Origin of the sequence: uncultured Roseovarius sp. (assembly GCF_947259555.1) — a bacterium.
GTDB lineage: Bacteria > Pseudomonadota > Alphaproteobacteria > Rhodobacterales > Rhodobacteraceae > Roseovarius.
In genome coordinates this window covers 1-57,671 of record NZ_CAMYMD010000026.1, presented here as the reverse complement: position 1 = coordinate 57,671, position 57,671 = coordinate 1, and the positions used below count along the sequence as shown (strand labels likewise).

Here is a 57,671-nt window from a genome sequence, read left to right as displayed (position 1 = left end):
TGGGCGCAGGGGGTGCAGCAGGCGACCTATATATGCGCGGTGATCCTCGGCACCTATCTGGTGTTCGCGGGGCAATTCACAGTGGGTTCGATCATTGCCGTTGGCATTTTGACGAGCCGGACCCTAGCGCCCCTGACGCAACTCTCCGGCACGCTGGCCCGCTGGGGCAATGTCAAATCGGCACTGGCCGGGCTGGACGCGATTGCTCTTGCGGATCAGGACGAGGCCGAGGGCCGCAGCTACCTGAGGCGCGCCAAGCTGACCGGCGCCTACGAGCTGCGCGAAGTGCAATTTGCCTATGACGACACGGCGGCCCCGGTGCTGGATATTTCCGGGCTCGCCATACAACCCGGTCAGGTCGTAGCGGTGTTGGGCACAAACGGGTCAGGCAAATCGACCTTTCTCAAGCTGTTGTCCGGGCTTTATGCCCCAAGCCGGGGGCGGGTGATGCTGGATGGCACTGACATGGGCCAGATCGCACCGCGCGATTTGCGGCGGATGATTGGCTATCTGGGGCAGGATGTGCGGCTTTTCACCGGCAGCCTTCGTGAGAACCTGAATCTCACATTGCTGGAGCGTGACGACGAGCGGTTGATGCAGGCGCTAGATTTTGCCGGGCTTGGGCCGTTTGTGCGTGGCCACCCGAAGGGCCTTGATCTGGAAATCCTCGACGGTGGGCAGGGCCTCAGTCAAGGGCAACGGCAAAGCATTGGCTGGGCTAGGCTGTGGTTGCAGGACCCCAGCATATGCCTGCTGGACGAGCCGACCGCGGCCCTTGACCAGACGCTGGAGCGCACGTTGGTCAGCCGGCTGGAAACCTGGCTAAAGGGGCGTACTGCGGTGATTGCAACCCACCGCATGCCGATCTTGAGCCTGACCAGTCGCACGCTGATTCTACAAGCTGGACGCATGGCGGTGGACGGGCCGCGCGATCAGGTGCTCGCACATCTGGCGCAGGCGCCGGGCAGCGGATCAGGAGGGGCATGAGATGAGCAATGCCTCCCCGCGCGGCACGGCAACACTATTGGCGGAGCTGAATGGGCGGCTCAGGGGGCCAAGCCTCACGGTGTGGCTGTGTGCTGCCGCTGTCTGGGTGTTCGTGGTTTGGGCGTCCCTCGCGTGGATCGACGAGATCGTGCGCGCGCCCGGAGAGTTTATCTCCACATCGCGTCCGCAGATCATCCAGAACCTCGAAGGCGGAATCCTCGCCGAGTTATCGGTGCAGGAGGCCGATGTCGTGGCGCAAGGGGATGTTCTGGCGCGGTTGCACGCCACGCGCTTCGAGTCCGAAGTGGCTGATTTGCAGGATCAGATTGCCGGGCTCGAAGTGCGGCAGTTGCGGCTGGAGGCCGAGTTGGCCGGTCAGTATGATTTCAATGTGCCTGACACGCTGGCCATGCGCGCCGGAGAGATGGTGAGCTCCGAGCGTGCATTGCTCAAGGCGCGGCAAGAAGATTATGTCAAGCGCAGCGAAGGAGCCAAACGTGTACTCGAGCAATCGGCCGAGGAAAAACGTCTGCTCGAAAGTCTGCTGGAAAAGAAGATCGTTGCACTGATCGAGGTCACGCGCGCGCGGAAGGCGCATGCCGACGCCGAGAAACGTTATGACGAGATCGTCACCCAAGCCGAGTTGGAGCGCGCCGAGGGCTATTCGGAAACTCTCAAGGAGTTGGCGACCCTCAGGCAGAATCTGAAGGCCAGTCAGGATCAGCTGAACCGTACAGTGCTGCGCAGCCCGTTGCGGGGCGTGGTCAACAATCTGAGCGTCACGACAATTGGCGGTGTGGTGCGGCCCGGTGAAGAGATCCTCGAGATCATTCCATTGGATGAGGAGATGTTTGTCGAGGCCCGTGTCGAGCCGCGCAACATTGCCAATATCCGACGTGGGCAGGAGGCCACGATCAAACTGACCGCGTATGATTACACCATTTACGGGACATTGAAGGGCCGGGTCGACTTCATTTCCGCCGACACGTTCAAGGATGAGCGCGCCCGCGAGGCGGATGGCGACCCGCATTACAAGGTGAGCCTCCGGGTCGATATGGCGGCACTTACCCCGCGGCAGTCCGGCATCGAGATCCGGCCCGGCATGCAGGCGGATGTGGAGCTGCACACCGGGGAAAAAACCGTCCTGCAATACCTCCTGAAGCCGCTTTACAAGAGCCAGCAGGCCCTGCGGGAGCCGTGATTGACGGGACCTTCAGACCGACAGGCCCTTCAGACCGACAGGCCCAGGCGATGTTCACGGCGGATGACCAGAACGATCATGGCGATCGCGGCGAGGGCCGTCGTCAGCATGATCCACAACAGGGCAAACGCGCCGCTGCCCGGTGTGAGCAACAGACCCGCAAGCGCCGATAGCCCGGCGCCGAGGCCGATCATCAGCGCCCCTGACAGGCCACTGGCCGTGCCCGCCAGATCCGGCCGGATGGAGAGGGCGCCGGCCGTTGCGTTCGGGATTACCATCCCGTTGCCCAGCCCCATGAAGGTCATCAGCCCGAAGAAGGTGACGGGCGTACCAAGGCCAAGGTAGAACAGTGCGAGGTTGAGCGCGATGCCGCCAGCATTGAACAGAGTGCCCCAAAGCACCATCCGGTTCACGCCGAGCCGTGTCGAGTAGCGGCCGGAGGCAAAATTGCCGAGGAAATAGCCTATTGCGGGTGCGCCGAACAGGATGCCGAGGGTCGATGGCGGCAGGCCGAAGACCTGATCGCCTACAAATGGCGCGCCGCCGAGATAGGCGAAGAACGCGCCCGAACTGAGCCCCGCCGACAACGCATAGCCCCAAAACCGGCGCGATGTCAGGAGAGCCGGGTAATCGCGGAATTGTTGCGCGAGTGTGCGTCCGGTGAGCGGCGCGGTTTCGCCCAGATCACGGAGGCAGACCACGAAGAGCGCAGCCCCCAACACGAAGAGCGCCCAGAAATTCGCCTGCCATCCAAAGAGTTCGTCGAGGACTCCGCCAAAGGCCGGGCCGATCATCGGCACCACCGCCATGCCCATCGTCACATAGCCGATCATCGAGGCGGCACGGTCCTCGGGGACCATGTCACGCACGATTGCCCGGCTGAGCACCATGGCCACCACAACGCTGGCCTGAACCATGCGAAAAGTCAGGAAAACGGTAATGTTAGGCGCAAAGATACAGCCAAGAGTGGCGATGAGGAACAGACCGATTCCCCAAAGAATCACCGGACGCCGACCCCAGCGGTCCGAGATCGGCCCCATCAGGAGCTGCAACCCGGCATTCACCCCGAGGTAGAGCGCGACCGAGAGCTGGATAAGCCGGTATTCAGTGTTGAAATACGCCGTCATACCCGGCAGGCTGGGTAAAAAGATGTTCATCGCGAGCGCCGACAATCCCGCAAGCAGGATCAGCGTGGAAATATGCGGTGGTGTGGAGCGGTCCAGATAACGGACATGTTGTTCGGGGCTCATTGGACATGGCTAGGACTGGCATGCGAAGAAGTCCATGCCGGGGGCTGGATAATTAGCAATTTTACACATTTGCGGAATGGACTTTGCGATCATTTGCAAATTTGCCCGATTTTGCTTTGTCACGCAGTGTCGTACCCTTATGCTGCGCGCAACAGAATAGGGGAGCGCCATGAAAGACATCCTTCAGGTATTGGAAGCCCGCCGCGCCGACGCGCGTATGGGGGGAGGCGAGCGCCGGATCGAGGCGCAGCACGCCAAGGGCAAACTCACCGCGCGTGAGCGGATCGAGTTGTTGCTGGACGAGGCCAGCTTTGAAGAGTTCGACATGTTCAAGGCGCATCGCTGCACCGATTTCGGTATGGAGGACAACCGCCCCTATGGTGATGGGGTCGTAACGGGATGGGGCACCATCAACGGTCGTCAGGTCTATGTCTTCAGTCAGGATTTCACCGTCCTCGGCGGGTCAGTCAGCGCTACTCATGCACAGAAAATTTGCAAGATCATGGATATGGCCGTGCAAAACGGAGCGCCGGTCATCGGTCTCAACGATTCTGGGGGCGCGCGCATTCAGGAGGGTGTCGACAGTCTTGCCGGCTATGGCGAGGTGTTTCAGCGCAATATTGAGGCGAGCGGGGTGATTCCGCAGATCAGCGTCATCATGGGCCCCTGCGCGGGCGGCGCGGTCTACAGCCCTGCAATGACCGACTTCATCTTCATGGTGCGCGACAGTTCGTATATGTTCGTGACTGGCCCCGACGTGGTCAAGACCGTGACAAATGAAGTGGTGACAGCCGAGGAACTTGGGGGCGCCAGCACCCATACCCGCAAATCCAGCGTTGCCGATGGTGCTTTCGAAAACGATGTCGAGGCGCTTGCGGAGGTGCGGCGGCTGGTCGATTTCCTGCCGCTCAACAATCGCGAGAGGCCACCCGTGCGTCCCTTTTTCGATGAGCCGGGCCGGATGGAGGAGAGCCTCGATACAATTATTCCCGACAATGCGAATGCCCCATATGACATGAAGGAGTTGATCCAGAAGGTCGGCGATGAGGGGGATTTCTACGAAATACAGGCGGAATTCGCCAAGAACATAATCACCGGGTTCATTCGCCTCGAAGGGCGGACGGTGGGTGTTGTGGCCAATCAGCCGATGGTGCTGGCGGGCTGCCTCGACATCGACAGCTCGCGCAAGGCGGCACGGTTCGTGCGGTTCTGCGATGCGTTCGAGATCCCGATCCTGACCTTCGTCGACGTACCCGGCTTTTTGCCTGGAACAGGGCAGGAATACGGTGGCGTGATCAAGCACGGGGCCAAGCTGCTCTTTGCCTATGGCGAGGCGACAGTGCCGAAAGTGACTGTCATTACCCGCAAAGCGTACGGTGGTGCCTATGACGTCATGTCTTCCAAGCATCTGCGCGGTGACTTCAATTATGCGTGGCCCACCGCCGAGATCGCGGTGATGGGGGCCAAGGGCGCGACCGAGATCATCTATCGCTCGGATCTGGGCGATGCGGAAAAGATAGCAGGCCATACCCGAAACTACGAAGACCGATTCGCCAATCCGTTCGTTGCCGCCGAGCGCGGTTTCATCGACGAGGTGATTCAGCCGCGCAGTACGCGCATGCGCGTCAGCCGGGCGTTTGCCAGCTTGCGCAACAAGAAGCTTACCAAACCGTGGAAGAAGCACGACAACATTCCACTGTGATTTGGAGGGGGCAGGGAAGAGTGCCCATGCTCTCTGGTCGGGCGCGGAATTGAAATCTGGAAAGGGGTAGCATGGGCCGGGACCGCTGGCATGTGATCGAAGAGGAGAGCGGCGTGCTGATGGTGGCGCGGCGTCTGCCTGTGCGGTTCGATCTGGCCGTCGCAACGGTTCTGCCGGGGGCGACCAGTCGACGACGATTGGCACGGCTCGTACGTCAGGATTTGTGGCGCGCGTTGCAGCGGCTACGAGGATTTGCGCCAGCGGTGCGGATCGAGTCGGCGGGCGCGGCGTTGCGTGTAACGGCGGGCGGTCAGGTCGATGGCGCGTTGCCACGCGCCATGATCGAACGGCGAATCGCTGCGCTTTTGGAGGATCCGGAAAAGCGCGCCCGATGGATGCGGAGCGCGCGATGAAACGGGCAGGGCAGGCTGTGGCATTTGTCGCTGGGCTGAGCCTTGCCCAAGGGGCGGCAGCGCAGGAGGAGGCGCTGCCGCTACCCTCGGGGCTAGAGGCGCGGGTTCAGGAGGTTTTGACCGACCGTCCGGGGGGCGGGTTGACCTACCGGTTCCGTTTTGTCGCCGAAGGGTTTGAGGCGCCGGGCAACGATTCGGTCAGTCTTGAAAGAATGCAGGCAGATCTTCTTTGGCTGTGTGAGAGCTATGCCCTGCCACGTATCGCAAATATCGGCCCACAACCCGGGAGAGTTGTTATTTCCCTTTCGGACCGACCATCGGAATTCGGGGTTTTCAATCCCGAGGTCCTACAGGTTTTCGAGTCCTACAGCCCCGAGGGCGACACCTGCATCTGGGAGATGTTCTGATGCGAACACAATATTTTGCGCGATCAAGGGGGAGGTGTTGGATGATTGAGGCTTTGGGGACACATCCAAGGGTGTTCAGTTATCTCGGATGTTCAAATCCGGAAATTTCGGATAATCTACCTTGGGGTTGCACCCAAGCGACCTTTACCTCGCCACACGGGCGAGCAAAGTCATGTCGTCTTTGCGCGCCTTTTCATGAAGATACGAGAGACAGGAGTAATACATGTCGAACAGCATCAAGAGCGTTCTGGCCATTGGCCTCGTGGCCTTTGTCGCGGCCTGCGCGCAGCCGGCTGAAGAAGAGTTTGTCGTCGTCGAGCCCGAGCCGATCACGACCGAGCCCGTCAGCACCGGCAAATACAAGTAAGCCCATCGGGCAAGGCGCGGGGCGGGCTAGTTGGCCCGTCCCGTTCCCATCTACCGCGCGCCGCCCTTTTGATCCGGAGGGCGTCCAATGCTGAAGCATCGCGGATTTCCCGGGCGTTTGCCCGGCACGGATTACCAATTCACCATCCGCCGCGCCAATCCAAAAGGTGCCACGCCGCTTACGGTACGCGAGAGGTTTCGTGATCGCAGGCCAGCCGACCGGCGCGCAGACACCGGGTTTGTCCGGGCGATATGGGAATGTTTCGGGGATCAGCCCTTCGAGCGCGGCAATCTGGATGCGGGCCGCCTGAGTTGGCTCTTTGGTCGAGAAATAAAGCCCGCAGAAGAGCCGTTCGACCCGGAAAGCTATGACGCGCTTTTGGTTCTCGATGTCGAGACGGCGCGCATGACGTTTCCCGATGCCTTCGATGGGGCGCCGGAATGACACGTGCTATGGTCGGCGTGAAATCGCCTATAGGTTGTGATACCGGGCGGAGGTCTGCCGATGCGCAGCGCAACCGCACCGCACGCTTGGCGCGCGGCCAATTCGCGTGCATCTTGGATCCGGTGGCAGATGGCCTTTCCCCAGAGGTCGAGATTTTGCGTCCTTTCTGCCACTCTTACCCTCGCGGGCGGCGCTGTGCCAATGGGCACGCTCCGCCCGCCTTTTCCAATACATTCCTGCACGGTTGCGCGCCGCACATCTCTGCGCTGCGCGGCACATGTGCAGATGCGTTCAATAATGAGAATGGGACCGCAACCGCCATGCGCGCGGTCACGAATTGCCAGAAGGGACTGACAGCATGTTCAAAAAAATTCTGATCGCCAATCGGGGAGAGATCGCCTGCCGCGTCATAAAAACTGCGCGCAAGATGGGGATTGCCACTGTGGCGATCTATTCGGATGCCGACCGCCATGCGCTGCATGTGCGGATGGCGGACGAGGCCGTACATATTGGCCCGGCCCCCGCCTCCGAGAGCTATATCGTCATCGACAAGGTGATGGAGGCGATCCGTCAGACCGGGGCCGAGGCAGTGCATCCGGGCTATGGCTTCCTGTCCGAGAACCCTAAATTCGCCAAGGCGCTTGAGGCCGAGGGCGTGGCCTTCGTCGGCCCGCCGGTGCGCGCGATCGAGGCGATGGGGGACAAGATTACCAGCAAGAAGATCGCGCAGGAGGCCAATGTCAGCACCGTTCCGGGCTATATGGGCCTGATCGAGGATGCCGACGAGGCGGTGAAGATCTCGAACGAGATCGGCTATCCGGTGATGATCAAGGCCAGCGCCGGCGGCGGCGGCAAGGGCATGCGCATCGCCTGGAGTGACGAGGAGGCGCGCGAGGGCTTTCAAAGTTCCAAGAACGAGGCGGCGAGCAGTTTTGGCGATGATCGTATCTTCATCGAGAAATTCGTCACGCAGCCCCGTCACATCGAGATTCAGGTGCTATGCGATACCCATGGCAACGGGGTGTATCTCAATGAGCGTGAATGCAGCATTCAGCGCCGCAATCAGAAGGTCGTGGAAGAGGCCCCGAGCCCGTTTCTCGACGAGGAGACCCGCCGCGCCATGGGCGAGCAGTCGCTCGCACTCGCCCATGCCGTCGGCTATGCCAGTGCGGGCACGGTGGAATTCATCGTCGATGGCGACCGCAATTTCTATTTCCTCGAGATGAACACCCGCTTGCAGGTCGAGCATCCGGTGACGGAACTGATCACCGGCGTCGATCTGGTCGAGCATATGATCCGCGTGGCCTACGGTGAAAAGCTGGCGCTCACTCAGGAGGATGTGAAGATCAACGGTTGGGCGATCGAGAACCGGCTCTATGCCGAGGATCCCTACCGCGGATTCCTGCCCTCGATCGGCCGTCTGACACGCTATCGTCCGCCCGAGGAACTCGATATCGAGGGGGCCGTGGTGCGAAATGACACCGGCGTCTTCGAGGGCGGCGAGATCAGCATGTATTACGACCCGATGATCGCCAAGCTTTGCACCTGGGGGCAGAGCCGGGCGGAGGCCATCGAGGGCATGCGCGTGGCGCTCGACAGTTTTGAAGTGGAAGGGATCGGCCATAACCTTCCTTTCCTGAGCGCTGTGATGGATCATCCCCGCTTTGTCAGTGGGGAAATAACGACGGCGTTCATCGCGGAAGAGTATCCCGAGGGCTTCGAGGGGGTGACACTTCCTCATACAGCCCTGCGCGCGATTGCCGCGAGCACGGCGGCGATGCACCGGGTGGCTGAAATCAGGCGCACCCGGGTTTCTGGACGGATGGACAATCACGAGCGGCACGTGGGCGAGGATTGGGTCGTCACGCTTCAGGGCGAGAGCTTTGACCTTACGATTGCCGCTGACCGGACTGGTGCTAGCGTGCGCTTCAAGGACGGCGAAACGCTGCGTGTCGCAAGCGACTGGACGCCCGGCGATGCGCTCGCGCGCCTCGATGTGGATGGAACGCCACTGGTGCTCAAGGTCGGCAAGATCAGCGGCGGGTTTCATATCCGCACGCGGGGGGCAGACCTCAAGGTGCATGTGCGCACCCCGCGCCAGGCGGAATTGGCGGCGTTAATGCCCGAGAAACTTGCCGCTGATACATCCAAGATGCTGCTCTGTCCGATGCCCGGGCTGATCGTCAAGGTCAACGTCGCCGAAGGCGACGAGGTGCAGGAGGGTCAGGCGCTCTGCACGGTGGAGGCGATGAAGATGGAAAACATCCTGCGCGCGGAGCGCAAGGGCGTGGTGTCGAAGGTCAATGCCGGGCCGGGCGACAGCCTGGCGGTGGATGACGTGATCATGGAGTTCGAGTGAGGGGATGATACCCGACTATCAATCCTTGATGAAGCCGGTGCTTGAACTAGCCGCGTCCGGTGAGGTTAAGATCTCGGAGGCTGTGACGCGGCTGGAGCATATGTTCCGGCTGAGTGAGGAGGAACAGTCGGAACTGTTGCCGAGCGGCAAACAAACGCGTTTCGCGAACCGGGTGCATTGGGCGCGCAGCTACCTCAAGCAGGCGGGCCTTTTGCGCAATACTAGGCGTGGGCATTTCGAGATTACTGACGAAGGGCGGTGCGTTCTGGCCGACAATCCCGAGAGGATCGACGCGAAGTATCTCGAACGCTACGACGCATTTCTCGAATTCAAATCGAGATCGAATACGTTGGAGGAGGATCTGGGCGAGCAACCTTCGCCCGACACCACAACACCTGATGAAACGATGCGGGCGGCGTATGAGCAGATCAGCAATGCCTTGGCCGCTGATCTGCTGGGGCGTCTGAGAGAGAGTGAACCGGCATTCTTCGAAAGCATGATCGTGGAGTTGCTGCTGAAGATGGGCTATGGCTACGGGTCGGCGGCGGGCAGTGTACTTGGCCGCTCCGGCGACGATGGCGTTGATGGGGTGATCAATCTTGATCCTCTCGGCGTGGATCAGGTTTATGTGCAGGCCAAACGGTATCAGGCGACGAGCCCGATCGGATCGGGGGCGATCCGCGACTTCTATGGTGCGCTTGGTCTCAAGGATGTCACGAAGGGAATTTTCGTGACCACGTCGTCTTTTACCCCCAATGCCCGCGCGACGGCGGAGAAACTGGGCGCACGTCTGATGCTGGCCGATGGGCCGCAACTGGCGCGGCTCATGGTGGCGCATGAGGTGGGGTGCCGGGTGACCGAAGTGTTCAAGGTCGCCGTGGTCGAGGAGAGCTATTTCGAATGACCTGCTGTCTGCGCCATAACCCCATGCCGCTCGCCTATCTGGCGGCGTTCGTCCTCGTGGCGGGCTGTCAGCGCGAGGAGGCGGCGGCGCAGCGGGTGTGGCTGAGGCAGTGGTTTTCGCTCGGCGAGACGCGGGCCTTTGAAGCCCGGCGGGGCTGTGCCGTGGGGCTTTACGATCTCGTTACGGGCCAAGTGAAATCGGCGCTTGCCGTGGCCGACAGCGTGCCTGGGATGCATCGCGAGATTGCGCGTCGGGGCGCGGCAGCGCTCGACATGCCGGGGCAGGGGGCCGATATGGCGATGGTCGCCATGGCCAATCACCACCGCCCCACCGGCATGGCGATGCGGCGCGCGGGGCTGGAGGCGCGCGCCTGCATGACCGAGGTGACAGAGAGCGCGTTTCGCCATGCGCTCGACGAGACCGGGACAGTTCTGGCCTGGGACGAGACGCGCGGCGCGCTGATCCTGATGGCGCGGACGGCGGGATATCTCGTGGTCGTTCAGGGAGAAGCGCGATGACGCGGCGCGATCAACTGTCGCCGGCCGAGCCTTCGCGCAACTCGCGTTGCCTGGCGGGCAGCTTGTCGATGGAGCGCATAATCTCGCGCACATGCCACGGTGCGGGCTTGCGCAGGAAAATCGACCCGTCCTTGGCAATTCCCACAAGCCCGAAGCCGCGTGGGCGTAGTTTGCGCCGGATGTCGGTCTGGGCGGCTGGATCGGTGTCGGTGATGACGATCACGTCAAGCACCTCGAGCGCCGAAAGCCGACCCTCGATATACTCCATCTGTTCGATGAAGCGCGGGTCGTTGGGCGTATCGGCGAACACGACAAGTGGGCGTTTTATCCACTTCAATTCGTTCAAATTGATCTCATCGGCACCGAAGATCATACCATCGACCTCCACGCCATCCTCGGACTGGGCAAGGGCGGCGGTCGCGATAAAGACTGCGAAAACAAGCGTCAAGATGGGTTTCATGGGCTCTCCTGCTGCGCAAGATATAGGCCCTGCGCGCGCGATTGCGAAGGGTGAATGCGCGCCATGCGCAAAAATTGCCGGATTAATCCCATGCTCAGAATTCGGCGCTAGTCTAGTGGCTTGGATCATGCGCCACGATGGGCGTATGGCATTTCGGCAAAGGACGAGCCCGGCCATGGAGATCATCCTGCATCTTGGGGCGCACAGAACGGCGACAACCAGCTTTCAACATTACATGCGCGCCAATGCGACCAAGCTGGCAACACCTGGAGGCATGGGGTTTTGGGGCCCGGACATCACGCGTGACGGCATTCTGACCGGTGTCATTCCCGTGCCTGGAGGCGAGAGCGCCATGCGCCAGATGGATCGCGCACGGGGGCGCATCGCGCTGCGTTTGGCGCAGGCGCGCAAGGTGGGGCTGCACCGTATCCTTGTGAGCGACGAAAACATGATCGGCGCCGCTCGGCGCAACTTGCGGCAGGGCCAGCTCTATGACGCGGCGGGCGAGCGGATGGCGCGGTTCGCCCACGCATTCGACGGGCGGATCAGCCGTGCTGTGCTCTCGATCCGGGGACAGGATGCGTGGTGGTCCTCGGCGCTGGCCTACGGCGTGGCCCGCGGGCATCGACTGCCGAAACCGGACGATCTCGACCGGCTGGTCACCGTCAACCGTCACTGGCGCGAGGTGATCCGCGACATCGCCTGCGCGCTGCCGGGTGTCGATCTGGTGGTGTTGCCGCATGAGATACATGGCTCGCGCCCCGAAGAGCGGTTGCGCCACATGACTGGACTAGACGAAACCCCGCGCCGTGCTGCCCGCGTCTGGCTGAACCACGCGCCCGACCTTGCCGCACTGCGCCGGGCGGTGGCGGCGCGCGGTGGCGATGCGGGCCTTCTGCCCGAGGGCGAGGGGCGCTGGCAGCCCTTTGACGCCTACCAGAAACAGGCCCTGCAAGAGGCCTATGCAGACGATCTCTTCTGGCTGACGGCCGGGGCGGATGGTCTGGCCCGACTGATAGAGGAAACCGGACCGAACGAGGCGGGGACACACCCGCCCGACGGCCACACGACAAGAGGACAAGACAATGGCATCGAAGAAAGACGATTGGCGTAGAATCGCCGAGGGCGAGCTGCGCGGGCGGCCGCTCGACGATCTGACATGGAAGACGCTCGAAGGCATCGAGGTCGAGCCGCTCTATACCCATGAGGACGTGGCCGATCTGCCGCACCTGGGCGGCATTCCCGGCGAGGCACCGTTCACCCGTGGCGTCAAGGCCACGATGTATGCCGGGCGGCCCTGGACGATCCGGCAATATGCCGGTTTCTCGACGGCCGAGGAATCGAACGCCTTTTACCGTCGCAATCTTGCCGCCGGGCAGCAGGGTGTCTCGGTCGCCTTCGACCTTGCCACCCATCGCGGCTATGACAGCGACCATCCGCGCGTCGAGGGCGATGTGGGCAAGGCCGGTGTGGCGATTGACTCCGTCGAGGACATGAAGATCCTCTTTGACGGCATCCCGCTCGACAAGGTCAGCGTCAGCATGACGATGAACGGCGCGGTCATCCCGGTTCTGGCCAGCTTCATCGTCGCGGGTGAGGAGCAGGGACACGACAGGGCGGCGCTGTCGGGCACCATTCAGAATGACATTCTGAAGGAATTCATGGTGCGCAACACCTACATCTATCCGCCTGCGCCGTCGATGCGCATCGTCTCGGATATCATCGGGTATACCGCCGAACACATGCCGCGCTTCAACTCGATCTCGATTTCCGGCTACCACATGCAGGAGGCGGGCGCGAACCTGGTGCAGGAGCTGGCCTATACGCTGGCCGATGGCCGCGAATACGTGAAGGCGGCGATCGAGGCGGGGATGGACGTGGACAGCTTCGCGCCGCGCTTGTCGTTCTTTTTCGCCATCGGCATGAATTTCTTCATGGAGGCCGCCAAGCTGCGCGCCGCGCGCCTGCTCTGGCACCGGATCATGACCGAATTCGGGGCCTCATCCGAGAAATCCAAGATGCTGCGCACCCATTGCCAGACCAGCGGCGTGAGTTTGCAGGAGCAGGACCCCTATAACAATGTGGTGCGCACCGCCTATGAGGCGATGAGCGCGGTTCTGGGCGGCACGCAGTCGCTCCATACCAATGCGCTTGACGAAGCGATTGCCCTGCCCACCGATTTCAGCGCCCGGATCGCGCGGAATACCCAGTTGATATTGCAGGAAGAAACCGGCGTAACCAATGTCGTAGATCCATTGGCGGGCTCTTACTATGTCGAGAAACTGACCCACGATCTGGCGGAAAAGGCCTGGGAGTTGATCGAGGAGGTCGAGGGGATGGGCGGTATGACCCGTGCCGTCGAGAGCGGTATGCCCAAGCTGCGCATTGAGGAGACAGCGGCGACCCGGCAGGCGATGATCGACCGGGGCGACGAGGTGATCGTCGGGGTCAACAAGTATCGCAAGGACAAGGAAGACCCGATCGACATTCTCGATGTCGACAACGTCAAGGTGCGCGACGGCCAGATCAAGGCGCTGGAGCGCATCCGCGCGACCCGCGATCAGGCGGCCTGCGACGCGGCACTGGATGAATTGACCCGTCGCGCCAGCGCGGGCGGCAACCTGTTGGACGCGGCGGTCGAGGCCGCGCGCGCGCGCGCCACTGTGGGGGAAATCAGCATGGCACTGGAAAAGGAATTCGGACGGCACCGCGCCGAGGTCAAGACGCTGGCCGGCGTCTATGGCGCGGCCTATGAGGGCGACGAGGGCTTTGCCGCGATTCAGAAATCGGTCGAGGCGTTCGCCGAGGACGAGGGGCGGCGACCGCGCATGCTGGTTGTGAAGATGGGGCAGGACGGGCATGACCGCGGCGCCAAGGTGATCGCGACGGCCTTCGCCGATATCGGGTTCGACGTAGATGTTGGCCCGCTCTTCCAGACCCCGGACGAGGCTGCGCAGGACGCCATCGACAATGACGTGCATGTGGTGGGTATCAGCTCTCAGGCAGCGGGGCACAAGACGCTGGCACCGCGCCTGATCAAGGCGCTGGAGGCACGCGAGGCGGGTGATATCCTGGTGATTTGCGGCGGTGTCATTCCGCAGCAGGATTACGAGTTCCTGAAAAAGGCAGGGGTCAAGGCGATCTTCGGTCCCGGCACCAACATCCCCGAGGCGGCGCAGGATATACTGCGGCTTATTCGCGAGGCCCGGCAGTAAAGCCCATCGCGGGCTGATCGGCAGGTTCAAGCGTGGCTACGTGGATCAAACTTGCATGGCCTTGCGCCCATCGGCCTTATAATTGGTCGTTGGGCGTTTTGGCCTGGGCAATAGCCTTGCCAGCTGCCCATCCCGAGGACCACGCCCATTGGAAATTGTAACCGCCGAGCCAGCCGGTGACATCGACGGCCTCGCCGATCACGTAGAGCCCTCTGATGTTTTGAGACTGCATGGTCTTTGAGGACAAGCCGCCGGTGTCTATGCCGCCAAGTGTCACCTCGGCCGTGCGGTATCCCTCTGTGCCGGTTGGTTTCAGTTGCCAATTGCGCAGAGCGCCGGTGATTTCTGTCAGTGCCGTGTCGGATTGGTCGCCGAGGTTGCCGTTGATTGCGAGCGCCGGAGCGAGATGGGCCACCAGACGCGCGGGTAAGTGATGACCAAGTTCGGTCGTGAAATTGCGCCGCCCCGCAGTCTGGCGTTGCCTGCGAAGGCGCTCCAAGAGCGCGCCGCTGGGGTCCAGGTCCAGCGTTATTGCTTGTCCCTCGCGCCAAAACGACGAGATTTGAAGGATTGCGGGTCCGGACAGACCGCGATGGGTGAAGAGTGCGGACTCGTCGAAGCCCACACCGCCGCAGCTTGCGCGGACGCGCAATGCCGTTCCGGACAGGGCGGCGAAAGGCTTGTCTGAAAAGGTCAGCGGCACGAGGGCGGGCCGTGTGTCGGTGATCTGGTGCCCAAATCGCGCGGCAATGTCGTAGGCGAGGCCGCTGGCCCCCATCTTGGGGATTGATTTGCCCCCGGTGGCAAGCACGAGATTACGGGCCGTGACCGTGATACGCGCGCCTTCCCGTTCGAGCGTGGCGTGAAAGTCGCGGCCATCATGGGACAGGTCGACCAGGCGTGTTGACAGCCAGAGCTCTGCTCCTGCATTGCGCAGTTCCCCTACCAACATGCTCACGATTTGCGTGGCTTTGTCATCGCAAAAGAGTTGCCCAAGGGTCTTTTCATGCCAGTTGATGCCGTGGCGTGTAACAAGGTCGAGGAAATCCCATTGCGTAAACCGCGACAGCGCCGATTTGCAGAAATGGGGATTATGCGACAAAAAATTGTCTGCACCCGTGCCCAGATTGGTAAAGTTACAGCGCCCTCCGCCTGAAATGCGGATCTTCTCACCGGGAGACTTGGCGTGATCTATCACGAGTGTGCCGGGTCCGGCATGGGCCGCACACATCATACCGGCGGCCCCGGCACCGAGAACAAGCGTTGAGCAGGCGTGGTGCATGATCCGCCCTGTGACGCGAAATGCTGCTGATTGGCAAGGGGATAGTTCTGGCCATAGTGGGAAAATAAAGCTAATATGCATGTCAGACCCCGAAAAGGGGCGCAGAATGCAGAGGCGGCAGGCATATGACAGAGATGGTCTATGGGGCAATGCCCCTGCGGGACGGCGAGCCCGTGCTTCCCAAATGGTGGCGTACGATCGACAAATGGTCGCTTAGCTGCGTGCTGATCCTTTTTGGTATCGGAATTCTCCTGGGCCTTGCCGCGTCTCCGCCGCTTGCCGAAAAGAACGGTCTGCCCGCGTTTCACTACGTGCAGAGGCAGGCGGTGTTTGGTGGGCTTGCGCTGGCAGTCATGTTGCTTGTTTCCATGATGCGGCCCGAATTGGTGAGGCGCTTGGCCGTGCTTGGCTTTTTGCTAGCGTTCGCGGCCCTGATGGCTTTGCCTTTCCTTGGTACGGATTTTGGCAAAGGTGCCGTGCGATGGTACAGTCTGGGCTTTGCGAGCGTCCAACCTTCGGAGTTTCTAAAACCGGTCTTTATGGTCGTGGCGGCGTGGATGATGGCTGCCAGCCAGCAGGTCAACGGGCCGCCGGGCCTCGGGCTTTCATTCTTGCTGACGACGATCATACTCGGATTTCTGGCGATGCAGCCGGATTTTGGTCAGGCCGCCTTGGTGTTGTTTGGCTGGGGTGTTATGTATTTCGTGGCTGGTGCGCCGATCATGCTTCTGGCGGCGATGGCCGGGGGCGTTGTTTTGGTCGGCTCGTTTGCCTATTCAAACTCCGAACATTTTGCGCGCCGGATCGATGGCTTTCTCAGTCCGGATGTGGACCCCACAACGCAACTTGGCTTTGCCACCAACGCAATCCGCGAGGGCGGATTTTTTGGCGTCGGTGTGGGTGAGGGGCAGGTGAAATGGAGCCTGCCCGACGCTCATACCGACTTTATCATTGCCGTCGCTGCGGAGGAATACGGGCTGGTGCTGGTGCTGTGTATCATCGCGCTTTACTCTGGCGTTGTGGTCCGCTCTTTCCTGCGCCTGATGCGCGAACGTGATCCATTCATCCGCTTGGCGGGCACCGGGCTGATTGCAATGTTCGGCGCGCAGGCCATGATTAACATGGGCGTTGCCGTCCGCCTTTTGCCAGCCAAGGGCATGACGCTCCCATTCGTGAGCTATGGCGGCTCGTCCGTGGTGGCGGGGGGCATCGCGCTTGGCATGCTGCTGGCCTTTACCCGGACGCGGCCGCAGGGGCAGATCGGCGATCTGCTGCGCGGGCGCCGATAAGCGCGAGAGGCAGCCATGAGCGAGAACCAACCCCTTCTGATCATCGCGGCGGGCGGCACGGGCGGGCACATGTTCCCGGCGCAGGCGCTGGCCGAGGTGATGCTGCGCCGCGGTTGGCGGGTACGGCTGAGCACGGATGCGCGCGGCGCGCGATACGTGGGCGGCTTTCCCCATTCCGTCGAGATCGAGCAGGTCGCAAGCGCGACCTTCGCGCGCGGCGGTCTCGTGAACAAGATACTCGCCCCTTTACACATTGCGGGGGGTGTTTTGGGCGCGACGCTGAGAATGATGCGCGACAAACCCGATGCCGTCGTGGGCTTTGGCGGCTATCCGACCATTCCGGCGCTGGCGGCGGCCTTCCTCCTGCGCCGCCCGCGCATGGTGCATGAGCAAAACGGTGTTCTTGGCCGGGTGAACCGGATTTTTTCCAAACGTGTGGACGTCGTCGCCTGTGGCACATGGCCGACCGAACTGCCAGCCGGAGTTGAAGGGGTGCCGGTCGGAAATCCGGTACGCGCCGCCGTGCTTGAGCGCGCGGGAGCACCGTATATTCCGCCCGGTGACTATCCCATGTCAGTGCTTGTGATCGGTGGTAGTCAGGGTGCGCGCGTGCTTAGCGATGTCGTTCCACCCGCGATGGCGTCCCTTCCCGAAGCGGTCTTGCGCAATATCCGGGTGAGCCATCAGGCCCGTGAAGAGGACATGGACCGGGTTGCCAAATTATATGCCAATGCCGGGATCGACGCCGATGTGCAGCCGTTCTTTCGCGACGTGCCTGCCCGCATGTCCGAGGCGCAGCTGGTGATCAGCCGGGCGGGAGCGTCGAGCATTGCCGATATTTCGGTTATCGGCCGACCCGCGATCCTGATCCCTTATGCCGCCGCCGCAGCCGACCACCAGAGCGCCAATTCGCGCGGACTGGTCGAGGCGGGGGGCGCGATCCGCATCCCAGAGAGCCGCCTTGATCCGGATGCTTTGGGCGCGCAGGTCGTATCGGTGCTCGGAGATGCACAGGGTGCAAGTCTGATGGCGCGAGCGGCGCTATCGCAGGGCATGCCGGATGCGCCTCAAAGATTGGCCGACATGGTCGAGAAATTGGCAAGTAAAGGGCAAGACAGATGAACGCAGCCACCAAGCTTCCGACCGATGTTGGGCCGATTCATTTCGTGGGGATTGGGGGCATCGGCATGTCGGGCATCGCTGAGGTACTGCTCAATCACGGCTACGAGGTACAGGGAAGCGACCTGAAATCAACGCCGATCACCGAGCGTCTGGCGGGCATGGGAGCGAAGGTTTTCATCGGGCAACGCCCCGACAATCTCGACGGGGCCGAGGTTGTGGTGATCTCGTCTGCCATCAAGCCGGGCAATGCCGAGCTTGACGAGGCGCGCCGTCAGGGCATGCCGGTGGTGCGCCGTGCCGAGATGTTGGCCGAACTCATGCGTCTAAAATCCAACATCGCGGTGGCGGGCACCCACGGCAAAACCACAACGACGACGCTTGTGGCGGAACTCTTGGTTAAGGGCGGTATTGACCCCACAGTGATCAACGGCGGCATCATCCACGCCTATGGATCGAACGCGCGGATGGGGCAGGGCGAATGGATGGTGGTCGAGGCCGATGAGAGCGACGGCACCTTCAATCGCCTGCCCGCCACCATCGCTATCGTCACCAATATCGACCCCGAGCATATGGAGCATTGGGGCGATTTCGACCGCTTGCGGCAGGGGTTTCACGATTTCGTAAGCAATATCCCGTTTTATGGCCTTGCGGTGTGCTGCACCGATCACCCCGAGGTGCAGGCGCTGGTCGGCCGGATTAGTGACCGGCGGGTGGTGACTTACGGCTTCAACGCGCAGGCCGATGTGCGCGCGGTGAACCTGCGCTATGAGCAGGGGATCGCGCATTTCGACGTGGCGCTTCAGGCCGAAGGGCGGATGATCGACGGCTGTAGTTTGCCGATGCCGGGCGATCACAATGTCTCGAACGCGCTGAGCGCGGTCGCGGTGGCGCGCCATCTGGGCATGAAATGCGATGAGATCCGCGCCGCCCTGGCTAGCTTCGGCGGCGTCAACCGTCGTTTTACCCGCGTGGGCGAGGTGGATGGTGTGACCGTGATCGACGATTACGGTCACCATCCCGTCGAGATCGCCGCCGTGCTGCGCGCGGCCCGGCAGGCGACCGAGGGTAAGGTGATCGCGGTGCACCAGCCGCATCGCTACTCGCGCCTGTCCTCGCTGTTCGAGGATTTCTGCGGCTGTTTCAATGAGGCCGACGTGGTGGGTATCGCCGAGGTCTATGCGGCGGGCGAAGACCCGATTCCCGGTGCCTCGCGCGACGACCTTGTGGCGGGTCTCATTCGGCACGGGCATCGGCACGCGGTGGCGCTGGGCAGCGAGGACGATCTGGAACGGCTGGTCCGTGAGACGGCGCAGCCCGGCGACATGGTCGTGTGTCTTGGCGCAGGCACAATCAGCGCATGGGCCAACGCCCTGCCCGGACGCTTGCGGGGATAGCGCGCATGGCAGAAACCCTCAAACGCCGGATCGGTCTGGGCCTCCTGACCGCCTATGGCGTGGGGGTCATGGTGGGCGCCGGGATCTACGTCCTGGTCGGCGCGGTGGTGGCCGAAGCGGGTATCTGGGCCCCTCTCGTCTTCATAATGGCCGGCGTGATCGCGGCCCCCACGGCGCTCAGCTATGCGGAGTTTTCGACACGTTTGCCCGAGGCGGCGGGCGAGGCGATCTTCGTCGCCAAGGGGCTCAACCTGCCCTGGCTCGGCACGGCTGTCGGTCTGGCCATCGTGGCCGCGGGGGCGATCTCGGCGGCGGCGGTGCTGCGCGGCGGGGTGGGCTATCTTGGGGCTGTGACGGGGCTGCCATTCACCCCGTCTGTGGTCGTCCTAGGGCTCCTGCTCATGGCGGTGGCGATTGCGGGCGTGCTCGAAAGCCTTGCGCTTGCGGCACTTTTCACGGTGGTCGAGGTGGCAGGGCTGGCGATGGTGGTCTTTGCAGGCTTCACCGCCGTGCCCGCCCCCGACTGGCAGGCGGGGGGCGATCTGGTCTGGTCGGGCGTGATGGCGGGCGCGGTGCTGGCCTTTTTCGCCTTCATCGGGTTCGAGGATATCGTCAACATGGCCGAGGAGGTGCGCGAGCCCGAACGCATCCTGCCGCGGGCGATCCTGTGGTCACTGGTGATCACCAGCGCGCTCTATGCGCTGGTCAGTATCGCGGCGGTACGCGCGGTGCCGCTCGCCACGCTCGAGGGCAGTGAACAGCCGCTGGCGCTTGTATGGCAGGCGGGGCGCGGCGGCAGTGCTGCGTTTCTCTCGCTCATCGCGGTGGCGGCGGCGCTCAATGGCGTTCTCGCGCAGATGGTCATGGCGAGCCGTGTGCTCTTTGGTCTCGGGCGGCGCAGCGCGGCTTTGGCCGGGTTTCACCATGCCCATCCCCGCTTTGGCACGCCGTTGCGCGCCACGCTCCTGATCGGCGTAGCGGTGATCGCGGGGGCATTGCTCTTGCCGGTGGCTGATCTGGCAGGGCTCACTTCGGCATTGCTTCTTGGCGTCTTTGTTCTGGTTAACGCCGCGCTCATCGCAATGAAGCGTGCGGTGCCCGAAGCCGCGTTCCGGGTGCCCATGGCCGTTCCGGTCTTTGGTCTTGTGGCGGCGTTGACGGCGTTGATCATCAGTTTTTGGGGAGGGGCGGGATGACGTTATCCTTGGTTCTTGCATGCCTTTGGGCGTTGGTGGCGAACATTCTCGCGATGCTCCCAAGCCGTGACAACTATTGGCGGCGGGCGTATGTGTTAATTGCCGTCGGCGTGCCGATCCTGGGTTATGTCACGTGGGAAAACGGCCCGTGGATCGGGCTTTTTGTGCTGGCTGCGGGCATGAGTGTCCTGCGCTGGCCCGTGGTTTATCTTGGCAGGTGGCTGCGGGGACGTTTGCAATAGCCCGAAACGGACCCGATGCGACGGACTGTCTGGACAAGACGGGCCTTTGAGGCAATGCTGCATCATGGTTTATGTGCTGCCTCTTTTGTGCTTTGTGATCCCGTTGATACTGGGCGTTCTGGCCGTGCGGCACGGATATGGCTGGACTGTTCCGACACTGGCAGGGTTGGCCGCGCTTGTGATTGTCTGGGCGATCTGGCGCGGTCAGCAAGAGCAGGGATGGGACGGTATCGGCTATGCGATCGTGGCGTTTTTCATGGCCGCACCGGTCATGTTCGGTATTTTGGCCGGTGGCATTATCGGCTGGTTGCAACGGCGCAGGCGCGCGCGGCGATGACCTTGGGCTTGCACTGGCCGCACGCAGTCAGTAGCAGGCCTGGATGACACATATGCCAGACACGAAAGGGGCATTGACCCCCCAGAGGCCGCTCAGCGATTTGACGTGGTTGCGGGTGGGCGGGCCGGCCGAGTGGTTCTTTCAGCCTGCCGATATTGAAGACCTCTCCGGATTTCTCGCGCGTCTTGACGCGCAGGTCCCGGTTTTTCCGATGGGGGTGGGTAGCAACCTCATCGTGCGCGACGGCGGCTTGCGCGCTGTGGTGATCCGGTTGGGTCGCGGCTTTAACGGTATCCGCGTAGAGGGCAATCGTGTCATTGCCGGTGCGGCCGCACTCGATGCGCATGTCGCGCGCCGTGCCGCGAGTGCGGGTGTGGACCTCACATTCCTGCGCACCATACCCGGCAGCATCGGTGGCGCGGTTCGGATGAATGCGGGGTGTTATGGGTCTTATCTGGCCGACCACCTGATCGAGGCGCGCGCCGTGACGCGGGGCGGTGACGTGGTGAGCCTCACACCTAATGATCTGAACTTCGCCTATCGCCATAGTGATCTGCCCGATGGCTGGGTGATTGTCGAGGCGGTACTTGAAGGGAGCACGGGTGATCCGGATGCCCTGAGCGCGAAGATGGAGGAGCAACTGGCCAAACGCGATGCCACCCAACCCACCAAGGAGCGTAGCGCCGGTAGCACATTTCGCAATCCCGCCGGGTTCAGCAGCACGGGGCGTGCCGATGACGTGCATGATCTGAAGGCGTGGAAGGTGATCGACGAGGCGGGCTTGCGCGGTGCCCGGCGCGGCGGGGCGCAGATGAGCGAGAAGCATCCCAATTTCCTGATCAATACCGGTGGGGCCTCTGCCGCCGATCTTGAGGGTCTCGGTGAAGATGTTCGAAAAAAGGTTTTTCAAATCCGAGGAATAGAGTTACAGTGGGAAATCATGAGGGTCGGAGAACCGGCCCCGGGCGAAGGCCCACAGGCAGACTGACAGAAATATAATATCAAAGGGCTGGCAAACCGGCCCGGAACATTGAGGCACATGGTGGTTGGTTCGAGCAGAACAACCCCGAAAGTGGCGGTGATAATGGGTGGCCCTTCGGCGGAGCGCGAGGTGTCGCTGTCGTCAGGGCGTGAATGCGCCGCCGCGTTGCGGGAAGCTGGGTATGACGTGGTCGAGGTCGACGCCGCGCCAGACCTGTGTTCGCGTTTGCAGAAAATTCAGCCAGATGTGGTATTCAACGCCCTGCATGGTCGCTGGGGCGAGGATGGGTGCGTTCAGGGTCTGTTGGAGTGGTTGGGATTGCCCTACACCCATTCGGGCGTTCTCGCCTCTGCTTTGACCATGGACAAAGAGCGCACAAAGGCGGTGTATCGTGCCGCTGGGCTGCCTGTCGTCGAAAGCATCCTGGCGTCACGTGACGATGTGAGCTCACGTCACGTGATGGCCCCGCCTTATGTCGTCAAGCCTTACAACGAGGGCTCTTCGGTCGGCGTATACCTCGTCGAGGCCGGGGCCAACAGCCCACCGGCCCTGTCTGAGAGTATGCCGGACACGGTGATGGTCGAGGCCTTCGCGCCGGGCCGTGAGTTGACCACTACGGTTGTGGGCGACCGTGCGCTGACGGTTACCGACATCCTTACAGAAGGCTGGTATGACTACGATGCCAAGTACACGCCCGGCGGCTCGCGCCATGTCGTGCCCGCAGATGTGCCCCAAGAGATATTCGATGCCTGCATGGATTTTGCGTTGTGCGCGCATCGGATCTTGGGGTGTCGTGGTGTCAGCCGCACGGACTTTCGCTGGGACGAGGCGCAGGGATTGGCCGGGCTGATCCTGCTCGAAACGAATACTCAGCCGGGCATGACACCGACCTCTCTTGTGCCCGAGCAGGCGCAGGCGATGGGCACATCCTTTGCCGAACTGTGCCGCTGGATGGTGGAGGACGCCTCATGCAACCGGTGATCCCGCGCGCCGATCCGGCCCCGTCGCGGCTCTCTTATCGTCTGCAGCGCCTGATGCTGACGCCGCTCTATCGTCGTCTCATCCGGATTGGACTGCCAGTGCTGGCGGTCTCTGGCCTCGTTGCGGGGTACCTCGCGGAGGAGGATCGGCGTCTGGCATTGGTCGATCAGGTGACAGAGGTGCGCCGGCAAATCGAAACGCGCCCGGAATTCATGGTCAACCTGCTCTCGGTCGAGGGCGCGAGCACCAGCGTACAGGCCGATATCCGCGAGATTTTCCCGTATGACCTGCCTGCCAGTTCATTCGATCTGGAACTGGACGATATCCGCGTGATGATCGAGGAACTGCCTGCCGTGGCCGGGGCTGCGGTGCGCATCCGGCAGGGTGGGGTGCTGGTGGCCGAGATCACCGAGCGGGTGCCGGTCGCGCTGTGGCGGACGCGGGACGCGATCAACGTGATCGACATCGAGGGCGAGGTGATCGGTGTTGTCGCGTCGCGTAACGAACGTGCTGATTTGCCGGTGCTCACGGGGGACGGTGCCGCTGGCGATGTGGCGCAGGCACTCGATATTCTTCGGGCCGCGGCGCCGCTCGAAATGGATATGCGCGGTCTGGTGCGGATGGGCGAACGGCGTTGGGATCTGGTTCTGGCCGATGGAAAGCGCATCCTTCTGCCCGAAACCGGACCGGTGCGCGCGCTGGAGCGCGTGATGGTCTTGCACGGTGCGCAGGACATGCTCGATCGGGATCTGGCAGCCGTCGACATGCGGATCGCGGCGCGCCCGACAATACGGCTCAACGATCATGCGATGGCGGAATGGTGGCGGATAACAAACATGACTTTGGGGACGGACTGAAACGATGATCGAACTCTATGAATCCCAAAGGGCGATGCGCAACATGCGCAAGGCGGCAATGCAGCGGGGCGTGGTCGCGGTGCTGGATGTGGGCACCTCCAAGATCGCCTGTCTGGTTTTGCGCTTTGACGGTACCGAGCGGCTACACGAGGCCGATGGTATTGGACGTATGGCGGGCCAGTCCGGGTATCGAGTGATCGGCGCGGCGACGACCCGTTCGCGCGGGGTCCGCCATGGCGAGATCGAGGCAATGGCCGAGACCGAGCGTGCGATCCGCACCGCCGTGCAGGCCGCGCAGAAGATGGCCAATATTCGCGTCGATCATGTCATCGCCTGCTTCTCTGGTGCCGCCCCCCGCAGCTATGGCCTTGCCGGGCAGGTCGAGTTGGAAGGGCACACCGTGAGCGAGCAGGACATCAGCAGGGTGTTGAGCGCCTGTGATGTGCCCGATTTCGGCGAGGGCCGCGAGGTGCTGCACGCGCAGCCCGTGAATTTTGCGCTGGATCACCGCAGTGGCCTGATCGACCCGCGCGGGCAGATGGGGCAGGCGTTGTCCACGGACATGCATATGCTGACCGTTGACGCCACCGCCATCCAGAACCTCGCGCATTGCGTCAAACGCTGCGATCTGGAATTGGCCGGGGTTGCCAGCTCTGCCTATGTGGGCGGGATTGCCGCGCTTGTCGAGGACGAACAGGAACTGGGCGCCGCCTGCATAGATCTGGGTGGCGGCACGTCGGGCGTGTCGATCTTTATCAAGAAGCACATGATCTATGCCGACAGCGTGCGCATGGGAGGCGACCATGTGACGAATGATATTTCGATGGGTCTTCAGGTGCCACAGGCCACGGCTGAGCGGATCAAGACCTTTTACGGCGGGGTTGTCGCCACCGGCATGGACGACCGGGAGATGATCGAGATCGGCGGCGATACCGGCGATTACGAACATGATCGGCGACAGGTCAGCCGGGCCGAACTCATTGGGATCATGCGCCCCCGGGTCGAGGAAATCCTGGAAGAGGTGCGCGCGCGGCTTGATGCGGCAGGCTTTGATCATTTGCCGAGCCAGCAAATCGTACTCACAGGCGGTGGCAGTCAGATCCCGGGTCTCGATGGACTGGCGAGCAAAATTCTGGGTCAGCAGGTCCGGCTGGGGCGCCCCTTGCGCGTACATGGGCTGCCTCAGGCAGCAACCGGCGCGGGCTTTGCCAGTGCCGTGGGCATGTGCCTGTTCGCGGCCAACCCGCAGGACGAATGGTGGGATTTCGAAATCCCGGTCGATCGCTACCCGGCGCGATCGCTGAAGCGCGCGATGAAATGGTTCAGGGACAACTGGTAACCGCTAGATATGGCGATATCGGCGAAATCCCGCGAAAAGGACGGAAAAACTGGCCATATTTAGTATGAAAACAGTGTTTTTTAGGTGACGATTGGGGCAACCATCGGTAAGAATGGTCCCAATCAGGCGGAAAACGGCCCGCGAATGTGGGCACAACGACAGGCGGACAAATCGATGACACTCAATCTCACTATGCCCGGACATGACGAGCTAAAGCCCAGGATCACCGTTTTCGGTGTCGGCGGGGCTGGCGGCAACGCGGTGAACAACATGATCGAGAAACAACTCGATGGTGTGGACTTCGTGGTGGCCAACACGGATGCGCAGGCGCTGAGCCAGTCGAACGCGGAAAGTCGCGTGCAACTGGGTGTGAAAGTGACCGAAGGACTGGGCGCGGGCGCCCGCGCCACGGTGGGTGCCGCCGCAGCCGAAGAGAGCATCGAGCAGATTGTTGATCATCTGGCCGGCGCCCATATGTGCTTTATCACTGCTGGCATGGGCGGCGGGACGGGCACTGGCGCCGCGCCGATCATCGCGCAGGCCGCGCGGGAACTGGGCGTGCTTACGGTCGGTGTCGTGACCAAACCCTTCCAGTTCGAAGGCGGCAAGCGGATGCGTCAGGCCGAGGATGGTGTAGAGGCCCTGCAGAAGATGGTCGATACTCTGATCATCATTCCCAACCAGAACCTGTTCCGTCTGGCCAACGAAAAGACGACCTTCACCGAGGCGTTCAGCATGGCCGATGACGTGCTCTATCAAGGCGTCAAGGGTGTGACCGATCTGATGGTGCGCCCCGGCCTCATCAATCTGGACTTTGCTGACGTGCGCGCGGTGATGGACGAGATGGGCAAGGCGATGATGGGCACCGGCGAGGATAGCGGTGAAGATCGCGCCATCCAGGCTGCCGAAAAAGCGATAGCGAACCCGCTTCTGGACGAGATCAGCCTGCGCGGTGCCAAGGGTGTGCTCATCAACATCACCGGCGGGCACGACCTGACGCTGTTCGAGTTGGACGAGGCCGCCAACCGCATCCGCGAGGAAGTGGACCCCGACGCCAACATCATCGTTGGCTCGACCCTCGATCCGTCGATGGAAGGTGCGATGCGGGTGAGCGTGGTGGCCACTGGCATCGACGCGACTGATGTCGCTGCCGATATGCCCGTTCCGCGCCGGTCGCTCGCGCAGCCTCTCAAGCAGTCCACGTCAGTGGAAGAGCAGGCACCGGTGCCCGAAGTCGAGCACGCCGAACCCGCTCAGGTGGCGGCAAGCGCGGCAGACTCCGAGCCTTCGCTCTTTGGTTCCATGGACGCACAGCGTGCTGCGGCAGAGGATCAGATGGAAGATATCTTCGAGGAGGAGGGCGCCGCAGACGACATGCCGCCACCGGCCTATCAGCCTCGCGTTGAGGAGTTTGCGCCTACATCCTATGCCGAGGACGAGGAAGAACTCGATGCTTTCGTCGCACCTCGCGCACCGGCGCCGGGAACACCATCTCCCGAGGCGATGCAGCGATTGCAGACCGCAGTGGATCGCGCGCCCAAACAGCCGCAGCAGCGACGCCCCGAGCCCGAGGCGCGCCCCGCGGCTGCCGCACATGAGCAAGGTAGTGCTGACGAACGGCCGCGTTTCGGCATAAATTCGCTGATCAACCGCATGACCGGGCATGGCGCCGCCGAAGCCGAGCGCGCGCAGCCCGCTCGCCCGGCGCGGCAACAGCCGACAATGCAGGCGGCGCAGCCGCAGCAAGCCCCGTCGCGGGCGCAAGATGAGGATGAGCAAATCGAAATCCCAGCATTTTTGCGCCGTCAGGCAAACTGATACCATTCCGCAAATGATCTGAGAAAGCCGCCCGGTCGGGCGGCTTTTTCTTTTGAAAATCATGAGTTTCCGATTGCGTGTTGGGTTTGGCAAGAACCCGCCAAACGGCAGGCGCGACATGTTTCAGTCGGTTGCAAAGATTGAGTTGAGCAATGATCTTGTTGTTCCTAGACCTTTGGCAACGAAAAAAAATCGCATATCCTAAAAGATGATAAACAGTCTTGATGATGTGTAGATGAATGCCACAGGCGGCAGGAGCACCCTATTGCAACGCACGATCACGTACCCCATCGTTTTTCACGGAGTCGGCCTGCACTCGGGGCAACCCGCCTCTCTGATCCTGCGTTCGGCAGAGGCTGGCACGGGGATCGTTTTTCGTCGTGTCGATCTCGATGGCTGTGATATCGTTTTACCTGCTCGGTGGGACATGGTCGAACAGTCACCGCTCTGCACCCGTCTGGTCAATGCCGCAGGCGTCTCGATCACGACGATCGAGCATGTGATGGCGGCGCTGTCGGGCTGCGGTGTTCATAACGCTATTGTCGATGTAGACGGCCCGGAAGTGCCGATCCTGGATGGAAGCGCGGGCCCCTTTGTCCGGGCTATTCTGGAAAGGGGCATGCGTTTGCAGGGCGGCCCGCTGCGCGCATTGCGGGTATTGCGGCCTGTGGAGGTGCGAAAAGGGCAGGCATGGGCGCGGTTGAGCCCGGACGATGCGCTGCGCATTCGCTTCGATATCGAATTCGAGGATGCGGCAATCGGAATGCAGAGCAAAACCCTGAACATGTCCAACGGGAGTTTCGTGCGCGAGCTGGCGAACTGCAGAACGTTTTGCCGCAAGGTGGATGTGGAGCAAATGCATGCCGATGGGCTGGCGCTTGGCGGCACGCTGGAGAATGCGGTCGTTGTTGACGGTGACAAGGTACTCAGCCCCTGTGGACTGCGCTATGCCGACGAGGCGGTGCGCCACAAGATGCTCGACGCGCTTGGCGATCTGGCTCTGGCTGGGGCACCGATTCTGGGGCAGTATCATGGGTTTCGTGCGGGCCACGCCCTCACCAACGATCTTTTGCGCGCGTTTTTCAGCGATCCGGAGAACTATGACGTGATCCGCTGCGATCCTGCGACCGTCGCGCGTCTTCCCGGCGTTGGTGCGCATTGGGACGAAATTCCCGAGGTTGCCTGAATTCCGCATACGGAAATGTGCCAAAGGCGTTTTGCACCAGAAATTAATATGCTAGGACCGTGGCGATGCTGGGGCTTCGCCCTGCGTTTTCGTAACTGAGAGTGAGATCGCGCATGAAAATCGGCACGTCCCGGGGCAGGCTGTTTGGTGCATTGGCATTGACCGTCGTCATTGCAGGCTGTGGCGACAAGGAGAGCGTCGAGCGCGGCACGGTCAACTACGAGAATTACACCGCACAACAGATTTTCGAGCGCGCCGAGTATGATCTGGCGCAACGCAATCCCGACCTCGCTGCAACGAGCTTTGCCGAGGTGGAGCGGCTTTATCCCTACTCAGATCTGGCCAAACGCGCGGTCATCATGCAGGCCTTTGCCCATCATCAGGACAAGGATTACGAGCAGAGCCGCGCGGCGGCGCAGCGATTCATCGATTTCTACCCAACCGATGAGGACGCGGCCTATGCGCAGTATCTGCTGGCGCTGAGTTATTATGACCAGATCGACGAGGTCGGGCGCGATCAGGGCCTTACGTTCCAAGCCTTGCAGGCGCTGCGCGAGGTGATAGAGCGCTATCCTGACAGCGAATACGTCAGCGCCGCGATCCTGAAGTTCGACCTGGCGTTCGACCATCTTGCCTCCAAGGAAATGGAGATCGGGCGCTATTACCTCAAGCGCGACAATTTCGCGGCCGCGGCCAATCGCTTCCGTGTCGTGGTGGAGGATTTCCAGACCACGACCCACACCGCCGAGGCGTTGCACCGCCTTGTGGAATCGTACCTCTCGCTTGGTTTGGTCAACGAGGCGCGTACGGCGGGGGCGATCCTTGGTCACAACTTCCAAGGCACCGAGTGGTACGAAGACAGCTACAAGCTGCTCACGGGGCAGGGGCTGACTCTGGAGGCGGCAGGCGATGGCTGGTTGCAGCAGATCTACCGTCAGACCGTTCTGGGCCGCTGGCTGTAAAGGAGGACGGGATGCGGGCCCGTCCGACGGGATGTCTTGATGCTGCGCGCGCTTGAAATCCGTGACATGTTGATCATTGATCGGCTGGAGCTCAGTTTTCAGCCGGGTCTCAACGTGCTGACCGGTGAGACCGGCGCGGGCAAATCAATCATGCTTGATAGCCTTGGCTTTGTACTTGGCTGGCGCGGACGGGCAGAGCTGGTGCGCAAAGGTGCCAAACAGGGCGAGGTGATCGCGGAGTTCGATCTTGCATCCGATCACCCCGCGCGCGACGTGTTGCGCGAGGCCGGTCTGCCGGAAGAGGACGTGCTGATCCTGCGCCGGGTCAACAGCGCCGAGGGGCGCAAGACGGCTTGGGTCAATGACCGGCGCGTTTCGGGCGAGGTGTTGCGGCGGCTGTCGGACGTGTTGGTCGAACTGCATGGGCAGCAGGACGATCGGGGATTGCTAGACCCCAAGCAACATCGGGATCTGCTGGATGAATACGGAAAGCTCGGCGCTCTGCGAGACGCGGTGCGTGTCGCCTGGAGGTCAGTATCGGACCGGCGCAAGGCACGTGACGTGGCTGCGGCGCGCCAATCGGAGTTGCGCGCGGAGGAAGACTTTCTGCGTCATTCGGTCGGTGAATTTGATGCCCTTGATCCACAGCCGGGCGAAGAGGCCGAGCTGGATACGCGCCGCCGCCTGATGCAGGGCGCAGAGCGCATTCGGGATGACATCGCACGCGCCGCAGAGGCGCTCGGCGGGCAGGGGGCCGAAGGCGCCGCAGGCGATGCGCTGCGCTGGCTCGAAGGTGTCGCCGACAAGGCCGATGGCCAACTTGAAGAGCCGATGGCGGCGCTCGGGCGGGCGTTGGTCGAACTGGATGAGGCGGGGCAGGGCGTGGCACGCTGCCTTGAGACGCTGACCTTCAATCCGCTGGAGTTGGAGGAGGCAGAGGAGAGGCTTTTCGCGATCCGCGCCTTGGCCCGCAAACACGACGTGATGCCGGACGATCTGGGCGGGTTCGCCGATGGTCTGCGCGCGCAACTGGCGACGCTTGAGCGGGGCGACGAGGATATGCAGGCCCTGGACGACGCTTTGAACATGGCCGAGCAGGAGTTTTCGCAGGCGGCTGATAAGCTGAACGCCGCACGCCTGAGGGCGGCGCAGGACTTGGACCGCGCCGTGATGACCGAGCTTGCACCGCTCAAGATGGAGCGGGCTGTGTTCAGCACCGAGCTGCGTGGGGCTGCGCCTGGTCCGTCGGGGTGCGATGAGGTGACCTTTCGAGTGGCGACCAATCCCGGCGCGCCTGCCGGACCACTGGGCAAGATCGCGTCGGGTGGGGAATTGAGCCGGTTCCTTCTGGCGCTCAAAGTGTGCCTGACCGGCACCGACGCGGGCGTGACCATGATCTTTGACGAGATCGACCGCGGGGTTGGTGGGGCCACGGCAGATGCGGTCGGGCGCAGGCTGGCGCAGCTTGCGGCGGGCGGACAGGTGCTCGTGGTGACACATTCGCCGCAAGTGGCGGCACGCGGGGCCCACCACTGGCGCGTAGAAAAGCGGGTCGAGGGGGACGAGACGCTGTCGACCGTGCGCCCCATGCAGGGGACCGACCGCGTGGATGAGATTGCCCGGATGTTGTCGGGTGAACGGATCACGCCAGAGGCCCGCGCGGCAGCGCATGCCCTCATGGGAGAGTAAGGCCGGGGGCGCTGCCCCCGTCGCCGCGGGGCGGCGGCGCCCCCGAGGTACTTCGAGCCAGCTGAACCGGTGCGCTCAGGTTCGGGGTGGAACGAGCTTGCCGGGGTTGAGAATGTCTTGCGGATCGAGCGCTTTTTTGAGCGCGCCCATCATCGTCCAGCCGGCACCATGTTCGCGCGTCATGTAGCCCAGTTTGCCCACGCCGATACCGTGTTCACCGGTGGCCGTGCCGCCAAGCGCGAGGGCGCGTTCCACCATCCTGTCGGCGGCCGCCTTGGCGCGTGACAGCTCGGTTGGGTCATTGGTGTCCACCAGAAGAATTGCGTGGAAATTGCCGTCGCCGACATGGCCAAGGATCGGCCCGGGCACGCCTGCGTCGACCAGATCGGCGCGGGTCGCTTCGATGGCTTCGGCCAGTTTCGAGATCGGCACGCAGATGTCCGTCACGATCGCACGTGCGCCGGGCCGGGCGGCGAGAATGGCGTAATAGGCATTGTGGCGCATGGTCCAGAGTGCTGTGCGCGCCTCGGGCCGCGTCGCCCAGTCAAAGCCTGAGCCATTATGATCTGTCGCGATGTCTCCAAAGGTTTCCGCCTGTTCCGCGACGCCTGCCTTCGTCCCGTGAAATTCCAGGAGCAAGTGAGGTTTTTCCGGTAGCTGCATGTCAGAGTAGCCATTCACAGCGCACACGCTGTCTGTATCCATCAACTCGATCCGAGCCATTGGCAGACCGCATTGGATGGTATCGATGACGGTCTCCACCGCATCCGTTACCGTCTCGAAGGCGCAGACCGCCGCTGAAATCGCTTCTGGCTGACCGGATAGGCGCAGGGTCAGTTCCGTGATCAGGCCAAGTGTGCCCTCGGCGCCCACCAAAAGCCCTGTAAGGTCGTAGCCGGATGCCGATTTGCGCGCCCTTGTGCCGGTGCGGATCACCTCACCTGCGGCCGTCACCGCCTCAAGGCCCAGAACGTTGTCACGCATGGTGCCGTAGCGCACGGCCGTGGTGCCGCTGGCGCGCGTCGATGCCATGCCGCCGAGCGAGGCATTGGCACCCGGATCGACCGGAAAGAAAAGGCCGGTCGCACGAAGTTCCTCGTTGAGTGCTTCTCGCGTCACCCCGGGCTGAACCCGGGCCGTCATGTCGGCCTGAGCAACATCGACCACGCGGTTCATCCGGGTGAAATCGACTACCACACCCCCTTGGATGGCCTGCGCCTGACCTTCGAGCGACGTTCCGGTACCCCAGGCCACGACTGGCACGCGGTGGCGCGCGCAGATCGTGACAATCTCGGCAACCTGCGCGGTTGTTTCGGGATAGACGACGGCATCGGGCGGGCTCGGCGGAAAATAAGACTCGCTCTGGCCATGAAGGTCCAGATCGGACTTGGACAGGCTCACCTGTTGGCCTAGAGAAGATAAGAGATCGACGATTGCGCTTTGCGTGTCCATGAGTGGGCTTTCTTCCGTGAGTGTGGGGCCACATTAGGACAAGCTGCCGAGATGCGAAAGCGCGGGGCAGTCGGGTGAGGGGAGCGGATGCAGGCTGAAGAGCCCTCCATTCTGGGCCAGATACGCCGTTCGGCGCTGGAGAGTGTCCGAGACGGGTGGCATGTGCTGCTTGGACGCGGCCCCAGCCAATTTCAGTTCTGGCTGATCGCCCTGATGATCGGGATCTCGGCCGGGTTCGCCGCTCTGTTGTTTCGCAAGGGCATCACCGCGCTTCAGGGGCTGGTCTACGGTACCGAGGACGTGGCGCGGCTGCACAGTTTTGCCGAGCATCTGCCCTGGTACTGGATCTTGCTGCTGCCGATGGGCGGGGGGCTCGTCGTGGGGCTTATCCTGCATCGCTTCACGCCGGATGCGCGGGTGCGCTCGGTGGCCGATGTGATCGAGGGGGCCGCACTTTACGAGGGACGGGTGGAACGGCGGGAGGGGCTGGCCTCCGCCGCAGCCTCGCTGATAACCCTCGGGACCGGCGGGTCGTCTGGGCGGGAAGGGCCCGTGGTCCATCTCGCAGGGGTGATTGCGTCCTGGGTGAGTGACCGGATCAACGCCAATGGTCTGACCGGGCGCGATCTTCTGGGCTGTGCGGTTGCGGCCGCTGTCTCGGCCTCGTTCAATGCGCCCATCGCCGGCGCGCTCTTTGCGCTTGAGGTGGTACTGAGACATTTCGCCGTGCATGCGTTCGCCCCCATCGTAATCGCGAGCGTGGCCGGCACGGTGATCAATCGTCTTGAGTTCGGCGGTGTGACCGAATTCGTACTACCCCAGGCGGGAGTATTGGAGTTCTACGCGGAATTGCCGGCCTTTCTCATTCTCGGGTTGGTCTGCGGCGTGGTGGCCGCAGCGCTGATGCGGGCGATTTTTCTGGCCGAGGACGTGGCCGGACATTTGCAAATGCGCCTGCATTTGCCGCGCTGGCTGCGGCCGGTGGGGGCAGGGGCTTTGCTCGGCCTGATCGCGATCTGGTTTCCGCATGTCATCGGTGTGGGCTACGAGACCACGACAGCCGCGCTCACTGGTCAGCTCCTGTGGCACGAGGCGATGGTCTTTGCCGTGCTCAAGGTGGTGGCGGTCGCGATTACCATAGGCGGGCGGATGGGCGGCGGTGTGTTTTCACCTTCGCTCATGGTGGGCGCCCTCACCGGGCTGGCCTTCGGTGAGTTTGCGACGGCGGTCTTTCCAGAGGTTTCCGGGGCCTATACGCTCTACGCGCTGGCGGGCATGGGCGCGGTCGCGGCGGCGGTGCTGGGCGCGCCGATCTCGACCACGCTCATCGTCTTCGAGTTGACGGGGGACTGGCAGACAGGGCTTGCGGTCATGGTGGCGGTCTCGATGTCGACGGCGCTCGGCTCTCGGCTTGTACGGCGGTCTTTCTTTCTGACGCAGCTGATGCGCCGGGGTATTCGTCTCGCGGCTGGGCCCCAGGACTATCTGCTCGGCATGTTCCGGGTGGCAAAACTGATGCGCGCACCCGATGATGCGCGCGCCGCCGACGAGGCGCAATGCTGGTCGCTGATCGAACAGGGGGTCTATATCGACATCGCCGCCACGCTGGAGCAGGCCATGCCGGTTTTCGAGCGTGCGAGTGTGCCGTTCATCCCGGTGGTAACGCTTGCGGGCGGGGATCAGCCTCCCACGCTCTCGGGGGCACTCTTTCACGTCGATGCGCTCAAGGCCTATAACAGGGCGCTCGCCGCGGTCTCTGAGGAAGAGCACAGTTGAAGAGGCCGGGGACTGTCGCATGACAGATCCAGCCCGGTCATATGTCTTGCCGCCCGCCGCTGGCTGCTGTGGTCAGACGCGCTCTACCGCCACGGTGTCGCTGGAATAAAACGCGATATGGTCCTTGATCTCAGCGACCTCCGCTTTGGGGTCCTCATAGCTCCACGCCGCGTTGTCCAGTGTCTGGCTTTTGGTCACGATGGAATAGTAGCGCGCGTCGCCCTTATGCGGGCAATGGCTGGATTGATCGCTCTCGTCGAGAAAGGCCATGGCGATGTCATCGCGCGGGAAATAAATGACGAACGGATAGTCGCCCTCGGTCAGCTCCAATGCGTTGCGACTTTCGGCGAGCACCGCTCCACCTGCGCGGACTGTCCAAGTGCCTTCCGCCTTCCGAATCGTGATTCGTGCCATCATCCATCCCCTTTTTTGTCGTGTCATTCTTGATCTGACGCAGGAACCTAACAGGAATATGTCAGATTGTCTGCGTTACTTTATCCAACCATCGTCGGGCAGGCGCGGATAGCAGCGGCCCGATCTTTTCGTTGCAGGCGTTGTGGTAAGCGTTCAGCCAGTCGCGTTCGAGCGGACTCAGCATCTCGGTGACGATGAGCCGGGTGTCTATCGGAGCATAGGTCAAGGTCTCAAACTCAAGGTGTGTGGCACCGTCGCCGCCGGTCACCGCTTTCGCTGCAGTTACGACAACGAGATTCTCAATCCGGATACCGAACGCCCCCTCGCGGTAATACCCCGGCTCGTTCGACAGTATCATGCCCGGTTCGAGCGCGACATGCGACGTGCGCGAAAGCCTTTGCGGCCCCTCATGCACACATAAATGTACCCCGACACCATGACCGGTGCCATGCGCATAGTCCTGATCGGCCAGCCAGAGCGGATAGCGCGCGATGGCGTCGAGATCACGCCCCGCCAGACCACGCGGAAAGCGCAGGCGGGAGATCGCGATCATGCCTTGCAGCACACGGGTAAAGGCGGCGCGCTCGTCCGAGCCGGGTGAGCCCACAGGCAGCGTGCGGGTGATGTCAGTGGTCCCGTCAATATACTGTCCGCCACTGTCGAGCACCAATAGGTCGCCCGCGCTCAGGGTTCTGTTGCTGGTCTCGCTGACCCTGTAATGCGGCAGCGCCCCATTCGGGCCGGAGCCGGCGATGGTGTCGAAACTGATGTCCAACAGCTGCTCCGTCGCGGCGCGGCACATCTCCAGTTTGGTGACCACGTCGATCTCGGTGATCGTGTCGGGGGCCTGCTCGTCGAACCAGGCGAGAAACTCACAAACGGCTGCGCCATCGCGAAGGTGTGCGGCGCGTGTGGCTGCAATCTCGGCCGCTGTCTTGCGTGCCTTTGGTAAACTGCAAGGATCGTCACCGCGCACATGCGGCACCTCGGCGGCGTCGAGCACCTCGATCACGCGCATCGGAACGCTCGCGGGATCAAAGCGCACGGGACCGCTCAGGGTGCTCAGCGCAGGCTCGAATCCGGTCAGGGGCTTTACGACGACCTCTTCACCCAGATGCGAGAGCACCGCCGGGTCGAGCTTGGCAGGGTCGGTGAACAGCGCCACGCGCCCGTCGTCATGCAATATGGCAAAGCCCTGCGGCACCGGGTTGCGCGGGATGTCGCTGCCCCGGATGTTGAGCAACCACGCGATCGAGTCGCAGAGCGTGATCACGGCGGCGCGTTGGCCTGCGTCGCGCAAGGTCCGGGCAAGCGTTGCTCGCTTTTCGGCGTGGCCGGTCCCGGCGAGGGTTTCGGGCCAGACAGTGATCGGCCCTTGCGGCGGAACAGGGCGGTCAGGCCAGGCCGCATCAACGAGATTGCCATGTGCTTGCAGGCGGATGGGATAGCCTGCGAGCGAGTCTGTCAGGCTCTCGATTTGATCCGGGGTGTAGTGCCAGGGATCGAACCCCACCGTGCCGCCTTGAGGCAGATTCTGGATCAGCCAGTCTCCTAGCCGCGTGCCGGGCCAGTCGATGGGCGTGAAATGCGCGGTGTCCACCTGCTCTTGGGCCTGTACCCGGTAGCGTCCATCCACGAATAGCCCTGCAATGTCGGCCAATACCGCACAGAAACCGGCTGAGCCGGTGAACCCGGTCAACCAGGCCAGGCGATTGTCGCATTCGGCGACGTACTCGCCCTGATGGGCGTCGGCACGCGGCACAAGCCAGCCGGCAAGCCCCGCATCCGCCATTTCCCGGCGCAAAGCCTCGAGCCGGTGCGGCCCCTGATCGGGACGAGCGGACTCGGTGAAACTCTGGAACATGATCTCTCCTGTCGGGCCCCCGCTTCGGGCCTCTGCCGTGGCGCGGTGGTTTGTTCTTCTTGGGGCGCTGCCCCCGTCACCGCTGGTCGCGGTGCCTCCCCCGAGGTATTTCGGGCCAGATGAAACGCGGCCCCTGCCGTTTCACCGTCCCAAAAATACTCCCGCCGGAGGCCGCCTGACGCTGCAACCCGCGCGGCGTCAGCCGACCTTGCGCATGCCCATCACGCGCGCTCGCGCTCTCGGGTCACTGTCAAAAAGCGCGGCAAGTTGCTCGGTCATCGCGCCTGCCAACTGATCCGCGTCGGTGATCGTAACCGCACGGTCATAATACCGGGTCACATCATGCCCGATACCGATCGCCAAAAGCTCAACTGCGCGACGTTTTTCGACCATGGCGATCACATCGCGCAGGTGCTTTTCCAGATAATTGGCGGGATTGACCGAAAGCGTCGAGTCGTCCACCGGCGCGCCGTCGGAGATCACCATCAGGATCTTACGCGCTTCCTTGCGCGCCACCATCCGCCGATGTGCCCATTCGAGCGCCTCGCCGTCGATGTTTTCCTTGAGCAAGCCCTCTTTCATCATCAGGCCCAGATTGTCGCGGGTCCGGCGCATCGGTGCATCGGCGGATTTGTAGACAATGTGGCGCAGGTCATTCAGGCGGCCCGGTAGTTGCGGGCGGCCCTCGGCCAGCCATTTCTCGCGGCTCTGCCCACCTTTCCACGCGCGGGTGGTAAAGCCCAGTACCTCGACCTTGACCGAGCACCGCTCCAACGTACGGGCCAGAACATCGGCGCAGATCGCGGCGATGGAAATCGGCCGCCCGCGCATGGAGCCGGAATTGTCCAGCAATAGCGTCACCAGAGTGTCGCGGAACTCCGTGTCCTTCTCCACCTTGAAGCTCAGCGGTGTGGTGGGATTGGCCACAACCCGAGCAAGGCGGCCTGCGTCCAGAATACCCTCTTCGCGATCGAACTCCCATGATCGGCTTTGCTGAGCCTGAAGGCGACGTTGCAGCTTGTTGGCCAAACGTGATACTGCGCCTTTGAGCGGCTCCAGCTGCTGATCGAGATAGGCGCGCAGGCGTTCCAACTCGACCGGGTCGGCCAAGTCCTCGGCACGGATTTCTTCGTCGAAATCTGTGTTGAAGACCGTATAGTGGGGGTCTGCGTCGGAAATGGGCTGTGGTGCGGGCGGCTCCAGCGGGGCTTCGCCCTCGGGCAGTTCGGTCTCCTCGTCCATCTCCTCGTCGGACATCTCGTCCATGCTGACCTGCGCCTGTTGCGCATCCTGCTGCTCGTCCTGACTGCGCTCGGGGTCGGCCTCGGCCTCTTCCTCGTCGCTGTCATCCTCGCCGCTGCTGTCGGGCTCGTCCTGCTCTTCGCCGGTGTCCTCGGCGTCGTCCTCGGCGTCGTCCTCCGCGCTGTCGGGGTCCTCGCCCAACTGATCGCCATAGCCTAGGTCCTCGATGATCCGGCGGGCAAACTTGGCAAAGGCGGTCTGATCGGCGAGCGTGTCCTGAAGGTTTTCAAGCGTGCCGCCGGCCTGCTCCTCGATAAAGCCGCGCCACAGCTCCATCACGTTCTGCGCGCCTTTTGGCATGTCGCGCCCGGTGGCGAGGTGACGGATCAGGAAGCCTGCGGCGGCGGGCAGCGGGGCATCGGCGGAGTTGGTGATCTGCTCAAAGCCGAGACGCGTGGCGTCCTGCGCAATCTTGGCGTCGATATTGGTGGCGGTGCCGGGCATCTCGCGCGCGCCCACGGCCTCGCAGCGGGCGGTTTCCATCGCTTCATAGAGGTCGCGCGCCATGTCACCCGGCGGCGCGTACCGCGCATGAAGGCCCGCATCATGGAACTTGTGGCGCAAGGCGAGCGCGTCCGCCGTGCCACGCGCCAGCAGGACTTCCTCGCGGGACATGCGTCGAGAAACTTGCGGCAGGCGCATTGCATCGCCCGAAATGCCCGCCGGGTCGACCGAGTAGCTGACCGTCAGGTCCGTGTCATCGGCCATCACCTTCGTGGCGTTGGCCAGTGCCTTCTTGAACGGATCGGCGGGGTTGTCGGTGGGTTTGTTCATGGGGACGTCCCTTGCGGGTTCATCGCACGGTCACATTGGCCGCACTTTCGGGCAGTTCCTCGTCGAAACACCGCTGGTAGAACTCGGCTACGGTCTGACGTTCCAGCTCGTCGCATTTGTTGAGGAAGGTCAGCCGGAACGCATAGCCCACATTGCGGAAGATATTGGCGTTCTGCGCCCAGGCGATCACGGTACGCGGGCTCATCACGGTCGACAACTCGCCGTTCATGAAGGCCGTGCGCGACAGGTCCGCGACGGTGACCATGCGGCTCACGGTCTGGCGCCCCTCGGCGGTGTTGTAGAGCGGGTTCTTGGCCAGCACGATCGCGGTCTCGGCGTCATGGCTCAGGTAATTGAGCGTCGCGACAAGCGACCAGCGATCCATCTGGCCCTGGTTGATCTGTTGGGTGCCATGATACAGACCCGTGGTATCGCCGAGACCCACCGTGTTGGCGGTGGCGAAGAGGCGGAAGAACGGGTTCGGCGTGATCACCTCGTTCTGATCAAGCAGCGTCAGCTTGCCGTCGGCCTCCAGCACGCGCTGAATGACAAACATCACATCGGCGCGGCCCGCATCGTATTCGTCAAAGACAATCGCGGTCGGGTTGCGCAGCGCCCAGGGCAGGATGCCCTCATGAAACTCGGTCACCTGCACCCCGTCGCGCAGCTTGATCGCGTCCTTGCCGATCAGGTCGATACGGCTGATATGGCTGTCGAGATTGACCCGCACGCAGGGCCAGTTGAGCCGTGCCGCGACCTGCTCGATATGGGTCGATTTGCCGGTGCCGTGATAGCCTTGGATCATCACTCGTCGATTATGGGAAAAACCCGCGAGAATGGCGAGTGTGGTATCCGGGTCGAATTTATAGGTCGAATCGAACTCCGGAACACGCTCGCTCGGCTCCGAAAAGCCTTTCACGATCATGTCGGTGTCGATACCGAATGTTTCGCGGACGGAGATTTCCTCGGTCGGTTTCGCGTTGATATCAATCGTTCCGTCAGCCATATCGCCGGGTCCTTCAATCGGGTCGTTTCTCGCTTTCCGTGGTGCAACATATCGCAGGGAAGGGCAAGGGGAAGGGTCAAGATTGGCTTGGCGCTAACGCTCACGAGGACTGGTCATATGCCACAAGTGTGTTAGGTCTGACGGGAGAAAAGGAATTCTGCGGTTCAATGACGACGCGCGACGAGATAGAAAATCTGATACTGCGCGTTGCTCAGGGGGACCGGGCAGCGTTTTCCAATCTGTATTCCAGCACGTCCGCGAAACTATTCGGCGTCGTTCTGCGTGTCTTGAATGATCGCGCAGAGGCTGAAGAGGTGTTGCAGGAGATTTTTGTCAAAGTCTGGCATAATGCCGGAAAATACAGCGTGAACGGTCTCAGTCCGATGACGTGGCTCATCACCATTGCAAGGAACGCTGCGATTGATCGGTTGCGTAAGGCACGCCGGGCGGAAAAGCCCGCGGAACTCGAAGAGCGGATCGCAGATCCCGGCGCCGGGCCGGAAGAGGCGGCGATCGCCAAGTCAGAGCAAAGCCGCCTGACCGCCTGCTTCGCCGAACTCGCGGCGCGCCATGCAGAAGCCGTGCGCCGCGCCTATCTTGAGGGTGAGACCTATGCTGAGCTTGCGGCGCGTTTCGATGTGCCGCTCAACACGATGCGAACCTGGCTGCGCCGCAGCCTGCTGAGCTTGAGGGAGTGTCTGTCGCGATGAGCGATCAGGATCAGCCAGACCGGGACGACCGGGTCCTTGCGGGGGAATACACCCTCGGGCTGCTCTCGGCAGACGAGGCCGCCGCGTTCGAGGCGCGCATGGTGCGCGAGCCTGAGTTGCGCGCGCTCTATGCGCAATGGGCTGAGGATTTCACTGGCCTGACCGATGATATCGCACCGCAGGCGCCGCCCGCGAGGGTCTGGCAGCAGATCGAGACGGGGTTGTTTGGTACCCGCGAGCGGCGATCGTGGCTGCGCCGCTTCACGTTCTGGGGCGGTGGGATCGTGGCGGCAGCGGTGCTCGTGCTGGCCGTGTTCCTGCCCGATCTGGTCGAGCGCGGGCCGGTGCCGCCGGTCGATCCACCCTATGTGGCGCAGATCGCGTCAGAGGATGGCAGCCTTGTGGTGCAGGCGGTCTATGATGACGCGACCGGCTCGCTCTTTGTCGATCGCGAGTCTGGTGGCGCTGCCCCGGGCCGGGCGCTGGAACTGTGGCTGATTGCCGGAGAAGACGCACCGGTCTCGCTTGGTGTGATGCCGCAGGATGCGCAGTCGATCCTGCGGGTTGCGGACGATCTGCGCGGGCGCGTCGCCGGTGCCGTGCTGGCCATTTCCGACGAGCCCGAAGGTGGCTCGCCCACAGGCGCGCCGACCGGCGACGTGCTGGCCGTGGGGCCGGTGCAGGAGAGCTAGGGTGCCGGGCTGTCAGGCGGTGTCGGGTGCTTTTGGCCGATTTTGTTCTCTAATCGGTCAATGCGCGTTTTCTGAGCTTCCTTCTTTTTGCGTCTGAGGTTACCTTTGTTCTCTTCGAACTCGATGGTTCATGATGGGGTGGGCTGGAGGTAGGTCGGCAAGGTGGAAACCGCAATCGTGCCGTTGGTTCCGGCTGTTGCTACAGAATCGTCGCCGTGTCTCACGCCCTCCCTCGGACGTCGTCCCGAATGGGAGCTCTGGTATAGGAATCCTCGCGTTTGATTTCGTGATCTCCGTTATGTGATCTGGAACTCGGTCCCGTCACGCATCATCGCATGCATGATGATGGCGAGACGCCTGGCCAGTGCGACTCTGGCTTTTCATTGTTGAGCGCGACCCGATTGCCAGCGCCCATGTCTTCAGCTTGAGAGGACCAGCACATCTCGTCAACATTACGTTGGCAGCCTCGTAAAGAAGCGTGCGAACCCTGATATCGCCCCGTTTCGAGATGCTGCCGCTGTAGTCAATTTCACCGGATTGATATCGTCGGGGGACGAGCCCAAGATAGGCGCCGACGTCACGCGATCTCCTGAACCGCGAGGGTTCGTCAATTGCCGCCGCGAAAGCCAGGGCCGTGATCGGACCGACACCGGGAACTGTCATCAGGCACGCACAAATCTTGGACGCGCGGGCCATCCTTTTCATGTCGGCATCGATTGCGGCAACCGCCATCAGGATGGCTTCGCGTGCTGCAAAGAGCCCGCGAAGCGCGGCATGAAGACCCGGCACGCCATCGCTGACCTTCAGCGCCGCGTCCTTGAATGCCGGCGACAAGGCGCGCGGTAACCGAACACGACAACCAGTCCCCGGATCTGATTGTCGATGGTCACGCGTTGGCCGACCAGCTTTTTACGGGCTGCAATCAGGGAGCGGATCGCATGGGCCGATAGGGGTTTGACGTGGGTCGGCTTGTAGAACCCCGTGCGTGCGAGATGCGCCAAACCGCGAGCGTCATTGCGATCTGTCTTGTGCCCCGCCAGAGACTTCAGAGCCTGATACGCCTGCCTGCTCTCAACGCACTGGACCGGGACGCCCTGCTCGACCAGCCCGTGATAGAGCATGGGTGCCATTCTGCCCGTCTCGAAGATGACCTGCGCACAAGCCGGTCCATCTGCGAGAAAGGCTGCGATCATGGCAGGTGATGACCGCGTTTTGCCCTCCCGTATCAGTACCCCTTCACGATCAAGGACACAAATGTGCGTCTCTTCCATCGAGACATCCAAACCAGCATAATATTCCATCTGTCAGTTCCTCTCTGTTGCTGCCGGTCCATTATACCGGCCGCCTGGCAGAGACAGATCGGGATTACTCCATGTGGAAAAACTAACGTTTGCGAGCGCAGAAATGGCTGTTCCAAATGCGGGGCGATCGCCTTTCCTATCAGGCTTTGCGCGTTTGCTGCGGTGCCGGAAAGATCTTGGCCAGTTTCCGGAGGTTCTGGGCGGTGGCGGCGAGGAGGAATTCGTCATTTGCACCGCATGGGCCACGTAAACGGAGCCGACCCAGGCCGAGGATGCGTTTGAGGTGGGCAAATAGCATCTCGACCTTTTTCCGGAGCTTCATCGAGATGTCGTATTGGCGGGTCTTGGCGATGTCGCGGGCGACCTGGCGGGCGTCTTGATGCTCTTCGCGGGTGATCTTGCGCGCCTCGGCGTTGGGGCAGCATTTGGCTTTGGACGGGCGGGCCTGACAGACGTCCTTCAATGCGCGGTAGCGGGCTGTGCCCTTGCCGGTCGTCCCCCGGTTCGGGTCCGAGTAATTCCGGCGGAACTGCTTCAACTCATGGCCCTCGGGACAGATATATTGGTCGATCCGACCTCGGCCTGCCGGATCGACCGGTTCGGCGGGAAAACGATCCCCCGGATCGTTTTCTGATCCGCCTCACCTTCCACATCGACGATCACGCCGTGATCCGTGTCGATCAGGTAGTTGTCGGAATAGCTGAAGAATGCCGGTCCCTTGCGCGCTGCCGTCCACTGGCTGGCAGGGTCTGAATGCGAGGTGAACTTGAGCTGGACCTCGCTGGCCGCACCGAATGCGTTCGTGCATTCTCTCGAACCGGTGGCGTTCATGCACTCACCATCCAGCGTGTCGAGATACTCGCGCACGGCACGGGGCGCGTCAGCCGGGTCGATGCTCGCCGCGTTCCAGTCGTCCTTCGGCGTCGAGTTCTGCTTGTTGGCATCGGCCTCGATCAGGCTGGCGTCGATGGCCATGCGTTGACCGCTGACCAGACCTTCCGCGATGCAACGCGCGACGGTCGTCTCGAACAGGTGGCGAAGCAGTTCGCTGTCGCGGAACCGACGGTGACGGTTCTTGGAAAACGTCGAATGATCCGGGACCCGGTCGCTCAGGTCGAGGCGGCAAAACCAGCGATACGCGAGGTTCAGATGCACCTCTTCACAAAGTCGCCGCTCGGACCGGAGACCGAAGCAATACCCGACCAGCAGCATCCGGATCAGCAACTCGGGATCGACCGACGGCCGGCCGGTATGGCTGTAAAATTCGGTCAGGTGGGCACGGATGCTGCTCAGGTCGACGAACCGATCAATGGAGCGAAGAAGATGGTCTTGCGGAACGTGATCTTCCAGCGAGAACTCATAGAAAAGTGCTGCCTGCGCTTCCTGTCTCGGTTCCAACATTGCTCAATTCTCCCGCTGGCCAGAAGAATTGAATCAGCAACTTACGCTTCGATCAAGCACGAGTTTTTCAACAAAATGCGCCGGGACCGTCACGAATGAACCAAAGCGGACCCGCAAACCGTGGTTCGACACAGCGATAGCTGATCTTCGCCGCGCGGGTCGCGGACTGGTAAGATACGGACAAGATGGTCGTTCGCGTTTCACTCTTTGGCTGGAAAATCGCTGAACTCCAATACGTCTTGCCAGCCGCCCAGGCGCGGGAATATCCTCTGCCTGTTATTGGAGAGCATCTTCTATGCGCATGGCCTTCACCCTGGACGACTTGCCGGTCTTCCCCCATATGCCTCTGCCGGTCGGCGACACGCCGCAGTCTGTTTCCGCCCGGATCATCGACGCCCTTGATCGGAGCGGGGTGTCCGGCGTGTTTGCCTTGGCCAATTCCTGGCCCCTCGACGTTGATCCTGAATATGCGCGCATTCTGGATGACTGGACCGCGGCCGGGCACCACATCGGCAACCATACGCATACCCACCCCTTGCTGAACGAGTCATCTGCGGAGGACTTCAATCACGACATATCCGTTGCCGATGACTTGCTTGCACCATGGATCAGCAAGGCCCCGCTTCGCGCCTTTCGACATCCGCTCGAACAATGGGGCAACACGGAAGAAAAGCGGGTCGCAGTGAACGCTCATCTTGACCGGCTGGCCTATCGGAGCGCGGGCGTCACAAGTTGGTTCTACGAATGGGAATGGGACCGTGCCTGGCGACACTTGCTCCAAACCGGACGCACGGAGGAGGCCAAGCGTCTGAAGGCCGAGTTCGTTGACTATGCGGCGGCGCAGGTCTCTCATGATGCGGAGATCTGCAGAACAGTTTTCGGGAATGAGGTGATCGGCATCAGCCTCATCCACCCGGTTGCCTTTTTCACCGAAGTTGCCGATTCTTTCTTCGCTCGGCTGTTCGCCGAAGGCGTCACGTTTGTGCCGCTGTCGGAGGCCTTGGATGATCCGGCCTACCACCGGTCGGGAACGATCGTCACCGACGCGTTCCAAGTTCACCAGATCAAAATTGCCGCTGCGGATGGCCGTGCCTTGGACGCGGTTCCGCCAACGCACAAGGCCCTCATTGAACGGATTTTCGAACTGGGGACACCGCTGCGACCTTCCCGACGCGGGATGCTGGTTCAGAACATGCGCGCCAAGGCAACCTGATCGGCAAAGGCCGGGGTATCTTGCCGCTTCGCAACAACAAAAAGCGACTGCGCACTGTTTGGCTATTCAATGCCTGAGCCAAGCTATACATATTGATTTCTCAGCTGGTCTGCTTCGGGCTCGAAGCTGCCTTGAGGCGGTGCAGGGCCTGATTTTGCCTCTTTGGTTGGGCTGACGTCAACGTGGATGACTGCAGCCAGCCTCAAAGCGGTCACGGCGCAAAACGGCGTGGCAGGTCAGACCGGACCTTTGCTCAGGATAAGTCGAGTGGCCAATGTGCGGACAAGGACGAAACCGACATCGAGGCGTCAGACGCAGATGACCGCCGCACAGAACAAACTTTCAGGTCTCAGGGTGGAACTGCCTCCTGCCTTTGGTACGCCGCAAGGTCAACATCTGGATGCAAGTCAACGCAGAGCACCGGTCGCTGACCGGTGCTCTGGATATATCACGACATTCGATTAATATCGCAGGCCCGAAATCATTGTTCCGGAGCGTCTACGCACACACCAGCTCTACATCTTTTCCCGTCTCTAAAGCACGCGATGATTGTGGGGAAATCACAAACTAAAGGCTCCTCGGGGGCTTCGCCGCAGTTTCCGTCTGAACCACCAAGCAAGTCGGCCATTCTGATTTCGAAATTGGTTGCGTTTGCGGTGTTGTGTGCCTCCAGCAACGGATCAATCTTGGTCTGCATTTTCAAGCAGGCATTGACGCTCGCGTCGGCGTCGAGTGAATCGCAATCCATGGCAGTACAGAATGCGTTGCACAGCCCATTAAGCTTTCCGTCAAATTCTACCCCGCAGAAAAATTCCTCTTGTGCCGTTTTTGCCTCCGGGTCGAACCCTTCGGGTATAGTCTGCGCATAAGCCGCCGGGCCGAAAAATACGATCGCGACGAAACCAAGCCGGGCGAATGCGGCGCCAAGTCTTGACGCCATGGATAAAAACAGAGCCGCTACTGGTGATGATTTCATTTATTCTTCCCCCGTAGTCATCCACCTTTACGGTGGCAATTAACATTGAGCGGACACGCCATTGCGTATCGCCAATGCGTTAATGTCGTTTGGTAGTAAGACGGAAATATCCGGGCCGACGCTCCGGTTTCATCTCTGCGGGTCAGTTGCCGCTTAGCAAGATCGTGCGACGATTAAACCCGATTCCATGACCAAGTCGAGTTTTTACGCACATTGGCTCTCATCTTCACGCTTTGGTTGTCAGGTGCGTAATTTGCTCTCGGCAATGATGGCGCTTTCAAGGACCTCGCCCAAGCTTGCCTCAACCCCGAGCGACGCCCTTTTTTGATGTGGCACCATGTGAAGGCCCATTGGCTCCATGTTGTTAACATTGCAGAAGGGCTCAGAACCGGCATTCTTTACGTTTGGCTTGAAAGGCGGCTTTCGGAAGACAGTCGAAACTTTGCAAAGCTCGCTTTCTGCGCATAGCTTCCGTAGATATAGACCGGCCCGGTCAGCTTTCCTGGCGGAAGCTGACAGATGACGGCAACCAGCTCAAAACGGTCATGGCGTGAGACGGCGGGGCTTGTCGCAGCAGAGCTTCACGCGGGGTAGGTTGAGCGTCTGATGTGCGGACCTTTGTGCTGTAGGTTTCAGTCGAATGAATGTCTGAATAGGCCGATACCGCCGCTCATTGGATCATTCTGTTCTGCCTGCAACCAAGCACTTAGACTTTTGTAAACTCCATGCGGTAGACGACCTCTTCGCCAGTTGCTGGGTCGATACCCGGAGCGCCACTGATTACCAACCGATCTCCTTCGAGCCGGAATGGACGGGTGAGATCACCGTGCCAGTTCGGGTTCCAAGACCCATCAACATGGTGGATAACGCGGTCTTCTTCGAGGGTATAGGACGCCACATACGCTAACATGTCGTCGAACAGGCTGGCTTTTTCCGCCTCCGTCCACCCGGCATCGCTGGAGGAAGGCCGGTCGCGCCTAAACACTGAGGCCATCATCCGTCCATCCGCATGGTATGCAATGTAACCAACCGGAGCTGGTCCTAAAGCATCAGTTGTTTCTCCTGTGGTCACAGAAGTGCGTGTCCAAGCATGCATTTTCCAAGACCCGATCAGTTTTCTACCGTCCAAACGCGAAGTCCCATCTGCCATGCTCGCTATGTGTCAACACCAATACTAAAGAAATTTTCGATTATGAACAGCGGGCATGGGCGAACCGCGCAGCATTAAGCGCTTGGGGCTTCGATCCGGCATTCGCTGCACTCAGCTTGAAGGCCGCTGTCGGGAAACTGTTCACATTTTGCAAAGATCACTCTTGCGCATTGCCGACCTCGATGCATGGTGCGGCATCGCTGTCATGAACATGCTTGCCGTGAATGGTAGTTTTTCCCTCCCCGACGCGAGATCTTCGCACCTGCAGAGAAAGTCAAGAATCCGCCCTATCTGCAAGGCGTCACTCACGGCCCAGACCGGAAATTGATCGCGATCACAAACGCTGCGGTGCGGCGCCAGCAGATCGGACATTCGCTCCGGCTTGGTTGACCTGCTTTGTAATCCCTCGGCCTCCCGGCCTGCATTGGAAAACCACCTGGATAACGGTTACCAGAGCTGTTTCGGTGATGTTGGGAGGCCGCCGCGATTAAGACGCTCGGACATCCGCAGAACCGTGAGCCCGGCATCGACAAGCGTCTTGCAGTCATTAAACGCGCCTTGCAGCCATGTCTGACTTTCGCGGGTCAGAAGGCGGCGCGCTAAATTGGCCTTTCCCGCTTGCAGAAGAATTTCGGCGCTTTTCAGAACCTCGGACACTTCTCGCGCGAGGCCTTGCTCCATAAGGCGCCAATGATCCCATGTTTGTTGCAGGATTGCTTCGTCCTGAAAGGCGAGATGCATCAAGCTTTTGAACTGGTAAACGGCGGAGTCTGAAACCTCCACGCCCTGCGCGACGTGCGAGACCGTGTCGGGTGCCGTGGCTTGCTTGCGACAATCGAGAAAGCGCGACGACTCGCCGGTCGTCAGGTAGCGATGGCAGGCGTATTCGTCGGGGATGTTCGTCTGGCCCATGAAGACCGGTATGAGCGGCGCGGTAACCGGTCCCACCGCGGCGTGCCACATCATGCGCAACTCGGTGAATGGCGGATGGATCAGCGGCACGACCTGGCCGTAGCCCGCGGTGTCGCCGGTCAGAACGGAATTTGAAATCGACCAGAACACGTCTTCGCGCGTGATCTTCGTCTCGCTCTCGGCGCGCTTGCGCATCTCGGCCTCGACCCAGGCTGCACCCTCCCACGGCCCCTTTCCGTCGCCGTAAATGGCGTTGACGTCGAACGGGCCGCCACTTGGATCGAACCAGCCCAGATCCACTGCCGTCGTGATGAAATGCTCGGGATAAAGTATCCGTGCATCCGGCTCAGTTGGGACAACACCGACAAAGCCGGGACGCGATGCGCGGATGTCCTCCGGTCCGAGACGTTCGGCGACCCAAAGGCCCTTGCCGCCGGAAAACTGGATGACGACCCAGGCCTCGTCAGGGTCCGCGATGATGTGCGAATTGCCACCGTAATCGGAATATCCATGCTCGGCGATCAGCGCCGCCATCAAATCGACGCCCTCGCGCGCGGTGCGGGCGCGCTCCAGCACGATACGGGCGAGGTCTGAGTAGTTCGGTCCGGTCTGGTCCGCCGGTGTCATCGCGATCAGCTCTGGCCGAGAGGTGGACCAGATGTCCCGGACCGCGACACCATGTTCGTTCAGGCCGCCATTGGTAATGGGCGCGGGCACCCCGAGATAGTAGCTGTAGCTCACCCGCAAATGCCGCGCGGTTTGGGGGGCCTGGGGGATCTCGCTCCGCTGTCCCGGCAGGTCAGCCTCGGGTCCGACGCCAACGGTGATCGTGGCGCCCGGCGCATGCTCGGCGCGCTCCACGATCTCGAGCCAGTGGCTCGACGGCTCGTCACCGTAGCCAGCCAGCCAAGCGTGGCCGTCCGAGGTATGGTTGAGCCCGATATAGATGCCGTAGCTCATGTCGTCTCAGTTGTCTGCTTGGTCCGCTTGAGCGGATAGAGGCACGCGTGCCCGTGGTCCGGGGTGATCTGGACATGGGGCGGCTTGGCGATGCGGCAGGCGTCCTGCACGCAGGGGCAGCGGGTCGCGAAATCGCAGCCAGCCGGACGGCGGATCAGACTTGGAACCTCCCCCCGGATGGCCGCAGCCTCGGCGCGGCGCTGGTCCGGGTCGGGCTTTGGCACGCCCTCGACAAGCGCGCGGGTGTAGGGATGCGCGGGATGGGCAAAGATGTCGGCTGTCGGCCCCTCCTCCACGATGCGGCCCAAATACATGATCGCGATGCGGTCGGCGATATGTCGAACCACGGGCAGGTTATGCGTGATGACCAGATAGCTCAGCCCGTGCTCCGCCTGCAGGTCCGCCATGAGATTCAGGATCTCGCCCTGAACCGATACATCGAGGCCCGCCGTCGGCTCGTCGGCAATGATCAGCCGGGGGTTCAGCGCAAGGGCCCGCGCCACGCCGACCCTCCGCGCCTGCCCGCCTGACAACTCGTGGGGATAGCGCGCGAGAAAGGCATGCGGAAGGCGCACCATATCGGCGAGCCGCCCGGCCTCCGCATCGAGATCGACGCCCGTGATGCCGTGGATCGTCAGCGGCTCGGTTATGAGCGCGCGCACCGATTTTCGCGGCGACAGGGATCCGACAGGATCCTGAAACATCATCGCCATGTCGCGCCGGAGCGGTTTGAACTTCCGCTCGTCCATGGCCGAAATCTCCTGCCCGTCGAAATGAACGGAGCCACCGTCAGCCTTCAGCAGGTTCAGGATCGCGCGTCCCAGCGTTGTCTTGCCGGATCCGCTTTCGCCGACAAGGCCCACCGTTTCGCCCGACCGGACGCTGAGGCTGACGTCAAGAACCGCATCCACGAAAGGGTCTGTCACGCCGTTCAGACGCGCCCGTAGGTTGCCCATGGTTTGGAAGCGGACATTGAGATCGCGGACCTCAAGCAGCGGCGCTCCCAGCGCGGGGCGTTTGGCGGACGCCGGCGTCCCGGCCTCTGTGGGCACCGTCGCCACGTCAAGAGGCGGTGGCCAGTCGGGATCGGCGAGCGGACCTTCCAGAAGGTGGCATCGCGCAATGCCAGTTCCTCGATGGACGACCGGGGGCACAAGTGTGTGGCAGTCCGGCATGACACGCTGACAGCGGCCCGCGTAGATGCACCCGGCCAGCTCGCCCGTCAGATCGGGAATATCGCCCGCGATCACCGGCAGCTTGCGCGACACATCCTCGATACGTGCCGGATCGCATTCAAGCAGGGCGCGCGTGTAGGGATGGCGCGCATTGTGAAAGATGTCGCGCACCGCCCCGGTTTCGACCACTTCGCCCGCGTAAAGCACCACCACGTCGTCACAAAGCTCGGCGATCAGGCCCAGATTATGCGACACCACGACAATCGTCGTGTCGAACTCGGATTGCAGCTGCCGCATCAGGGCGATGATCTGAGCCTCCATTGTCACGTCAAGCGCGGTGGTCGGCTCGTCAGCAAGCAGAAGGTTCGGCCCGGTCAGCATCGACATGGCGATGCCGGCTCGCTGGCGCATTCCGCCAGAGAACTCATGCGGATAGGCGTCGATCCGCGTCTCGGGGTCGGGAATGCCGACGCGGCGCAGCATGTCCACTGCCTTGTCTCGCTTATCCTTCGCCGACATGCCCTTGCGGCGATAAAGGATGTCGGCCATCTGGCGCGCATAGGGGAGCACCGGGATCTGCGATGTCATGGGATCCTGAAAGACGACGCTAATCTTCTCGCCGCGGGCGGCGCGCAAACCCGCCGCGTCGAGCTGCAGGAGGTCGCCACCCTCAAAGCCAATCTCTCCGCCCATGACTTCGGCATTGCCCGCCAGCAGGCCAAGGATCGACCACAATACGGTGCTTTTTCCCGAGCCGCTTTCGCCCACGATTCCCACAATGCGCCCCTTGCGCACCGGAAAACTCACGTCGCGCAGGGCCTTGACGCGCCCACGAGAGGTTTTGAAATCAACCGAGAGGCCGCGAATGTCGAGCAGCGTCTCCATCCTCAGCGCCCCCGCCCCATCCGCGGATCGAATATATCGCGCAGAGCCTCGCCAAGGAAGGTGAAGCCGAGTGTCGTGAGGATCAGCGGGATGCCTCCGGCGACGACCATCCATGGCGCGTCGCGGATCACAAGGTAACCCTCGTTGAGGATCGTGCCCCAGCTTGCCTGCGGCGGGCGCACGCCAAGGCCGAGAAAGCTGAGGCCCGCTTCGATCGTGACCACCACGGGCACCTCCATCGCCGCAAGAATCAGGAGCGGGCCCATCACGTTCGGCATGACATGGTGCCACATGATACGCAGCGTCGATGCGCCAAGCGCGCGCTCGGCGAGGATGAACTCGGTATTTCGCAGGGCAAGCGTCGCGGTACGGGCGACGCGCGCGTAGCTCGGGATCGTAGTGATGATGACGATGGCAAGCACGACGCCAAGGCTGGGCCCGGTGAGCGCGACGGTGGCCAGCGCAAGGATGATTGTCGGAAAGGACCGCACCGCGTCGAAAAGCATGAGCAGCAGATTGTCCAGCCAGCGCGGGCCATAGCCCGCGATCATGCCCAGCGCCAGACCGATGACCAGTGACGCGGTCACGCCGAGGGCCGCGATCATCAGCGCTATGCGGCCGCCGTGCAGGATACGCGAGAACGTGTCGCGCCCCAACTGGTCGGTCCCGGCAAGATGGGCCCACCCCGGCGGTGACATCCTGGCAGGGATGTCCATCGCGTTCGGATCATACGGCGCAATCCAGGGCGCAAAGATGGCGCTGGCGACAAAGAGGATCACCAGCGCGAGCCCCGCCATCCCCTGCCAGTTGGCCAGGAACCGCATGAGCTTGTCGCCCCGCTCGCGCCGCGCGGATTCGCGCCGCGCGTCGAGAGCGGGAGCGGGCGGCAGCGGGGGATCAGAGCGACTGTCGGACACGTGGATCAAACCATGCAATGAGAAGGTCGGAGAGCAGAACAACGAGGATGTAAAATCCTGTTGCCAGAAGAACGCCGCCTTGCAGGATTGGAAAATTACGGTCGGATACCGCATCGAAGATCATCTTGCCCACGCCGGGGCGCGCGAAAATGATCTCGGCAAAGACCGCTGCGGATATGAGGCCGCCGAAGCCCATGCCGATCACCGTGATCGTCGGCAGTATCGCCACCTGTAGCGCGTAGCCCGTCACCTTGCGGGGCGGCAAGCCGAAGGCGCGCGCCGAGCGGATGTAGGGCTCGCTCAGCACCTCGAGCATCGAGGCACGTACCATACGGGCAAGATAGCCGACCCAGCCGAGCCCGATGGCAAAGGCCGGCAGGATCAGGTGGCTCAGCTGGTCACCGATGTCCCCGGGCTCACCCGCGCCAATCGCCGGTAGCCAGCCCAGCTGGATGGCAAAGATCAGGATCGCCCAGATCGAGACGAGGAACGACGGAATCGCGATGGTCCCGACTGAAAACACACCTGTAACGCGGTCGATCCAGCTGTTCGGCCTGACGGCCGCGAGGCATCCCAGCGGGATACCCAGAAGGATAGCCCATCCCATGCCGGAAAAGATCAGGGCCATCGAGAACCCGACACGCTCGCCGATGACCTCGGTCACGGGACGTCCCGAGAAGACGTCAGTGCCCAGATCGCCGTGAAATGCGTTGCCCACAAAGATCAAAAACTGCATCACCACGGGTTCATCCAGACGCATGCGCGCAGAATATTCCGCAATCGCCTCAGGCGTTGCCCGCGTGCCAAGCGCAAGGATCGCCGGATTGCCCGGGATCATGTACAGCATGCCGAACAGCAGCAGCAGAACCAGTGCAACCACGATCAGCGAAAGGGTCAGCCGTTTCGCGAGATAAGAGAGCATGGCGCAGGATCACCCCTCGGTCAGGGCCCGCGCCACCCGAAAGGGCGGCACGGGCGTAAAATCACACCTGTGCGAAGTTGCGGTAGTTCAGCTCTCCCGAGGGGGCTGCATCAATCGAGATGTCGGTGCGATGCGCATAGACCTCGGGTTCGTGGTTGATCCAGACATAAGCGCCGGTGTCGTCCATGATCTGCTGCATCCGCGTGTAGATCTCCGCGCGTGCATCGGGGTCTGTTTCGGCCTGGCCCTCCTGATAGAGGCGATCAAATTCCTCGTCGGTCCAGCGTTCCCAATTCCAGACGCCGACCTGCTCAGAAATAAACCACTGCGTCGCCTCGTAGGGATCGGGCACCGTAGCGAAACGCATGAGCCAAAGCTCAAGCTCCTGCCACGTGTCGCCAGCCTCCTCCATGCCCATTTCCCAGAACGGTCCGCTCTCCATGGGCAGGATTTCCACCTCGATGCCGACAGCGGCGAGGTTGGCCTGAATGATCTGCGCCGCCAAAAGCCGCTCTTGCCAGTTCTGAGTGCGCAGCGTGACTTGCAGGCTATCCACGCCGGCCTCGGTCAAGAGCGCACGCGCGCGCTCAGGGTCATAGCTATAGGAGGCCTCGCTGCGGTGGCCAATCAATCCGGGACAGATGATGCCATTCGACTTGCTGGATGTGTTGGCGTAGGCGCCTGCGATGATCGAATCGACATCCACCGCGTGTTGGATCGCCTGCCGCACGCGGATATCCTGAAGCTTCGGGTGCTCGGTGTTCATGCCCATCCACATGTACTGCAATTCGCCCGCCGTGGTAACGGCGGTGTTTTCCGGCGGGTTCTGAGTGTAGCGCGCCAGTGCATCCGGACCAAGTTCCGTGCAATCGACTTCGCCGGCCTCGAAAGCAAGCTCAGCCGCCTGAACCTCAGTGATGACCTGCAGAACCACACGCTCGAAACCGGGTGCGGGCCCGGTCCATTCGGGGTTGGGGTCAAAAACCGCGCGCTGGCCCGGTGTCGCCGAATAGGTATAAGGCCCGCAAACTGCGGGAAACTCGGTCGTAAACCGCCCCCCTGCGTCCTTGACCGCCTGCTCGCAGACGATAGCACCCGGCCCATGGCAGAGCGTTACCATGATGAAGGGCGCGAACGGGGACGACAGGACCAACGTTCCGGTCAACTCTCCCGTCACCTCGACCCGGTCAAGCGCGTCGAAATAACCCGACCATTCACTCTCTTTCATGCGGTCATAGGAATACGCCACGTCAGAGGCCTTGAGGGTGCCGTAGCCATTCGACCACATCAGGCTTGGCGTCAGTTCGAATTCGATATGTGTGTCGTCCACATATTCCAGCCGCGTGACGTAGGATGTCGGCTGCCAGGTAAAGGCATCGCCGTCGCGCACATATTCGGCAAGGAAAGGCAGGCACTGCTTTTGCGCCTCGATCTCGGTCCCGCCGACCATGTAGCCGGGGTCGAGGATTTGGTTGTCGCCGTCGAGCCTGAGGTTCAGGACCTTGCCTTCCTGCGCACGAAGCATGTTGGCGCTTCCGAGCACAAAACCCGTGGCGCTGATCGCGGCTGAGGACGCAAGGAAAGTCCGTCTGGTCGTCATAGTCCGTTTCATCTTGTTTTCTCCCGTTGGGCCTTGGTGTTTTCTTCGGTCAGGCGGGGGCGCCCACCTATACGTCAGACGAGTGTGCGGCCGATCCTCTCGTCCCAATCCTGTTCTGCGATCAGTTCGTCGTTGTGCCAGACCCGCATCCACGCCCGAATGCGAAAGCTATCACGCTCCGACGTCAGCTCGGTATGCGTCTGCGACCGCATGCTCCAATCGCCGCGCGACAGGCCTATCGTCCAGTCCGCCGTCGCTCGTGCAGACAGAGGGTCATCCGCGGTGATCACGTGCCGCTCATACCCCTGCTCGGTGATCGTGATGTCGTTGCCGGCGACGCGCACGACGCCTTCACCGTCCGCCACATCGAATACATGCTCACCTGTCGCCGCGTCCTCGGTGATGCGAATCCAGTTATCACCTTGGGCCAATGTCTCTTTTTCAAGCGGTTGCGCGCTGACAGCGGGCTCGAAAGGAGCCAAGCGTTCATCTTCGGGCGATGGTGCGCGCAGCGGCAGCTCAAGAAAGCTGCCTTCCGTGTGGATCCTGGCGGTCACAACGTCCGGCGCGGGCCAGATCATCGGGAAATAGCTTGTCGAAAGGCCCAGCCTCAGGCAGTAGCCCGCTCCGATCTTCTGCGCCACGTGCTTCATCGGGATAACGATGTCGTAGATCTTGCCGGGCTCAAGCTCCTCTGGGGCCTCATGGCTGCCCCGATGTGTAAGATTGAAGACACCGAACGACACCCGCGTCGAGCGCCCTTCGGGATCGACAGAGCACAACCGCGCAGCAAGCTGTGCGACCGGCCGGTCCACAGACACCTTGAGATGCACATTCGCATCGCCCGCGAATTCAAGCGGCGCTGACAAGGGCTCCGTGTCAAAGCACAGGCTACCTGCATCGTCTCGGCGCTGATCCACCGGCGCATCGCCCGGCTGGGAATAACCGCACCATCTTCCGGATCCCATGCCAACCCAGAACGGGGAGCGATGGCTGAGCACGTCGCGGGCGGGCGGTGTCTCGCGCCCCAGTGATCCATCAGATCCAAGGTAGAACGCGGTTCGGGCAACATTCTCGGAGGGCCAAGATGGCTCTGTCACCCAGCGTCCGGGCCGCTCGGCATAGTGACCTGCTGGCGGCACGCAATCCTGCATGAAGAGCCGTAGTTGTGGCTCGTCCATGATGCCCGTGTCGGCACCTTTCAACCATTGGTCCCACCAGCGAAGCTCTTCCTTGAGGAAGTGGATCGCGGGCCCCGGTTCTCCGATATGCGGATAGCGGTGTGCCCAGGGCCCGACGAGACCCTTTTTAGGCCCCTGCAAGTTTTCCAGAATGCGAAAGACGGTGCGGCAGTAGCCGTCAGCCCAGCCTGAGACGGCATAGACCGGCACCTTGACCTTAGACCAATCCTCGCAGATCGAGCCGTGTTTCCAGAAGTCATCGCGGGTCTGATGCTGAAACCAGCTCTTCGCCCAGAGTCCGCTGCCTTGCAGCCGCTCGGTCCACATGTCCAGCCATCTGTCTCCGACATTGTCCGGATCGGGCGGCAGCGTATTGCGCGCAAACATAACAGCGGCCCAGGGCATCTGCTCACCCAGAATACATCCGCCCATGTAGTGAATGTCATCAGCATAGCGATCATCGGTTGAGCACAATGTGACGACTGCCTTGAGAGCAGGCGGCTGCAAGGCAGCGATCTGCAGTCCGTTGAACCCGCCCCACGAGATGCCGATCATTCCGACATTGCCATCGCACCAGTCCTGCGCCGCGATCCATGCGATCGCATCGTAGCCGTCCTGCAATTCCTGCGGCAGATACTCGTCGGCCATCAGGCCTTCGCTGTCGCCCGTGCCACGAAGATCGAGCCGCACGACCGCATAGCCATGCGCCGCAAGGTAAGGCTGCATCGTTGCATCGCGCGCCGCAGTGAAGTCGTTTTTGCGGTAGGGAAGGTATTCGAGGATCGCGGAAACCGGGTCCTGCGTCGCGTCACGCGGACGCCATATGCGCGCACCAAGGCGGCAACCATCCGGCATCGGGATTTCGACGTGGTGTATTTCCTCAATCTCGCTCAGCGCATTCCGCATGAAGTCACTCCGGTTCTCCCACGAGATCAGCCTAAGTGAGAAAAACACACCGCGCTATTTCGCTGTTTATCGCAGGTTGACACTATTTGTGCATCATGTTGCGATAGAGCATGTCCAGCTTTCCGAAAAATCTCGCAATGCTCTGTGATCACTACCCGTCAATTTCCGAGGTATGTCGTCAGATCGGGATCAATCGTCAGCAATTTAACAAGTATCTTAGCGGGCAGGTTTGCCCATCTCGTCACAACATGCACAGGCTGTGTAATTTCTTTGGGGTCACCCAGTCGGAGATGCTCATGGAGACCGAGCGACTGGAGCAGCTGGTCGGGCTGCGCGACAGGCCGATGCAAAAGGCACAAGTCGATCTTCCGCTGCGGCATCTCGACCGCATCTTTGCGCGGGCGCAGCCGATCGATCGATATTCCGGCTATTACTTCAGGCACTTTTATTCTTTCGGGAACAAGGCCTGCATCATCCGCTCGCTCGCGCGGATCGTGATCCGGGAGAACCGCGGATACTTCAAGAATATTGAGGTTCTGCGCGATCCCGACACCAGGCAATGGACAGGCAACAACAAGTACGAAGGCGTTGTCTTCCAACTTGCCGAGCGAATCCAGGTATTCGAGTATGAGACGAAGGAATTGAACTCTGTCACCCAAATGACGCTTTATCCCAGCTATCGCCAGAGGATCGATTTTCTGATGGGTATTCAGACCGGCGGCCCGTTGCGCAGAGGGCGTAAGCCGGGCGCTTCGCGTGTGGCGATGGAATTTCTGGGAACTGAAATTAACCTGCGCCGCGCACTTGCCCAGACCGGCCTGTTCCGACCGGACGATCCGTCGCTACGCCAGGACATCGTAGCCGCAATAAACAACAAGATGTACGACGGCGACTTTGTGTTCGAGGTCGACGAGCCCTGACATATGCCTCTAGGTCGCCACGTTTCATAGGGTCGCAGAACAGAGGCAACATGGGTGTTGGCATGACGCCTTCGCTCTTTATTGCATGCAAGCGCAAGGGTTTCGAAAGGTGACACATTTTGTGAGCAGAGCAGCAAACCTTGGCTCAAAACCGACTTACAGCGGTGCATTCGAGTAGATATACAGATGTCCGCTCTGCACTTGTCAGTCTCGCTGCTTCGAACTCGCAGCGAATGACATGGTGTGATCGCGGTGGTCGCTCTCCGATGGCGAACGAGGTCTGATAGTATCAGCCTCACCAATCAAAAGCCGTAAGGAGAACGACCATGAGCCACTATGTTGGTTTAGATGTTTCATTG

General features: G+C 61.8%; 47 protein-coding genes and 3 pseudogenes (1 of these 50 running past the window's edge). 32 read left to right on the top strand and 18 right to left on the bottom strand.

Annotated elements, in window-relative coordinates:
• Positions 1–987, top strand: the 3' end of a protein-coding gene (locus Q0X85_RS04550) for an ATP-binding cassette domain-containing protein (RefSeq protein ID WP_297769618.1). Its footprint begins 1,230 nt before the window's first position; the window shows 987 of its 2,217 coding nt (coding positions 1,231–2,217); its start codon lies beyond the left edge, outside the window; it ends in the stop codon at positions 985–987.
• Position 988: 1 nt separating this feature from the next.
• Complete coding sequence (locus Q0X85_RS04545) at positions 989–2,188, top strand: HlyD family type I secretion periplasmic adaptor subunit (RefSeq protein WP_297769615.1); 1,200 nt, start codon at positions 989–991, stop codon at positions 2,186–2,188.
• Positions 2,189–2,217: 29 nt separating this feature from the next.
• Here the strand turns inward: Q0X85_RS04545 and Q0X85_RS04540 are convergent, their stop codons facing one another.
• On the bottom strand, positions 2,218–3,438 hold the full coding sequence (locus tag Q0X85_RS04540; protein WP_297769612.1) for a multidrug effflux MFS transporter: 1,221 nt from the start codon (positions 3,436–3,438) through the stop codon (positions 2,218–2,220).
• 169 nt (positions 3,439–3,607) lie between these two features.
• On the opposite strand from Q0X85_RS04540, the gene Q0X85_RS04535 reads away from it, so the two are divergent.
• The 8 genes from Q0X85_RS04535 to Q0X85_RS04500 all read left to right on the top strand — a co-directional run bounded on the left by Q0X85_RS04535 (position 3,608) and on the right by Q0X85_RS04500 (position 10,552).
• On the top strand, positions 3,608–5,140 hold the full coding sequence (locus tag Q0X85_RS04535; RefSeq protein WP_297769609.1) for an acyl-CoA carboxylase subunit beta: 1,533 nt from the start codon (positions 3,608–3,610) through the stop codon (positions 5,138–5,140).
• A 71-nt stretch (positions 5,141–5,211) separates the two neighbouring features.
• Positions 5,212–5,553: a hypothetical protein gene (locus tag Q0X85_RS04530; RefSeq protein ID WP_297769606.1), complete on the top strand. Its 342-nt coding sequence runs from the start codon at positions 5,212–5,214 to the stop codon at positions 5,551–5,553.
• Positions 5,550–5,960 carry a DUF6497 family protein gene (locus tag Q0X85_RS04525; protein ID WP_297769603.1) on the top strand — a complete coding sequence of 137 codons (411 nt, stop codon included), beginning with the start codon at positions 5,550–5,552 and terminating at the stop codon, positions 5,958–5,960. The genes Q0X85_RS04530 and Q0X85_RS04525 overlap by 4 nt, the downstream gene beginning before the upstream one ends.
• A gap of 223 nt (positions 5,961–6,183) precedes the next feature.
• Positions 6,184–6,327 (top strand): hypothetical protein, encoded by a 144-nt coding sequence (locus tag Q0X85_RS04520; RefSeq protein WP_297769601.1) that lies wholly within the window; start codon positions 6,184–6,186, stop codon positions 6,325–6,327.
• Positions 6,328–6,414: 87 nt separating this feature from the next.
• On the top strand, positions 6,415–6,771 hold the full coding sequence (locus Q0X85_RS04515; RefSeq protein WP_297769597.1) for a hypothetical protein: 357 nt from the start codon (positions 6,415–6,417) through the stop codon (positions 6,769–6,771).
• A 358-nt stretch (positions 6,772–7,129) separates the two neighbouring features.
• Positions 7,130–9,130, top strand: coding sequence for an acetyl/propionyl/methylcrotonyl-CoA carboxylase subunit alpha (locus tag Q0X85_RS04510; RefSeq protein WP_297769594.1), 2,001 nt, complete (start codon positions 7,130–7,132; stop codon positions 9,128–9,130).
• Positions 9,131–9,134: 4 nt separating this feature from the next.
• On the top strand, positions 9,135–10,034 hold the full coding sequence (locus Q0X85_RS04505) for a winged helix-turn-helix domain-containing protein (protein ID WP_297769590.1): 900 nt from the start codon (positions 9,135–9,137) through the stop codon (positions 10,032–10,034).
• Positions 10,031–10,552, top strand: coding sequence for a hypothetical protein (locus tag Q0X85_RS04500; protein ID WP_297769587.1), 522 nt, complete (start codon positions 10,031–10,033; stop codon positions 10,550–10,552). The genes Q0X85_RS04505 and Q0X85_RS04500 overlap by 4 nt, the downstream gene beginning before the upstream one ends.
• A 10-nt stretch (positions 10,553–10,562) precedes the next feature.
• Here the strand turns inward: Q0X85_RS04500 and Q0X85_RS04495 are convergent, their stop codons facing one another.
• Positions 10,563–11,012 (bottom strand): DUF4174 domain-containing protein, encoded by a 450-nt coding sequence (locus Q0X85_RS04495; RefSeq protein ID WP_297769585.1) that lies wholly within the window; start codon positions 11,010–11,012, stop codon positions 10,563–10,565.
• 175 nt (positions 11,013–11,187) lie between these two features.
• On the opposite strand from Q0X85_RS04495, the gene Q0X85_RS04490 reads away from it, so the two are divergent.
• Together Q0X85_RS04490 and scpA are read left to right on the top strand one after the other, a co-directional pair.
• On the top strand, positions 11,188–12,126 hold the full coding sequence (locus Q0X85_RS04490) for a hypothetical protein (protein ID WP_297769582.1): 939 nt from the start codon (positions 11,188–11,190) through the stop codon (positions 12,124–12,126).
• Positions 12,098–14,227 (top strand): methylmalonyl-CoA mutase, encoded by a 2,130-nt coding sequence (gene scpA / locus Q0X85_RS04485; protein ID WP_297769580.1) that lies wholly within the window; start codon positions 12,098–12,100, stop codon positions 14,225–14,227. The genes Q0X85_RS04490 and scpA overlap by 29 nt, the downstream gene beginning before the upstream one ends.
• Before the next feature lie 76 nt (positions 14,228–14,303).
• Here scpA and Q0X85_RS04480 read toward each other — a convergent pair whose 3' ends face one another.
• Entirely contained in the window at positions 14,304–15,509 is a 1,206-nt protein-coding gene (locus Q0X85_RS04480; RefSeq protein ID WP_297769577.1) for an aminoacetone oxidase family FAD-binding enzyme, read from the bottom strand.
• 125 nt (positions 15,510–15,634) lie between these two features.
• Here Q0X85_RS04480 and Q0X85_RS04475 point away from each other — a divergent pair, with 125 nt between their 5' ends.
• The 14 genes from Q0X85_RS04475 (at position 15,635) to recN (ending at position 30,903) form a co-directional block, all read left to right on the top strand.
• Positions 15,635–16,798: a putative peptidoglycan glycosyltransferase FtsW gene (locus Q0X85_RS04475; RefSeq protein ID WP_297769574.1), complete on the top strand. Its 1,164-nt coding sequence runs from the start codon at positions 15,635–15,637 to the stop codon at positions 16,796–16,798.
• A 15-nt stretch (positions 16,799–16,813) separates the two neighbouring features.
• Entirely contained in the window at positions 16,814–17,920 is a 1,107-nt protein-coding gene (locus Q0X85_RS04470; RefSeq protein WP_297769571.1) for a UDP-N-acetylglucosamine--N-acetylmuramyl-(pentapeptide) pyrophosphoryl-undecaprenol N-acetylglucosamine transferase, read from the top strand.
• A complete protein-coding gene (murC, locus tag Q0X85_RS04465) occupies positions 17,917–19,314 on the top strand; it encodes a UDP-N-acetylmuramate--L-alanine ligase (RefSeq protein ID WP_297769568.1) in 1,398 nt (465 codons plus the stop codon). Before Q0X85_RS04470 ends, murC begins: the two co-directional genes overlap by 4 nt.
• A 5-nt stretch (positions 19,315–19,319) precedes the next feature.
• A complete protein-coding gene (locus tag Q0X85_RS04460) occupies positions 19,320–20,510 on the top strand; it encodes an amino acid permease (protein ID WP_297769565.1) in 1,191 nt (396 codons plus the stop codon).
• A complete protein-coding gene (locus Q0X85_RS04455; protein WP_297769562.1) occupies positions 20,507–20,752 on the top strand; it encodes a DUF2484 family protein in 246 nt (81 codons plus the stop codon). Before Q0X85_RS04460 ends, Q0X85_RS04455 begins: the two co-directional genes overlap by 4 nt.
• Positions 20,753–20,816: 64 nt before the next feature.
• On the top strand, positions 20,817–21,089 hold the full coding sequence (locus Q0X85_RS04450; RefSeq protein WP_297769559.1) for a hypothetical protein: 273 nt from the start codon (positions 20,817–20,819) through the stop codon (positions 21,087–21,089).
• 43 nt (positions 21,090–21,132) lie between these two features.
• Positions 21,133–22,077: a UDP-N-acetylmuramate dehydrogenase gene (gene murB, locus Q0X85_RS04445; protein WP_297769557.1), complete on the top strand. Its 945-nt coding sequence runs from the start codon at positions 21,133–21,135 to the stop codon at positions 22,075–22,077.
• Between the two features lie 51 nt (positions 22,078–22,128).
• A complete protein-coding gene (locus tag Q0X85_RS04440) occupies positions 22,129–23,052 on the top strand; it encodes a D-alanine--D-alanine ligase (RefSeq protein ID WP_297769554.1) in 924 nt (307 codons plus the stop codon).
• Positions 23,040–23,909 (top strand): cell division protein FtsQ/DivIB, encoded by an 870-nt coding sequence (locus Q0X85_RS04435; protein ID WP_297769551.1) that lies wholly within the window; start codon positions 23,040–23,042, stop codon positions 23,907–23,909. Before Q0X85_RS04440 ends, Q0X85_RS04435 begins: the two co-directional genes overlap by 13 nt.
• A 4-nt stretch (positions 23,910–23,913) precedes the next feature.
• Positions 23,914–25,248 (top strand): cell division protein FtsA, encoded by a 1,335-nt coding sequence (ftsA, locus tag Q0X85_RS04430; protein ID WP_297769549.1) that lies wholly within the window; start codon positions 23,914–23,916, stop codon positions 25,246–25,248.
• Positions 25,249–25,422: 174 nt separating this feature from the next.
• Complete coding sequence (ftsZ, locus tag Q0X85_RS04425; RefSeq protein ID WP_297769547.1) at positions 25,423–27,066, top strand: cell division protein FtsZ; 1,644 nt, start codon at positions 25,423–25,425, stop codon at positions 27,064–27,066.
• A 265-nt stretch (positions 27,067–27,331) separates the two neighbouring features.
• Positions 27,332–28,252, top strand: coding sequence for a UDP-3-O-acyl-N-acetylglucosamine deacetylase (gene lpxC, locus Q0X85_RS04420; protein WP_297769544.1), 921 nt, complete (start codon positions 27,332–27,334; stop codon positions 28,250–28,252).
• A gap of 113 nt (positions 28,253–28,365) precedes the next feature.
• The gene (locus tag Q0X85_RS04415) at positions 28,366–29,214 is read left to right on the top strand and encodes an outer membrane protein assembly factor BamD (RefSeq protein ID WP_297769541.1); all 849 of its coding nucleotides are present in this window, start codon (positions 28,366–28,368) and stop codon (positions 29,212–29,214) included.
• Positions 29,215–29,253: 39 nt separating this feature from the next.
• Complete coding sequence (gene recN / locus Q0X85_RS04410) at positions 29,254–30,903, top strand: DNA repair protein RecN (protein WP_297769538.1); 1,650 nt, start codon at positions 29,254–29,256, stop codon at positions 30,901–30,903.
• Between the two features lie 75 nt (positions 30,904–30,978).
• Here the strand turns inward: recN and Q0X85_RS04405 are convergent, their stop codons facing one another.
• Positions 30,979–32,355: an FAD-linked oxidase C-terminal domain-containing protein gene (locus Q0X85_RS04405; RefSeq protein WP_297769536.1), complete on the bottom strand. Its 1,377-nt coding sequence runs from the start codon at positions 32,353–32,355 to the stop codon at positions 30,979–30,981.
• Positions 32,356–32,442: 87 nt separating this feature from the next.
• Here Q0X85_RS04405 and Q0X85_RS04400 point away from each other — a divergent pair, with 87 nt between their 5' ends.
• A complete protein-coding gene (locus tag Q0X85_RS04400; protein WP_297769533.1) occupies positions 32,443–34,131 on the top strand; it encodes a chloride channel protein in 1,689 nt (562 codons plus the stop codon).
• 72 nt (positions 34,132–34,203) lie between these two features.
• Here Q0X85_RS04400 and Q0X85_RS04395 read toward each other — a convergent pair whose 3' ends face one another.
• From Q0X85_RS04395 to cobS, 4 genes are all read right to left on the bottom strand, one after another.
• Positions 34,204–34,545, bottom strand: coding sequence for a DUF427 domain-containing protein (locus Q0X85_RS04395; RefSeq protein WP_297769531.1), 342 nt, complete (start codon positions 34,543–34,545; stop codon positions 34,204–34,206).
• Positions 34,546–34,606: 61 nt separating this feature from the next.
• Positions 34,607–36,409, bottom strand: a complete 1,803-nt coding sequence (locus Q0X85_RS04390) for an aminopeptidase P family protein (RefSeq protein ID WP_297769528.1) — start codon at positions 36,407–36,409, stop codon at positions 34,607–34,609.
• A 198-nt stretch (positions 36,410–36,607) separates the two neighbouring features.
• A complete protein-coding gene (gene cobT / locus Q0X85_RS04385; RefSeq protein ID WP_297769525.1) occupies positions 36,608–38,485 on the bottom strand; it encodes a cobaltochelatase subunit CobT in 1,878 nt (625 codons plus the stop codon).
• A 19-nt stretch (positions 38,486–38,504) separates the two neighbouring features.
• Positions 38,505–39,491, bottom strand: a complete 987-nt coding sequence (gene cobS / locus Q0X85_RS04380) for a cobaltochelatase subunit CobS (protein ID WP_297769522.1) — start codon at positions 39,489–39,491, stop codon at positions 38,505–38,507.
• Positions 39,492–39,658: 167 nt separating this feature from the next.
• Here cobS and Q0X85_RS04375 point away from each other — a divergent pair, with 167 nt between their 5' ends.
• Positions 39,659–40,201: a sigma-70 family RNA polymerase sigma factor gene (locus Q0X85_RS04375; RefSeq protein WP_297769858.1), complete on the top strand. Its 543-nt coding sequence runs from the start codon at positions 39,659–39,661 to the stop codon at positions 40,199–40,201.
• Positions 40,198–40,893 (top strand): anti-sigma factor, encoded by a 696-nt coding sequence (locus tag Q0X85_RS04370; RefSeq protein ID WP_297769519.1) that lies wholly within the window; start codon positions 40,198–40,200, stop codon positions 40,891–40,893. The genes Q0X85_RS04375 and Q0X85_RS04370 overlap by 4 nt, the downstream gene beginning before the upstream one ends.
• 296 nt (positions 40,894–41,189) lie before the next feature.
• On the opposite strand, the pseudogene Q0X85_RS04365 reads toward Q0X85_RS04370, so the two are convergent.
• Positions 41,190–42,194 (bottom strand): annotated as a pseudogene (locus tag Q0X85_RS04365) (IS110 family transposase).
• Between the two features lie 139 nt (positions 42,195–42,333).
• Positions 42,334–43,595: pseudogene (locus tag Q0X85_RS04360) on the bottom strand (IS1182 family transposase).
• Between the two features lie 301 nt (positions 43,596–43,896).
• On the opposite strand from Q0X85_RS04360, the gene Q0X85_RS04355 reads away from it, so the two are divergent.
• Entirely contained in the window at positions 43,897–44,808 is a 912-nt protein-coding gene (locus tag Q0X85_RS04355) for a polysaccharide deacetylase family protein (protein WP_297769516.1), read from the top strand.
• 481 nt (positions 44,809–45,289) lie between these two features.
• On the opposite strand, the gene Q0X85_RS04350 is transcribed toward Q0X85_RS04355, so the two are convergent.
• From Q0X85_RS04350 to Q0X85_RS04315, 8 genes are all read right to left on the bottom strand, one after another.
• Positions 45,290–45,784: a hypothetical protein gene (locus Q0X85_RS04350; protein WP_297769513.1), complete on the bottom strand. Its 495-nt coding sequence runs from the start codon at positions 45,782–45,784 to the stop codon at positions 45,290–45,292.
• Between the two features lie 706 nt (positions 45,785–46,490).
• Entirely contained in the window at positions 46,491–46,934 is a 444-nt protein-coding gene (locus Q0X85_RS04345; protein WP_297769511.1) for a lipocalin-like domain-containing protein, read from the bottom strand.
• 447 nt (positions 46,935–47,381) lie between these two features.
• Positions 47,382–48,806 (bottom strand): C69 family dipeptidase, encoded by a 1,425-nt coding sequence (locus Q0X85_RS04340; RefSeq protein WP_297769508.1) that lies wholly within the window; start codon positions 48,804–48,806, stop codon positions 47,382–47,384.
• Positions 48,803–50,866 carry an ABC transporter ATP-binding protein gene (locus Q0X85_RS04335; RefSeq protein WP_297769506.1) on the bottom strand — a complete coding sequence of 688 codons (2,064 nt, stop codon included), beginning with the start codon at positions 50,864–50,866 and terminating at the stop codon, positions 48,803–48,805. Before Q0X85_RS04335 ends, Q0X85_RS04340 begins: the two co-directional genes overlap by 4 nt.
• A 2-nt stretch (positions 50,867–50,868) precedes the next feature.
• A complete protein-coding gene (locus Q0X85_RS04330) occupies positions 50,869–51,783 on the bottom strand; it encodes an ABC transporter permease (RefSeq protein WP_297769503.1) in 915 nt (304 codons plus the stop codon).
• Positions 51,764–52,705: an ABC transporter permease gene (locus tag Q0X85_RS04325; RefSeq protein ID WP_297769501.1), complete on the bottom strand. Its 942-nt coding sequence runs from the start codon at positions 52,703–52,705 to the stop codon at positions 51,764–51,766. The genes Q0X85_RS04330 and Q0X85_RS04325 overlap by 20 nt, the downstream gene beginning before the upstream one ends.
• A 61-nt stretch (positions 52,706–52,766) precedes the next feature.
• On the bottom strand, positions 52,767–54,317 hold the full coding sequence (locus Q0X85_RS04320; RefSeq protein WP_297769496.1) for an ABC transporter substrate-binding protein: 1,551 nt from the start codon (positions 54,315–54,317) through the stop codon (positions 52,767–52,769).
• Positions 54,318–54,379: 62 nt separating this feature from the next.
• The gene (locus Q0X85_RS04315; RefSeq protein WP_297769492.1) at positions 54,380–56,392 is read right to left on the bottom strand and encodes a CocE/NonD family hydrolase; all 2,013 of its coding nucleotides are present in this window, start codon (positions 56,390–56,392) and stop codon (positions 54,380–54,382) included.
• A gap of 110 nt (positions 56,393–56,502) precedes the next feature.
• Here Q0X85_RS04315 and Q0X85_RS19790 point away from each other — a divergent pair.
• Positions 56,503–56,670 (top strand): annotated as a pseudogene (locus Q0X85_RS19790) (helix-turn-helix transcriptional regulator); the annotation flags it as partial.
• Between the two features lie 18 nt (positions 56,671–56,688).
• Positions 56,689–57,312: a hypothetical protein gene (locus Q0X85_RS04310; protein ID WP_297769489.1), complete on the top strand. Its 624-nt coding sequence runs from the start codon at positions 56,689–56,691 to the stop codon at positions 57,310–57,312.
• Positions 57,313–57,671 lie beyond the last annotated feature (359 nt).

What these genes read in the sequence shown, in the direction of transcription:
- Q0X85_RS04340 (WP_297769508.1), bottom strand. Translation starts at nt 48,806, where the DNA reads ATGAGCTACGGCATCTATATCGGGCTCAACCATACCTCGGACGGCCAC.
- Q0X85_RS04520 (WP_297769601.1), top strand. Translation starts at nt 6,184, where the DNA reads ATGTCGAACAGCATCAAGAGCGTTCTGGCCATTGGCCTCGTGGCCTTT.
- murB (WP_297769557.1), top strand. Translation starts at nt 21,133, where the DNA reads ATGACACATATGCCAGACACGAAAGGGGCATTGACCCCCCAGAGGCCG.
- Q0X85_RS04310 (WP_297769489.1), top strand. Translation starts at nt 56,689, where the DNA reads ATGGAGACCGAGCGACTGGAGCAGCTGGTCGGGCTGCGCGACAGGCCG.
- ftsA (WP_297769549.1), top strand. Translation starts at nt 23,914, where the DNA reads ATGATCGAACTCTATGAATCCCAAAGGGCGATGCGCAACATGCGCAAG.
- Q0X85_RS04455 (WP_297769562.1), top strand. Translation starts at nt 20,507, where the DNA reads ATGACGTTATCCTTGGTTCTTGCATGCCTTTGGGCGTTGGTGGCGAAC.
- Q0X85_RS04470 (WP_297769571.1), top strand. Translation starts at nt 16,814, where the DNA reads ATGAGCGAGAACCAACCCCTTCTGATCATCGCGGCGGGCGGCACGGGC.
- Q0X85_RS04400 (WP_297769533.1), top strand. Translation starts at nt 32,443, where the DNA reads ATGCAGGCTGAAGAGCCCTCCATTCTGGGCCAGATACGCCGTTCGGCG.
- Q0X85_RS04335 (WP_297769506.1), bottom strand. Translation starts at nt 50,866, where the DNA reads ATGGAGACGCTGCTCGACATTCGCGGCCTCTCGGTTGATTTCAAAACC.
- Q0X85_RS04370 (WP_297769519.1), top strand. Translation starts at nt 40,198, where the DNA reads ATGAGCGATCAGGATCAGCCAGACCGGGACGACCGGGTCCTTGCGGGG.
- Q0X85_RS04415 (WP_297769541.1), top strand. Translation starts at nt 28,366, where the DNA reads ATGAAAATCGGCACGTCCCGGGGCAGGCTGTTTGGTGCATTGGCATTG.
- Q0X85_RS04515 (WP_297769597.1), top strand. Translation starts at nt 6,415, where the DNA reads ATGCTGAAGCATCGCGGATTTCCCGGGCGTTTGCCCGGCACGGATTAC.
- Q0X85_RS04395 (WP_297769531.1), bottom strand. Translation starts at nt 34,545, where the DNA reads ATGGCACGAATCACGATTCGGAAGGCGGAAGGCACTTGGACAGTCCGC.
- Q0X85_RS04460 (WP_297769565.1), top strand. Translation starts at nt 19,320, where the DNA reads ATGGCAGAAACCCTCAAACGCCGGATCGGTCTGGGCCTCCTGACCGCC.
- Q0X85_RS04450 (WP_297769559.1), top strand. Translation starts at nt 20,817, where the DNA reads ATGGTTTATGTGCTGCCTCTTTTGTGCTTTGTGATCCCGTTGATACTG.
- Q0X85_RS04315 (WP_297769492.1), bottom strand. Translation starts at nt 56,392, where the DNA reads ATGCGGAATGCGCTGAGCGAGATTGAGGAAATACACCACGTCGAAATC.
- Q0X85_RS04375 (WP_297769858.1), top strand. Translation starts at nt 39,659, where the DNA reads ATGACGACGCGCGACGAGATAGAAAATCTGATACTGCGCGTTGCTCAG.
- murC (WP_297769568.1), top strand. Translation starts at nt 17,917, where the DNA reads ATGAACGCAGCCACCAAGCTTCCGACCGATGTTGGGCCGATTCATTTC.
- Q0X85_RS04535 (WP_297769609.1), top strand. Translation starts at nt 3,608, where the DNA reads ATGAAAGACATCCTTCAGGTATTGGAAGCCCGCCGCGCCGACGCGCGT.
- ftsZ (WP_297769547.1), top strand. Translation starts at nt 25,423, where the DNA reads ATGACACTCAATCTCACTATGCCCGGACATGACGAGCTAAAGCCCAGG.
- Q0X85_RS04390 (WP_297769528.1), bottom strand. Translation starts at nt 36,409, where the DNA reads ATGTTCCAGAGTTTCACCGAGTCCGCTCGTCCCGATCAGGGGCCGCAC.
- Q0X85_RS04525 (WP_297769603.1), top strand. Translation starts at nt 5,550, where the DNA reads ATGAAACGGGCAGGGCAGGCTGTGGCATTTGTCGCTGGGCTGAGCCTT.
- Q0X85_RS04475 (WP_297769574.1), top strand. Translation starts at nt 15,635, where the DNA reads ATGACAGAGATGGTCTATGGGGCAATGCCCCTGCGGGACGGCGAGCCC.
- cobS (WP_297769522.1), bottom strand. Translation starts at nt 39,491, where the DNA reads ATGGCTGACGGAACGATTGATATCAACGCGAAACCGACCGAGGAAATC.
- Q0X85_RS04540 (WP_297769612.1), bottom strand. Translation starts at nt 3,438, where the DNA reads ATGAGCCCCGAACAACATGTCCGTTATCTGGACCGCTCCACACCACCG.
- Q0X85_RS04320 (WP_297769496.1), bottom strand. Translation starts at nt 54,317, where the DNA reads ATGAAACGGACTATGACGACCAGACGGACTTTCCTTGCGTCCTCAGCC.
- Q0X85_RS04490 (WP_297769582.1), top strand. Translation starts at nt 11,188, where the DNA reads ATGGAGATCATCCTGCATCTTGGGGCGCACAGAACGGCGACAACCAGC.
- Q0X85_RS04480 (WP_297769577.1), bottom strand. Translation starts at nt 15,509, where the DNA reads ATGCACCACGCCTGCTCAACGCTTGTTCTCGGTGCCGGGGCCGCCGGT.
- Q0X85_RS04500 (WP_297769587.1), top strand. Translation starts at nt 10,031, where the DNA reads ATGACCTGCTGTCTGCGCCATAACCCCATGCCGCTCGCCTATCTGGCG.
- Q0X85_RS04440 (WP_297769554.1), top strand. Translation starts at nt 22,129, where the DNA reads ATGGTGGTTGGTTCGAGCAGAACAACCCCGAAAGTGGCGGTGATAATG.
- Q0X85_RS04325 (WP_297769501.1), bottom strand. Translation starts at nt 52,705, where the DNA reads ATGCTCTCTTATCTCGCGAAACGGCTGACCCTTTCGCTGATCGTGGTT.
- Q0X85_RS04545 (WP_297769615.1), top strand. Translation starts at nt 989, where the DNA reads ATGAGCAATGCCTCCCCGCGCGGCACGGCAACACTATTGGCGGAGCTG.
- Q0X85_RS04510 (WP_297769594.1), top strand. Translation starts at nt 7,130, where the DNA reads ATGTTCAAAAAAATTCTGATCGCCAATCGGGGAGAGATCGCCTGCCGC.
- cobT (WP_297769525.1), bottom strand. Translation starts at nt 38,485, where the DNA reads ATGAACAAACCCACCGACAACCCCGCCGATCCGTTCAAGAAGGCACTG.
- Q0X85_RS04345 (WP_297769511.1), bottom strand. Translation starts at nt 46,934, where the DNA reads ATGGCAGATGGGACTTCGCGTTTGGACGGTAGAAAACTGATCGGGTCT.
- Q0X85_RS04355 (WP_297769516.1), top strand. Translation starts at nt 43,897, where the DNA reads ATGGCCTTCACCCTGGACGACTTGCCGGTCTTCCCCCATATGCCTCTG.
- Q0X85_RS04495 (WP_297769585.1), bottom strand. Translation starts at nt 11,012, where the DNA reads ATGAAACCCATCTTGACGCTTGTTTTCGCAGTCTTTATCGCGACCGCC.
- Q0X85_RS04350 (WP_297769513.1), bottom strand. Translation starts at nt 45,784, where the DNA reads ATGAAATCATCACCAGTAGCGGCTCTGTTTTTATCCATGGCGTCAAGA.
- recN (WP_297769538.1), top strand. Translation starts at nt 29,254, where the DNA reads ATGCTGCGCGCGCTTGAAATCCGTGACATGTTGATCATTGATCGGCTG.
- scpA (WP_297769580.1), top strand. Translation starts at nt 12,098, where the DNA reads ATGGCATCGAAGAAAGACGATTGGCGTAGAATCGCCGAGGGCGAGCTG.
- Q0X85_RS04530 (WP_297769606.1), top strand. Translation starts at nt 5,212, where the DNA reads ATGGGCCGGGACCGCTGGCATGTGATCGAAGAGGAGAGCGGCGTGCTG.
- Q0X85_RS04405 (WP_297769536.1), bottom strand. Translation starts at nt 32,355, where the DNA reads ATGGACACGCAAAGCGCAATCGTCGATCTCTTATCTTCTCTAGGCCAA.
- Q0X85_RS04505 (WP_297769590.1), top strand. Translation starts at nt 9,135, where the DNA reads ATGATACCCGACTATCAATCCTTGATGAAGCCGGTGCTTGAACTAGCC.
- Q0X85_RS04435 (WP_297769551.1), top strand. Translation starts at nt 23,040, where the DNA reads ATGCAACCGGTGATCCCGCGCGCCGATCCGGCCCCGTCGCGGCTCTCT.